Annotated in this window: 49 protein-coding genes, 5 tRNA genes and 1 pseudogene (1 of these 55 running past the window's edge); 41 read left to right on the forward strand and 14 right to left on the reverse strand. The window is 44.1% G+C overall.

The features are described from left to right. Window positions 1-148: 148 nt before the first annotated feature. A pseudogene (locus J5X92_RS14600) lies at window positions 149-385 on the reverse strand (integrase core domain-containing protein); the annotation flags it as partial. Between the two features lie 351 nt (window positions 386-736). Here J5X92_RS14600 and iscR point away from each other — a divergent pair. The 18 genes from iscR (at window position 737) to der (ending at window position 19,102) form a co-directional block, all read left to right on the forward strand. Further along, window positions 737-1,222, forward strand: a complete 486-nt coding sequence (iscR, locus tag J5X92_RS14605) for a Fe-S cluster assembly transcriptional regulator IscR (protein ID WP_126873135.1) — start codon at window positions 737-739, stop codon at window positions 1,220-1,222. A gap of 30 nt (window positions 1,223-1,252) precedes the next feature. Further along, a complete protein-coding gene (locus J5X92_RS14610; RefSeq protein WP_013783274.1) occupies window positions 1,253-2,431 on the forward strand; it encodes an IscS subfamily cysteine desulfurase in 1,179 nt (392 codons plus the stop codon). A gap of 263 nt (window positions 2,432-2,694) precedes the next feature. Next, window positions 2,695-4,131: a Fe-S cluster assembly protein SufB gene (sufB, locus tag J5X92_RS14615; protein WP_126873136.1), complete on the forward strand. Its 1,437-nt coding sequence runs from the start codon at window positions 2,695-2,697 to the stop codon at window positions 4,129-4,131. A 3-nt stretch (window positions 4,132-4,134) separates the two neighbouring features. Continuing rightward, window positions 4,135-4,896 (forward strand): Fe-S cluster assembly ATPase SufC, encoded by a 762-nt coding sequence (gene sufC, locus J5X92_RS14620; RefSeq protein ID WP_126873137.1) that lies wholly within the window; start codon window positions 4,135-4,137, stop codon window positions 4,894-4,896. After that, window positions 4,893-6,149, forward strand: coding sequence for a Fe-S cluster assembly protein SufD (sufD, locus tag J5X92_RS14625; protein ID WP_126873138.1), 1,257 nt, complete (start codon window positions 4,893-4,895; stop codon window positions 6,147-6,149). Before sufC ends, sufD begins: the two co-directional genes overlap by 4 nt. Beyond that, the gene (locus J5X92_RS14630) at window positions 6,146-7,363 is read left to right on the forward strand and encodes a cysteine desulfurase (RefSeq protein ID WP_126873139.1); all 1,218 of its coding nucleotides are present in this window, start codon (window positions 6,146-6,148) and stop codon (window positions 7,361-7,363) included. Before sufD ends, J5X92_RS14630 begins: the two co-directional genes overlap by 4 nt. Before the next feature lie 9 nt (window positions 7,364-7,372). Next, on the forward strand, window positions 7,373-7,729 hold the full coding sequence (locus J5X92_RS14635) for an iron-sulfur cluster assembly accessory protein (protein WP_013783279.1): 357 nt from the start codon (window positions 7,373-7,375) through the stop codon (window positions 7,727-7,729). A gap of 23 nt (window positions 7,730-7,752) precedes the next feature. Then, window positions 7,753-8,286 carry a putative Fe-S cluster assembly protein SufT gene (gene sufT, locus J5X92_RS14640; RefSeq protein WP_013783280.1) on the forward strand — a complete coding sequence of 178 codons (534 nt, stop codon included), beginning with the start codon at window positions 7,753-7,755 and terminating at the stop codon, window positions 8,284-8,286. A gap of 16 nt (window positions 8,287-8,302) precedes the next feature. Next, the gene (locus J5X92_RS14645; protein WP_013783281.1) at window positions 8,303-8,713 is read left to right on the forward strand and encodes a SufE family protein; all 411 of its coding nucleotides are present in this window, start codon (window positions 8,303-8,305) and stop codon (window positions 8,711-8,713) included. Between the two features lie 212 nt (window positions 8,714-8,925). Continuing rightward, the gene (gene ndk / locus J5X92_RS14650) at window positions 8,926-9,357 is read left to right on the forward strand and encodes a nucleoside-diphosphate kinase (protein ID WP_013783282.1); all 432 of its coding nucleotides are present in this window, start codon (window positions 8,926-8,928) and stop codon (window positions 9,355-9,357) included. A gap of 482 nt (window positions 9,358-9,839) precedes the next feature. Continuing rightward, on the forward strand, window positions 9,840-10,958 hold the full coding sequence (locus tag J5X92_RS14655) for a bifunctional tRNA (adenosine(37)-C2)-methyltransferase TrmG/ribosomal RNA large subunit methyltransferase RlmN (protein ID WP_013783283.1): 1,119 nt from the start codon (window positions 9,840-9,842) through the stop codon (window positions 10,956-10,958). A 24-nt stretch (window positions 10,959-10,982) separates the two neighbouring features. Then, entirely contained in the window at window positions 10,983-12,011 is a 1,029-nt protein-coding gene (pilW, locus tag J5X92_RS14660; RefSeq protein WP_208806015.1) for a type IV pilus biogenesis/stability protein PilW, read from the forward strand. A gap of 8 nt (window positions 12,012-12,019) precedes the next feature. After that, window positions 12,020-13,087, forward strand: coding sequence for a RodZ domain-containing protein (locus J5X92_RS14665; RefSeq protein ID WP_208806016.1), 1,068 nt, complete (start codon window positions 12,020-12,022; stop codon window positions 13,085-13,087). A gap of 8 nt (window positions 13,088-13,095) precedes the next feature. Then, entirely contained in the window at window positions 13,096-14,214 is a 1,119-nt protein-coding gene (ispG, locus tag J5X92_RS14670) for a flavodoxin-dependent (E)-4-hydroxy-3-methylbut-2-enyl-diphosphate synthase (RefSeq protein WP_013783286.1), read from the forward strand. 77 nt (window positions 14,215-14,291) lie between these two features. Continuing rightward, window positions 14,292-15,572, forward strand: a complete 1,281-nt coding sequence (hisS, locus tag J5X92_RS14675; protein ID WP_013783287.1) for a histidine--tRNA ligase — start codon at window positions 14,292-14,294, stop codon at window positions 15,570-15,572. Between the two features lie 12 nt (window positions 15,573-15,584). Continuing rightward, window positions 15,585-16,205 (forward strand): tetratricopeptide repeat protein, encoded by a 621-nt coding sequence (locus tag J5X92_RS14680; protein ID WP_208806017.1) that lies wholly within the window; start codon window positions 15,585-15,587, stop codon window positions 16,203-16,205. Window positions 16,206-16,236: 31 nt separating this feature from the next. Beyond that, the gene (bamB, locus tag J5X92_RS14685; RefSeq protein WP_083820133.1) at window positions 16,237-17,493 is read left to right on the forward strand and encodes an outer membrane protein assembly factor BamB; all 1,257 of its coding nucleotides are present in this window, start codon (window positions 16,237-16,239) and stop codon (window positions 17,491-17,493) included. A gap of 163 nt (window positions 17,494-17,656) precedes the next feature. Next, window positions 17,657-19,102 (forward strand): ribosome biogenesis GTPase Der, encoded by a 1,446-nt coding sequence (der, locus tag J5X92_RS14690; protein ID WP_126873146.1) that lies wholly within the window; start codon window positions 17,657-17,659, stop codon window positions 19,100-19,102. Window positions 19,103-19,253: 151 nt separating this feature from the next. Here the strand turns inward: der and J5X92_RS14695 are convergent, their stop codons facing one another. Further along, window positions 19,254-20,456, reverse strand: a complete 1,203-nt coding sequence (locus J5X92_RS14695) for a hypothetical protein (RefSeq protein ID WP_208806018.1) — start codon at window positions 20,454-20,456, stop codon at window positions 19,254-19,256. Between the two features lie 10 nt (window positions 20,457-20,466). Further along, a complete protein-coding gene (gene xseA, locus J5X92_RS14700) occupies window positions 20,467-21,822 on the reverse strand; it encodes an exodeoxyribonuclease VII large subunit (protein ID WP_013783292.1) in 1,356 nt (451 codons plus the stop codon). A gap of 100 nt (window positions 21,823-21,922) precedes the next feature. Between xseA and guaB the strand changes: the two genes are divergently transcribed. The 4 genes from guaB (at window position 21,923) to J5X92_RS14720 (ending at window position 27,860) form a co-directional block, all read left to right on the forward strand. Further along, entirely contained in the window at window positions 21,923-23,392 is a 1,470-nt protein-coding gene (guaB, locus tag J5X92_RS14705) for an IMP dehydrogenase (RefSeq protein ID WP_013783293.1), read from the forward strand. Window positions 23,393-23,487: 95 nt separating this feature from the next. Next, window positions 23,488-25,065 carry a glutamine-hydrolyzing GMP synthase gene (gene guaA / locus J5X92_RS14710; protein WP_013783294.1) on the forward strand — a complete coding sequence of 526 codons (1,578 nt, stop codon included), beginning with the start codon at window positions 23,488-23,490 and terminating at the stop codon, window positions 25,063-25,065. A 166-nt stretch (window positions 25,066-25,231) separates the two neighbouring features. Beyond that, entirely contained in the window at window positions 25,232-26,854 is a 1,623-nt protein-coding gene (locus J5X92_RS14715) for a methyl-accepting chemotaxis protein (protein WP_013783295.1), read from the forward strand. 109 nt (window positions 26,855-26,963) lie between these two features. After that, window positions 26,964-27,860 (forward strand): histone deacetylase, encoded by an 897-nt coding sequence (locus J5X92_RS14720; RefSeq protein WP_013783296.1) that lies wholly within the window; start codon window positions 26,964-26,966, stop codon window positions 27,858-27,860. Window positions 27,861-27,900: 40 nt separating this feature from the next. Here the strand turns inward: J5X92_RS14720 and J5X92_RS14725 are convergent, their stop codons facing one another. The 6 genes from J5X92_RS14725 to folD all read right to left on the reverse strand — a co-directional run bounded on the left by J5X92_RS14725 (window position 27,901) and on the right by folD (window position 33,900). Beyond that, window positions 27,901-28,845 carry a phospholipase A gene (locus J5X92_RS14725; RefSeq protein ID WP_126873148.1) on the reverse strand — a complete coding sequence of 315 codons (945 nt, stop codon included), beginning with the start codon at window positions 28,843-28,845 and terminating at the stop codon, window positions 27,901-27,903. Between the two features lie 50 nt (window positions 28,846-28,895). Then, window positions 28,896-29,741: an MBL fold metallo-hydrolase gene (locus tag J5X92_RS14730; protein WP_013783298.1), complete on the reverse strand. Its 846-nt coding sequence runs from the start codon at window positions 29,739-29,741 to the stop codon at window positions 28,896-28,898. A gap of 101 nt (window positions 29,742-29,842) precedes the next feature. Then, window positions 29,843-31,507 (reverse strand): proline--tRNA ligase, encoded by a 1,665-nt coding sequence (locus J5X92_RS14735; RefSeq protein WP_208806019.1) that lies wholly within the window; start codon window positions 31,505-31,507, stop codon window positions 29,843-29,845. A gap of 85 nt (window positions 31,508-31,592) precedes the next feature. Beyond that, on the reverse strand, window positions 31,593-32,315 hold the full coding sequence (tsaA, locus tag J5X92_RS14740; protein ID WP_013783300.1) for a tRNA (N6-threonylcarbamoyladenosine(37)-N6)-methyltransferase TrmO: 723 nt from the start codon (window positions 32,313-32,315) through the stop codon (window positions 31,593-31,595). A 157-nt stretch (window positions 32,316-32,472) separates the two neighbouring features. Continuing rightward, window positions 32,473-33,036 (reverse strand): DUF1415 domain-containing protein, encoded by a 564-nt coding sequence (locus tag J5X92_RS14745; RefSeq protein WP_013783301.1) that lies wholly within the window; start codon window positions 33,034-33,036, stop codon window positions 32,473-32,475. Between the two features lie 9 nt (window positions 33,037-33,045). Continuing rightward, window positions 33,046-33,900: a bifunctional methylenetetrahydrofolate dehydrogenase/methenyltetrahydrofolate cyclohydrolase FolD gene (folD, locus tag J5X92_RS14750; protein ID WP_013783302.1), complete on the reverse strand. Its 855-nt coding sequence runs from the start codon at window positions 33,898-33,900 to the stop codon at window positions 33,046-33,048. 386 nt (window positions 33,901-34,286) lie between these two features. On the opposite strand from folD, the gene J5X92_RS14755 reads away from it, so the two are divergent. From J5X92_RS14755 to J5X92_RS14805, 11 genes are all read left to right on the forward strand, one after another. Continuing rightward, a tRNA-Pro gene (locus J5X92_RS14755) sits at window positions 34,287-34,363 on the forward strand. A 25-nt stretch (window positions 34,364-34,388) separates the two neighbouring features. Further along, window positions 34,389-34,465: transfer RNA gene (locus J5X92_RS14760), tRNA-Arg, on the forward strand. Between the two features lie 97 nt (window positions 34,466-34,562). Then, window positions 34,563-34,638 (forward strand) — tRNA-His (locus tag J5X92_RS14765). Window positions 34,639-34,645: 7 nt separating this feature from the next. Continuing rightward, window positions 34,646-34,730: transfer RNA gene (locus J5X92_RS14770), tRNA-Leu, on the forward strand. Between the two features lie 78 nt (window positions 34,731-34,808). Beyond that, window positions 34,809-34,885: transfer RNA gene (locus J5X92_RS14775), tRNA-Pro, on the forward strand. A gap of 310 nt (window positions 34,886-35,195) precedes the next feature. Then, entirely contained in the window at window positions 35,196-36,500 is a 1,305-nt protein-coding gene (gene tig, locus J5X92_RS14780; protein ID WP_013783303.1) for a trigger factor, read from the forward strand. A gap of 98 nt (window positions 36,501-36,598) precedes the next feature. Further along, entirely contained in the window at window positions 36,599-37,228 is a 630-nt protein-coding gene (gene clpP / locus J5X92_RS14785; protein ID WP_013783304.1) for an ATP-dependent Clp endopeptidase proteolytic subunit ClpP, read from the forward strand. Between the two features lie 78 nt (window positions 37,229-37,306). Then, complete coding sequence (gene clpX / locus J5X92_RS14790; protein WP_013783305.1) at window positions 37,307-38,584, forward strand: ATP-dependent protease ATP-binding subunit ClpX; 1,278 nt, start codon at window positions 37,307-37,309, stop codon at window positions 38,582-38,584. A gap of 431 nt (window positions 38,585-39,015) precedes the next feature. Next, window positions 39,016-41,370, forward strand: coding sequence for an endopeptidase La (gene lon / locus J5X92_RS14795; RefSeq protein ID WP_208806020.1), 2,355 nt, complete (start codon window positions 39,016-39,018; stop codon window positions 41,368-41,370). A 303-nt stretch (window positions 41,371-41,673) separates the two neighbouring features. Next, window positions 41,674-41,946, forward strand: coding sequence for a nucleoid-associated protein HU-beta (gene hupB, locus J5X92_RS14800; protein ID WP_012518978.1), 273 nt, complete (start codon window positions 41,674-41,676; stop codon window positions 41,944-41,946). A 285-nt stretch (window positions 41,947-42,231) separates the two neighbouring features. Beyond that, window positions 42,232-44,124 carry a SurA N-terminal domain-containing protein gene (locus tag J5X92_RS14805; RefSeq protein WP_208806021.1) on the forward strand — a complete coding sequence of 631 codons (1,893 nt, stop codon included), beginning with the start codon at window positions 42,232-42,234 and terminating at the stop codon, window positions 44,122-44,124. Window positions 44,125-44,324: 200 nt separating this feature from the next. On the opposite strand, the gene J5X92_RS14810 is transcribed toward J5X92_RS14805, so the two are convergent. Continuing rightward, complete coding sequence (locus J5X92_RS14810) at window positions 44,325-44,606, reverse strand: hypothetical protein (RefSeq protein ID WP_208806044.1); 282 nt, start codon at window positions 44,604-44,606, stop codon at window positions 44,325-44,327. A gap of 143 nt (window positions 44,607-44,749) precedes the next feature. Between J5X92_RS14810 and dapE the strand changes: the two genes are divergently transcribed. Continuing rightward, window positions 44,750-45,913 (forward strand): succinyl-diaminopimelate desuccinylase, encoded by a 1,164-nt coding sequence (gene dapE, locus J5X92_RS14815; protein WP_208806022.1) that lies wholly within the window; start codon window positions 44,750-44,752, stop codon window positions 45,911-45,913. 139 nt (window positions 45,914-46,052) lie between these two features. Here dapE and J5X92_RS14820 read toward each other — a convergent pair whose 3' ends face one another. The 3 genes from J5X92_RS14820 to J5X92_RS14830 all read right to left on the reverse strand — a co-directional run bounded on the left by J5X92_RS14820 (window position 46,053) and on the right by J5X92_RS14830 (window position 49,737). Then, entirely contained in the window at window positions 46,053-47,789 is a 1,737-nt protein-coding gene (locus J5X92_RS14820; protein ID WP_208806023.1) for a lysophospholipid acyltransferase family protein, read from the reverse strand. Between the two features lie 128 nt (window positions 47,790-47,917). Continuing rightward, on the reverse strand, window positions 47,918-48,718 hold the full coding sequence (locus J5X92_RS14825; protein WP_126873428.1) for a UDP-2,3-diacylglucosamine diphosphatase: 801 nt from the start codon (window positions 48,716-48,718) through the stop codon (window positions 47,918-47,920). Between the two features lie 113 nt (window positions 48,719-48,831). Further along, complete coding sequence (locus J5X92_RS14830) at window positions 48,832-49,737, reverse strand: LysR family transcriptional regulator (protein WP_208806024.1); 906 nt, start codon at window positions 49,735-49,737, stop codon at window positions 48,832-48,834. 225 nt (window positions 49,738-49,962) lie between these two features. Between J5X92_RS14830 and J5X92_RS14835 the strand changes: the two genes are divergently transcribed. The 4 genes from J5X92_RS14835 to J5X92_RS14850 are packed head-to-tail and all read left to right on the forward strand — an operon-like array spanning window position 49,963 to window position 53,624. Next, window positions 49,963-50,868 carry a bile acid:sodium symporter family protein gene (locus J5X92_RS14835; protein WP_126873431.1) on the forward strand — a complete coding sequence of 302 codons (906 nt, stop codon included), beginning with the start codon at window positions 49,963-49,965 and terminating at the stop codon, window positions 50,866-50,868. Between the two features lie 42 nt (window positions 50,869-50,910). Further along, complete coding sequence (locus tag J5X92_RS14840) at window positions 50,911-51,795, forward strand: SDR family oxidoreductase (protein WP_126873432.1); 885 nt, start codon at window positions 50,911-50,913, stop codon at window positions 51,793-51,795. A 3-nt stretch (window positions 51,796-51,798) separates the two neighbouring features. Further along, window positions 51,799-52,875, forward strand: coding sequence for a phosphotransferase family protein (locus J5X92_RS14845; protein WP_013783314.1), 1,077 nt, complete (start codon window positions 51,799-51,801; stop codon window positions 52,873-52,875). After that, window positions 52,872-53,624, forward strand: a complete 753-nt coding sequence (locus J5X92_RS14850; protein ID WP_013783315.1) for an SDR family oxidoreductase — start codon at window positions 52,872-52,874, stop codon at window positions 53,622-53,624. Before J5X92_RS14845 ends, J5X92_RS14850 begins: the two co-directional genes overlap by 4 nt. A gap of 117 nt (window positions 53,625-53,741) precedes the next feature. Here J5X92_RS14850 and rpsT read toward each other — a convergent pair whose 3' ends face one another. Further along, window positions 53,742-54,005, reverse strand: a complete 264-nt coding sequence (gene rpsT / locus J5X92_RS14855) for a 30S ribosomal protein S20 (protein WP_013783316.1) — start codon at window positions 54,003-54,005, stop codon at window positions 53,742-53,744. A 409-nt stretch (window positions 54,006-54,414) separates the two neighbouring features. On the opposite strand from rpsT, the gene murJ reads away from it, so the two are divergent. The 3 genes from murJ to ileS form a co-directional block, all read left to right on the forward strand. Continuing rightward, the gene (murJ, locus tag J5X92_RS14860; protein ID WP_208806025.1) at window positions 54,415-55,971 is read left to right on the forward strand and encodes a murein biosynthesis integral membrane protein MurJ; all 1,557 of its coding nucleotides are present in this window, start codon (window positions 54,415-54,417) and stop codon (window positions 55,969-55,971) included. Window positions 55,972-56,047: 76 nt separating this feature from the next. Beyond that, entirely contained in the window at window positions 56,048-56,968 is a 921-nt protein-coding gene (gene ribF / locus J5X92_RS14865; protein WP_208806026.1) for a bifunctional riboflavin kinase/FAD synthetase, read from the forward strand. 109 nt (window positions 56,969-57,077) lie between these two features. Beyond that, a protein-coding gene (ileS, locus tag J5X92_RS14870; protein ID WP_208806027.1) for an isoleucine--tRNA ligase crosses the window boundary here: on the forward strand, window positions 57,078-57,671 show its beginning. Its footprint extends 2,226 nt past the window's final position; 594 of the gene's 2,820 nt are visible here — the first part of the coding sequence; the start codon lies at window positions 57,078-57,080; the stop codon falls past the right edge of the window.

Consider the following 57,671-nt stretch of genomic DNA (forward strand, 5'->3'; position numbering starts at 1 on the left):
CAGTTTCCCTTGGTAATTAGCGCTTACGACAGAATCGCTTGGTAATTAAGATACGACAAAGTCGCTTGGTGTTAACAAGTTAATCTGTCCTAGCTCGGACCTGATCTGACAGTTCCCCAGTGTTTCTAGGGGCATCGTCAGATTAGATTTAAGCTAAATTATTTTCAGCCCAATTCTGTTTCCCACCAATTAATTTTTCCATTGGCGTTCTGCCACAGCATATTTTCCCTTGATGAGATTGTTCACTATTGTAATAATTCAGCTACTCGTATATATCTTTCTGCAACATCTCCAGCGAATCATAAATTTTCTTGCCGGATGTGACCGGATAAAACTCGTTGAGATTGGTTTTGTGGAAGCGTTCACAGATCCCATTAGTCTGTGGATGACACTCTATTGATAGAATATGACTCAATTCTATCGGCACGATATGATTACCAAGAGAAATTTGCTCGGGAGTGAAATTGCCACCTAACTTGGTAATTAAACTAACCCAAATAAACGCATTACCCGCGATCGGCTATATTAGGTGCTTAGATAGAAAAAAATACGAGGCTGCTAAAACACTACGGCTTGGCCCCTCGCCCATGCTGCGTGAGCATTCCAGATTCGTTAGAAACCATTCCTGCTTTGGAATGGAAACTACAAAATACTTGACTAAATTACTAGGTCTTATACTTGACCAATTTAGTCAGGTATGTGAAAATTCTTGCTATATTAATAGCGGGAGGATTCTATGAAATTAACATCTAAAGGGCGCTACGCAGTAACGGCAATGCTTGATGTAGCATTGCATTCGACACGCGGTCCTGTGCCTCTCGCTGATATCTCTGAACGCCAAGCTATCTCGCTATCTTATTTAGAACAGCTTTTCTCTCGACTACGTAAAAACCAGTTAGTCGATAGTGTTCGTGGGCCAGGTGGTGGTTATTTACTAGGGCGCGATGCTGCCAATATATCAATTGGTGAAGTTATTCGTGCGGTAGATGAATCTGTAGATGCCACCCGTTGCCAAGGTCAAGCGGATTGTCAAAGTGGCGACCGTTGCCTAACTCATAGTTTATGGCAAGACTTAAGCGATCGGATAAGTTCCTTTTTGAACGATATTACCCTTGGCGAATTAATGGCCAAGCGCGATGTTCAAGAAGTGGCTGGGCGTCAAGATAAAAGCGCCTCCCTTCGTAATGTTGCCAACGATATCGAAGTTAGCTTTCAGTTATAACAACAGTTTTAGAGAATGTTTTAGTCGCTTATGTCTCGTTCAACACCTATTTATTTAGATTACGCCGCTACCACGCCTGTCGACCCAAAGGTTGCAGAAAAAATGGTGCAGTGCCTGACTATGGATGGCAATTTTGGCAACCCAGCTTCCCGTTCGTATCGTTTTGGTTGGATGGCGGAAGAAGCGGTAGACGTCGCCCGTAATCAAATAAGTGATGCACTGAACTGCGACCCGCGAGAAATCGTATTCACCTCGGGTGCGACAGAATCAAATAATTTGGCCATTAAAGGTGTAGCAGAAGGCTATGTGAATAACGTTAAACATATCATTACCGTTAATACCGAACACAAAGCTGTTTTAGATACGTGTGAATACCTTGAAAAGCAAGGTTTTAAAGTGACTTACCTAGATGTGGATACGTCAGGTCTTGTTTCACTTTCACAGCTTGAAGCAGCAATAACTACCGACACCATTTTAGTGTCAGTAATGCACGTAAATAACGAATTAGGTGTTGTTCAAGATATTAGTGCTATTGGTGAGCTTTGCCGTGCTAAGAACATCCTGTTTCACGTAGATGCGGCGCAGAGCGTAGGTAAGCTTCCTATTGACTTGCAAGCATTGCCAGTCGACCTGTTATCTATTTCAGCGCATAAAATTTATGGTCCGAAAGGCATGGGCGCGTTATACGTTCGCCGTCGACCCAAAATTAACTTAGCTGCACAGATTCATGGTGGCGGGCACGAACGGGGTATGCGTTCAGGCACGTTGGCAACACACCAGATTGTGGGGATGGGCGAAGCGATACATCTTGCTTATCAGCAGTTAGAGAATGATACCGCCCATATTAGCAAGTTGAAAACTGCGTTGTGGGAAGGGCTAAGCCAGTTAGATGATATTTACCTTAATGGCCATGAAACTCAGCGTATAGCGAACATTTTAAATGTGAGTTTTGGTGGTGTGGATGGGGAAAGTATGATGATGGCGATGAACGATATTGCGGTATCCTCTGGCTCTGCCTGCACATCGGCAAGCTTAGAACCCTCATACGTATTACGCGCCATTGGCAGAAGTAGTGAACTGGCTCACGCTGGAATACGTTTCAGTATAGGTAGGTTCACCACATTAGATGACATCACTTACGTCATCAACAAAGTGACAGATGTTGTTACCCGTTTGCGTGAGGCTACTGTATTGGCCGCAAGCCGATAGCACATTTTATTGCACGTTATCGTAATTACCGATTGGTATGATATTTAATTTTTATTTAACTGGGCTGTTGAATATTTGAGTGAAATACTCAGGTATTATATAATACGGCTCCAAAATTTTAGGCTGTCTAGATATTCGATAGGAATATCGCAAATACGTTTTGGCAAATACGTAAGTAGCTAAAACGGCAACGTGACTTACTGGCAAGACCGAGAGGCCAGTAGTGAAGGCAGCGAACGCAGGCAAACAAGTGAGATCCCAACATGAGTGAACAGATCGAACAGGCGTTAGAAAGAAAGTACGATGCTGGATTTTATTCAGAGATCGAATCTGAGACTTTTGAAAGTGGCCTCGACGAGTCAGTAATTCGCCGTATTTCAGCAATGAAAAACGAGCCGGAGTGGATGCTAGAGTGGCGCTTAAAAGCGTATCATTCATGGCTTGAAATGGAAGAGCCTGATTGGGCTCATGTCGACTACCCTAAAGTAGACTATCAAGCCATTTCTTATTACTCGGCACCAAAGAGTATGAAAGACAAGCCTCAGTCTCTTGATGAAGTTGATCCTGAACTACTGCGTACCTACGAAAAACTAGGTATTCCGTTGCATGAACAAGAAATGCTAGCGGGTGTTGCAGTAGATGCGGTATTTGACTCAGTTTCAGTGGTAACGACTTTTCGAAGCAAGTTAGAAGAAGCGGGCGTTATCTTTTGCCCTATCTCTGAAGCGCTGGTGAAATACCCAGATTTAGTGAAAAAGTACATCGGCTCGGTAGTACCGCGCACCGATAACTACTTTGCTGCATTAAACAGTGCCGTATTTACCGACGGATCATTCGTTTATATTCCAAAAGGCACACGTTGCCCTATGGAGCTTTCTACCTATTTCCGTATAAACGAAATGAACACCGGTCAGTTTGAACGTACGCTTATTGTTGCCGAAGAAGGCAGTTATGTAAGCTACCTAGAAGGCTGTACTGCACCTCAGCGTGACGAAAACCAATTGCACGCTGCTGTAGTTGAATTAGTTGCTATGGACGATGCCACTATTAAGTACTCAACCGTACAAAACTGGTACCCGGGTGATGAAAATGGTAAAGGCGGTATTTATAACTTCGTGACCAAGCGTGGTATTTGCCATAAGAACGCAAAAATCTCGTGGACTCAGGTTGAAACGGGTTCAGCGGTTACGTGGAAATACCCAAGCTGCGTGCTTAAAGGCGATAATAGTGTAGGTGAGTTCTACTCAGTGGCGTTAACCCGTGGTAGGCAGCAAGCCGACACCGGTACCAAAATGATTCACCTTGGTAAGAACACCCGCTCTACCATTATCTCTAAAGGTATTTCAGCGGGTAACAGTAACAATGCGTATCGTGGATTAGTGCAAATGGGCCCTCGTGCCGATGGCGCGCGTAACTTCACAGAGTGTGACTCGCTGTTAATCGGCGATAAATGCGGCGCACATACATTCCCGTATATCGAAAGTAGAAATCCAAGTGCCATTGTTGAGCACGAAGCAACAACGTCGAAAGTAAGCGACGAGCAGTTGTTCTTGTGCCAGCAACGTGGTTTAGACACAGAAAAATCCGTTTCCATGATTGTTAACGGTTTCTGTAAAGAAGTATTCAAAGAGCTGCCGATGGAATTTGCCGTAGAAGCCGGCAAGCTGCTCGAAATTAGTCTTGAAGGTTCAGTGGGGTAATCAATGCTTAGTATCAAGAATTTACATGCCAGCGTAGAAGAGAAAAACATCATTAAAGGGCTTAACCTAGAAGTTAAGCCAGGTGAAGTACACGCTATCATGGGCCCTAACGGCGCCGGTAAGAGTACCCTTGGTTATGTGCTTTCTGGCCGTGATGGTTATGAAGTTAGCGAAGGTGAAGTGACACTGAACGGTAAAGATTTGCTCGATTTAGAAGTGGAAGAACGTGCCCGTGAAGGTTTGTTCTTAGCGTTTCAATATCCAGTAGAAATTCCAGGCGTAAGCAACATGGAATTCATGAAAGAGTCTGTCAACGCCATGCGTGAACAGCGCGGCGAAGACCCGCTTACTGCTGCAGAATTTTTAAAGAAAGCCAAAGATGCGTGTAAGCAAGTGCAATTGCCGCTAGATTTTTTAAAGCGTGGTGTTAACGAAGGCTTCTCTGGTGGTGAGAAAAAACGTAACGAAATCATGCAAATGATTTTGTTAGAGCCAAAGCTTTGTATTCTTGATGAGTCTGACTCAGGCCTAGACGTTGATGCACTTCAAGTGGTGGCTGATGGTGTAAACAGCCAACGTGATGGTGAACGCAGCTTTATCGTAGTGACTCACTACCAGCGTTTGCTTGATTATATCAAACCTGACTTTGTACACATTCTTGCCGACGGCAAAATTGTGAAAAGTGGTGATGCATCTCTAGCACTAGAAGTAGAGAAAAGCGGTTATGCCTTCTTAGGTAAAGCCTACGAGGAGGCCGAAGCATGAGTCAATGGCTAGAACAGGTCATTGATGGGGCAGCGCTAGATGATTATCTGGCGCCCGTGCGTCAGCAGGCCTTAACACAATTAAAAAACGATGGTTGGCCGAAACGCCGCAACGAAAGCTGGATCAATACGCCACTTACGCCCGTAGAAAAGCGTAACGTTGCGATTGCCACGCAAGTAGACAGCGTACCTGTGCCAAATATCGATAACTTAAACGCGTTAGATATCGTGTTTGTTGATGGTGTGTTAGTTACGCAAATTAACACGCTAGACGTGCCACAAGGCATGTCAATTACTTCGCTAAACGTTGACGATGCGGCTACACAGCAAGCCATTGCCAGTGTGTTCGGTCAAGTGAAGCCAACGCGCCATTTATTTGGCCGTGTTAATGATGCACTTTGCCAGCACGGTGTTTTCATCAATGTAGTAGACGGCGCAAAAGTAACCAAGCCTATTCGCATTGTGAATTTAGCGACTAAAAACGTAGATGCCCATACTCGCGTATTGGTTAAGCTAGGTAATGCATCAAGCGCGGTTATCATTGAACAAGGTTCAGGTGATACCGATAGCCTTACTACGGCATTTGCTGAATACGATATTGCTGATGATGCGCACTTAGAGCACTACCGTTTTGCGATGTTCACAGGCAGCGCTAAGCAACTAGGTGGAAGCCACTTTATGTTGCACGACCGCTCAACCTTAAATAGCACTCTAGTGGGCTATGGCAGTGAGTTGTCACGCTTAGATGTAGATATGCATCATGCCGGTGAATTTGCTAACGCCAAAATGAACGCGATTTATTTGTTGGCTGAAGGTGAGTTATTCGACTTACATTCAACCATTGAGCACGCCATGCCTAACGGCACCACAGAAGAAAATGCGCGTGGGATTGTGGGTGATAAAGCCCGTGCGGTGTTTAACGGTCGTATTCACATTCACCGTGACGCGCAAAAGACCTTGGCAGAGCTTAACAACCGTAACTTATTGTTGTCTCGTCGCGGTGTTATCAACACTAAACCTGAACTTGAAATTTATGCTGACGACGTGCGCTGTGCTCACGGTGCAACAGTGGCAGAAATTGAAGGTGAAGCGCTTTATTACATGCTGACTCGCGGCGTACCGCGCAGTAAAGCCTTAGTGATGTTGAACTTTGGTTTCATTCAAGAGCTAATTAACGATATGCCAAATGCGGCTATCCGCGATTGGCTACTTCCTGTGCTAAGCGAGCGCTTTGCACACATGGAGGTAAAATGAGCTTAGACGTTGCTGCGCTTCGCGCCCAGTTTCCAATCCTTGCTAAAACGGTAGATGGTAAGCCATTGGTTTACCTCGACAACGCGGCGACAACACAAAAGCCGCATGCGGTGATTGATGCCATTGTCGATTTCTATACGAACACCAATGCGAACGTGCATCGCGGCGCTCATCATTTATCTGATGAAGCAACTCGACGTTATGAAAATGCGCGCACGAGTGTAGCGGGCTTCATTAACGCCAGTGCGCGGGAAGAAGTGATTTGGACCAGCGGGACCACTGAAGCCATTAATATTGTGGCTAACGGGTTGGGGCAGTTGCTTCGCGAAGGCGACCAAGTCATGGTGACAGAACTAGAGCACCACGCGAACTTGGTTACGTGGCAGCAAGCGTGTCGACGTTCAGGCGCAACATTAAATATTGTGCCTGTGTTCGATAACGGCGAGCTCGATATCGACGCTTTCGATAGACTCTTAACACCTAGCACCAAAATGGTAGCGTTTCCGCATGTATCAAATGCATTAGGTACGGTTAACCCTATTAAACTGCTAACGGAAAAAGCGAAAGCAGTAGGTGCATGGGTGTTAGTGGACGGCGCGCAGGGCATTGCTCACGGCGGCGTTGACGTACAAGACATAGGTTGCGATTTTTACGCTTTCTCTGGGCACAAGCTATTCGGACCTACTGGTATTGGTGTTTTATGGGGCCGTAAATCGGTGCTAGAAGACTGGCCAGTATGGCAAACCGGCGGTGAAATGATTAAAGACGTGTCTTATCATGAGGCCACATGGGGCGAATTACCGAATCGCTTAGAAGCGGGTACGCCTAATATTGCGGGCGCTATTGGTTTAGGTGCTGCTGTTGACTGGTTTAAAAATCTTGATATGGCCGCATTACATAACCATGAACAAGCACTATTAAGCTACGCCACTGAACAAGCACTTGCCTTTGAAGGTATGCGTTTAATTGGCACTGCGCCTAATAAAGTGGGTGTTTTAAGCTTTTTATTAGACGGTGCGCACCCTGGTGATGTTGGGTTTATTCTTGACAGGCAAGGCGTAGCAATAAGAACGGGCGATAACTGTGCTCAGCCGCTGATGAAGCGCTTTGGTATTCCAGGCACTGCTCGTGCATCGTTCTCAATTTACAACACGCTTGAAGAAGTGGACAGCTTATTTGCTGCACTTAAGAAAGCGAAAATGATGTTGGCCTAAGGAGGCACTATGAGTGTTGAAACATTTGTTCCTAGCACAAAGCTTATTACCTTGAGCGACAGCGCCATTAAGCATTTTGAAAGCAAGCTTAAAGACAAGCCGGGTCAGTTAATTCGCTTGTCTACCCGTGTAAGTGGCTGTACCGGTTATGCATACGAACTTGATTTTGCTGATAGCGCGAAAGACGGCGACGAAATCGTAGAAATTTCACCAACCCTTCGTGTTGCGGTATCAGAAGATGCTGCCGAGCTAGTACGTAGTACAGAAATTGACTACGTAACTGAAGGCGTGAACGGCATTATTAAGTACAACAACCCGAATGTGGTTGATGAGTGTGGTTGCGGCGAAAGCTTCAACGTTGGCTAACTGCAATATTAAGAAGTTATAGCATGAAGCAGAAGATGGTGGTGACAGAACGAGAGTGTAAAGCACGTCTTGTTCCCGCAGGAAACCCTGCAACCATACCAGAAGGTGAGTTTGTTACGATCACGCAAGATTTAGGCGGAAACTACACGGTTACGTGGCGTGGCAATATGTACCGTATTGACGGCACCGATGCCGATGCAATTGGCCGTAAAGCCCAAGTACTTAACTTCGCTGAGCCCGAAGATGGCAAAGTGAGTGAACAGCAGGTGTGGGATGCGCTTGAAACTATCTTCGACCCTGAAATACCGATTAACTTAGTATCGCTAGGGCTTATCTATAAGGTTAACGTTAATCAAGATAGCGGCGAAGTTGATATTGATATGACGCTAACTGCGCCAGGTTGTGGCATGGGGCCGGTATTGGTAGGCGATGTTGAATATCGTGTAGCACTCGTTCCCTTCGTTACGGCTGTAAATGTAGAGTTAGTATTTGACCCAGCGTGGTCAAGAGAAATGATGAGTGAAGAAGCGCAGCTAGAAGCGGGTCTTTTCTTTTAATAACACAGGATTATTCATGGCATTACCCTCTACTGAAGAAATAATTGATGATTTAGCGTTTTTCGATGATTGGGAACAGCGCTATCAATATATTATCGATTTAGGTAAATCTGTGCCTGGTTTGCCAGAAGACAAGCGCACGGCAGACAGACTGGTAAAAGGTTGCCAAAGCAGTGTGTGGCTGGTTGAATCTTACGACAATAACCTAATTACCTTCGAAGTAGACAGTGACGCAGTGATTGTTCAAGGCTTATTAGCGTTAGTTTTGGCGGCTTATAATAATAAATCGCCGAAAGATATTCTTGAATTTGATATTGATGGCTATTTCGAAGCGCTAGATTTAGAGCGCCATATTACGCCGACGCGTGGAAATGGTCTTCGTGCAATTGTGTCTAAAATTCAACATCTTGCTAAAGAAAACAGTTAGTTAGATAAAAATTGGGTGTAGGCGTTAGGTAAAGTTAAGTGTAATATGCGTCCATAACCAAGTGCGTCATAAACGCTGTCATAATAGTGTCACCGTTATCACGTGTAGTAGAGCGCCATGGGGTGTTGAAATCGCCGCTGGTCAAGCCGTTAATAATTGCCTATAATTCGCGGCCAAAAATTCATAAGACTTAAATTTGTTTGGAGAAAACAATGGCTCTAGAGCGTACTTTTTCGATTATCAAGCCTGATGCGGTAGCTAAAAACGTTATCGGTGCAATTTACAACCGTTTCGAATCTGCTGGTCTTCGCATCGTGGCATCTAAGATGATCCACATGAGCAAAGAACAGGCTGAAGGTTTCTACGCAGAACATAAAGAACGTCCTTTTTTCGGCGCTCTAGTTGATTTCATGACATCTGGCCCAGTAATGGTTCAGGTTCTTGAAGGCGAAAACGCTGTTGTTAAAAATCGTGAAATCATGGGTGCAACTAACCCAGCTGATGCTGCTGCTGGAACACTTCGTTCTGACTACGCTGCTTCAATTGATGAAAATGCATGTCACGGTTCTGATGCACCAGAATCAGCTGCACGTGAAATTGCTTACTTCTTCTCTGAAGAAGAGATTTGTCCTCGTACGCGTTAATCGCAAACGACCGAATCTAAAAAAACGAGGCTTCGGCCTCGTTTTTTGTTTCTGTAAGTCTATTTTTTCAGCTTTATCGTCCGGCCTCTAGTTTTGGCTAGCTTCGTCAAGAAGCCGCAACAATGTAGCAAGTTACACCCTGTATTTAGTCTGTGGGTTACGCTTTTTCTACTTGAACAAGTATGGTAAAATCCGCGCAAATTTTGAACGGCTTTGGTCTATGACTTTTGACCGTTTTGGGCGTAACGTTTTTCTTAGCAGTATTGCTTCTGCTTACGTCCTACAAGTGAACGGCTTTTCACTACTTTTGCTTTAAGAGTAACTCGTTATCTAGAGGCTCTCGATAGAGGCTCATGAAGCTTTAGCTTTATAACCCAAGTAGATTTAGAGCAACATGGATTCGAACCTCCTAATGTCCGTTCGCGTCATCATATTAGCAGTACAAGGCAATAGCCTTGAATAGGTAAAAGGGTCATCATTTTATGGCAAAGACAAATTTGTTAAATCTTAATCGCGAAGGCTTGCGTAATTTCTTCAAAGAAAAAGGAGAAAAACCATTTCGTGCCGATCAGGTAATGAAATGGATTTATCAGCAGGGCGAAAGCGATTTTGAGAAAATGAGCAACCTGAATAAAAACCTGCGCGCTATGCTGATAGAACACTGTGAAGTGAAAGCGCCAGAGATTGCCTATTTTCAAGAAGCTAGCGATGGCACCATTAAGTTTGCGTTAGCGCTTGAGGGCGGTCAGGAAGTGGAGACGGTATGGATCCCAGAAGCTGACCGTGCAACGCTGTGTGTATCGTCACAAGTAGGCTGCGCCCTTGAATGTACGTTCTGCTCTACCGCTCAACAAGGTTTTAACCGTAATTTGAGCGTGAGTGAAATTATAGGTCAAGTATGGCGTGTAGCCACTTTTCTTGGCTTATCAAAAGATACCAGCAAACGTCCTATTACTAACGTAGTTATGATGGGCATGGGTGAGCCTTTGCTTAACCTTAAAAACGTGGTGCCAGCCATGAACATTATGTTAGATGATTTTGGTTTTGGCCTATCTAAGCGCCGCGTAACGTTAAGTACCTCAGGTGTTGTACCTGCACTTGATATGCTGGGCGATCAAATTGACGTGGCCTTGGCGATTTCATTACATGCGCCAAATGACGAGCTGCGCAATGAAATTGTACCAGTGAATAAAAAATACAATATTGAAGCCTTTTTGGCTGGCGTACGCCGTTATCTTGAAAAATCGAAAGCTAATCAAGGTCGAGTGACGGTTGAATACGTTATGCTTTCACATATTAACGACAGCACCGACCAAGCGCATGAATTAGCGAAAGTATTGAAAGATACACCGTGCAAAATAAACTTAATTCCATTTAACCCTTACCCGGGTTCACCGTACCTTTGTTCAAGTAATTCGCGTATCGATAGATTCTCAAAAGTTCTTATGGATTATGGGTTTACCACTGTTGTACGCAAAACACGAGGCGACGATATCGATGCGGCTTGTGGGCAATTAGTAGGTGATGTTGTAGACAGAACTAAGCGATTATTAAAAAAACAGGTGAAGGGCGAAGCGATTTCGGTAAAAATGGCCCAATAATCATTAAGATATTAGGGTAATAACATGCGAATAGGATTGATAGCAGCTGTAGTCTTTTTAGCGGGGTGCGTAAGCAACTCGCAACCTGGGAGTTACAATAGTAACTTTGACCGCCAGGAAGCTGCTAAAACTCGTATGTCTTTAGGGTTAACCTACCTTAAAAACAATAATTATAAACAAGCTAAAGTGAATTTAGATCAAGCGTTAGAATACGATCCACGCTCAGCTGAGGTTAACTATGCTATTGCGTATTATTACCAACTGGTTGGGGATGCAAAGCGCGCTGATGATCTCTATCAAACAGCAATGTCGTTAGCACCCAATAACGGTGATATTGCCAACAGCTATGGCGCGTTCAAGTGTCAAGATGGTGATTACGAGGGCGCTAAGGAGTACTTCCTTAAGGCAGTGAGTAATCAACAATATGCCAATTCAGCAGAAACTTACGAAAATCTTGCCTTATGTGCACAAAGCCAAGGCAATGTTGATGATGCTATTACCTACTTTCAAAGTGCTCTTAAACACCAACCCTTACGTGCTAAAAGTTTATATTTGCTGACAGAGCTTTATATTGCCACCGAGCAGTGGACATCAGCGAAGTACACGTTAGACAAGTACCAACGCGTTGCTAAACCTTCTCCCGATTCCTTATGGTTGTCCTTTGAAATACACCAAGGAACAAACGACTGGGAAGGGGCAAAAGAAGTAGGGTATAAATTATCAACCTTATTTCCTGACAGCCCGTATACAGCGGAATATAAGAATATATTAGCGCAGCATACGCCTCAGGTTGAACGAAAAGTAAAAGGGGAAGATACTAATGCTGATACAGTATCTAACTCAGCACATGCGAATACAGAAACAAAAACGGGATTGTCTTCCCAGCAAGCGCAATTCCACATAGTAAAGGCGAACGAAAACCTTTATCGTATTTCTCTGAAGCATAACATTAAAATTACCTCGCTGAAGGAGTGGAACAACATTGAAAATGCTGGCTCGATTTTTGCCGGTATGAAGCTTTGGTTAGTACCACACAACATGCAAGGGGAATAGGAAGTCGAATGGTGTCAGAACAACAAACGACTGAAGAAGCAGGTTTAGCACAAGAATCTACCGTGCCAAGCCCAGGTAAAATGCTTCGAGAGCGACGGGAATCGCTAGGGCTAACGCAGCAGCAAATTGCTGACAAGCTTTTCTTGAAAGTCACTCAAATCAATGCCTTAGAAGAAGATGCTGTGGATAAAACCACCTCTATTACTTTTACAAAAGGCTACGTAAGAAACTACGCGAAACAACTAGGATTAAATGCCGAACATGTTGTTGCTGCCTTCGAGCAATATCATACAAGTGTAGAACCACCGGCCAAACTGCAGAGTTTTTCTCGTCGTGTCGCTAAACAGACACACGATGATCGCTGGATGATGGTTACCTATATTATTTTATTGCTGATAATCGGTGGCATTGTAGCGTGGTGGGTTCAACAACCTAGTGATGAAGCTATCGTTGAAGCGCCTAATCTTGAAAAAATTAAAGAAGAAGCTGCAAACACCCCCATTCCTCAAGCAACTAACCGCACTAATTCGGGTGTGTTAACCGGCGGGAGTACTAATACAGCTACAAGTACTAATACGGGCACTGATACGCAGAGCACAGTGCTTCCTCAATCTATCGATGGTAATAGCAACGTAAACAATAGCGTTGTGCCTTCACCATCCAATAATCAAGGTAATAGCAGTAATACAGATGATGAAAGCTTACCGCCGTCTGCAGGTATTAATGAAAGTAATAACCTGACTGCATTGGTGAGCGATTCCGACTCCGGTGAAATCCGCTTAGGTAGCCAAGTTGCTAGCAATTCGTCGAGTTCAGGTAGTCAAAGTGGGGCAGTGCCCATATCGATGACATTTACCTTTGACGATGATTGTTGGGTGAACATAAAAGACGCAACCGGTGAGGCAATTGCTTACGGTGTTAAGCAATCTGGCCGTGTTATGGAAATTCAAGGTGTGCCTCCTGTTGCAGTTACACTCGGCAAACCGGATAATGTACGTATATCAGTTAATGGCGACCCCGTGGATATCACGGCCTTTCAAAACGGCCAGATAGCGCGATTCTCGCTTCCTATGTAGGTAATTAGATGTTTGCAGAAAGTCCTATCAAACGCAGAAAGTCTACGCGTATTAATGTAGGTAATATTCCTATTGGCGATGGTGCACCCATCGCCGTTCAATCTATGACGAATACTCGTACCACCGATGTGGCTGCGACGGTTGATCAAATTAATCGTATTGTCGCCGTAGGTGGTGAGATTGTTCGTGTTTCCGTACCTACCATGGACGCTGCTGAAGCATTCAAGGAAATTCGTAAACAAGTAAGCACGCCTTTGGTCGCTGATATTCATTTCGACTATCGCATTGCGCTTAAAGTGGCCGAGTACGGTGTTGATTGTTTGCGAATTAACCCTGGTAATATTGGCAATATGGAACGTGTACGTTCCGTGGTTGATTGTGCCAAAGACAAGAATATCCCCATTCGCATTGGCGTAAATGGCGGGTCGCTAGAAAAAGACTTACAAGAGAAATATGGCGAACCTACGCCTGAAGCTTTGGTTGAGTCGGCTATGCGACATGTAGACATACTCGATAAGCTTAACTTCGACCAATTCAAAGTGAGTGTAAAAGCCTCTGATGTGTTTCTGGCGGTTGGGGCTTATCGATTATTAGCGCAGCAAATCGATCAACCACTACATTTAGGTATTACTGAAGCGGGCGGTCAACGTGCAGGTGCAGTAAAAAGCTCTGTGGGTCTAGGTATGCTTTTGGCAGAAGGTATTGGTGATACTATTCGTATTTCACTGGCTGCCGATCCGGTCGAAGAAATTAAAGTGGGTTTCGACATTCTAAAGTCGCTCCGAATCCGCTCTCGCGGCATTAACTTCATCGCGTGCCCGAGTTGTTCAAGACAAGAGTTCGATGTTATCGGTACGGTAAACGCGTTAGAACAACGCCTTGAAGATATTCTAACGCCTATGGACGTTTCTATTATCGGCTGTGTCGTGAATGGTCCTGGTGAAGCTGAGGTATCAGACTTAGGTTTAACCGGCGCCAGAAACATGAGCGGTTTATACGAAGATGGTAAGCGTGTGAAAGAGCGATTAGCCAACGATGACCTTATCGATAAGCTTGAAGCAAGAATTCGTGCTAAAGCAACCCGTATGAGCGAAGCCAACAAAATACAGGTATCGGTGAAAGACTAAGCCTGTACGATTGTTGTTTATCTACAAAGCCCCTATAATGCGGGGCTTTTCACTATTTAGCAGTATGAGAATTTCACGTGGCTAAGACTATTCAGGCAATTCGCGGAATGAATGATTGCCTGCCGGAAGTATCCGGTACATGGCAGAAAGTAGAATCTGTACTCCGTCAAGTGGTGGCCAGTTATGGTTATCAAGAAATTCGCACGCCTATTGTAGAGAGCACTGACTTGTTCAAGCGCTCTATTGGCGAAGTGACCGACATTGTCGAAAAGGAAATGTATACCTTTGAAGACAGAAACGGCGACAGTTTAACCCTTCGCCCTGAAGGTACTGCCAGCACAGTGCGTGCCGGTAATGAGCATGGTTTGTTATATAACCAACAGCAGCGCTTGTGGTACATGGGGCCAATGTTCCGCCACGAACGCCCTCAGAAAGGTCGTTATCGCCAATTCCACCAGTTCGGTGTTGAAACCTATGGCCTTGATGGCCCCGATATCGATTTGGAAGTCATTTTATTAAGCGCTCGACTATGGAAAGCGTTTGGTATTGAAAAGCACGTTACCTTGCAAATTAACTCATTAGGTTCAAACGAAGCCCGTCAGGCCTATCGTGAAACTTTAATTAGTTATTTAAAAGAACGCGCAGATAAGCTTGATGAAGAATCGCTTCGCCGGTTAGAGTCAAACCCACTTCGTGTACTTGATAGCAAGAACCCGAATGTGCAAGCAGCCATTGCTGATGCGCCGTCATTGCTTGATCATTTAGATGAAGAATCTAAAACTCACTTTGACAGCTTATGTGAACGCTTAACACAAGCAGGTATTTCATTTGAAATTAACCCTCGCTTAGTGCGTGGGCTGGATTATTATAATCGCACCGTTTTTGAGTGGGTAACCGAAAGCTTAGGTTCACAAGGCACAGTCTGTGCGGGCGGCCGATATGACGGTTTGGTAGAACAGCTAGGCGGAAAAGCCACACCTGCGGTAGGTTTTGCTATGGGTATGGAACGTTTAGTACTTTTGCTTACCACATTAAGTGAAGACGCATTAGATACTAGTAGTGCTGATGTGTACGTTACCGCGATGGGCGATGATGCTCAGGCTTATGCCTTGGAAGTATCAGAACACCTTCGTGACACCTTGCCTAATGTACGGGTGATGATGCACTGTGGCGGCGGAAACTTTAAAAAACAATTAAAACGCGCTGACAAAACAGGGGCACGTTTTGCCTTGTTGTTAGGGTCACAAGAAATGCAATCACGTGAAGTAGCAGTAAAGCCGTTACGTGATGGTCAAGAGCAACAGACAATCGCTTTTAATGCGTTGTCGAGCACTATTGCCGACCTGCTGAACGCATAATAAGAGGAAATCATGGAACAATTCGCAACAGAAGATCAACAAGTAGAAGCGATTAAACGCTTTTGGAAAGAGCACGGTACCGCCATTATTGTTGGCGCAGCATTGGGGCTAGGTGGCCTTTGGGGCTGGCGTTTTTACTCTGATACGCAGATGGCAACCAAAGAAGCGGCATCAGTGGAATACCAAAATGCAGTTGAAACCTATGGTGAAGAAGGTAGCGCAGATAAAATTACCGCCTTTATTAACGCAAACGAAGACTCAGGCTACGCCAGTGTTGCTAGCCTTTTGGCAGCAAAACAAGCTGTAGATGCTGGCGATTTTGACGCGGCTGCATCACACCTAAACCGTGTGGTTACTTTTGCTGAAAACGAAGAATTAAAAGCGCTAGCCGCTATTCGTTTAACACGAGTACAAATTGAAATGAACCAGCTAGACGCAGCGTTGTCTACGCTAGGCAATATTACGAACGAAGCATTTGCTGCTGAAGTATCTGAACTGAAAGGTGATGTATATCAGCAACAAAGTAAATTTGATGATGCTCGTTTAGCCTACTCAGGTGCGCTTGAAAAAAATGCCAACAACCCGTTATTGCAAATGAAGTTAGACAACTTAGCCGTTGCTGCGGGCCAATAAGCTGGTACATAAAAATAAAGAGGTAAGCAATTTGTTTCACAATACGTGTGGCCGTAAGGGCCGATTTGCTCGGGCGATGGGCATGGCATTGGCCATTTCTGTAACGCTTTCTGGTTGTTCTACCGTCTCTGATTGGTTTGCAGATGAAGAAGAGCTCGAAATTCGCCGTTTGAAACCAATCGATGCGAAGTTTACGCCTTCAGTAAAATGGGACAGAGACATCGGCGACGGTGTTGATCATTACTTCTCTCGCCTTCGCCCAGTGTATGCTTACGAAAACCTTTATGCCGCTGACCGCCATGGCAGTGTTGTGGCTATGAACCCAGAGAACGGTGATGTTTTATGGGAACGTGACTTCGCTGTATTCGAAGGTGATGGCTGGTGGGACTCTATTGCACGCCTTTGGCGTAGTGGAGCAAGTGCGCGTATTGGTGGCATTTCCGTTGCCGACAGATTGTTATTTGTAGGCACAGAAAACGGCGTTGTAATGGCACTAGATTACGAAACCGGCGAAACCAAATGGGAAGCGTCTGTTCCTGGTGAAGTGTTAGCGGCGCCTTCTGCTGACGAAGGTATTTTAGTTGTTAATACTGGCGCGGGTACCTTGTTTGGCTTTGATACTCGAACTGGTGAGCAGTTATGGCGACATGAAGGCGATACACCGCCATTAACCCTTCGTGGTATTTCTGGCCCTGTAGCGGCAAACGGCGGCGCCTTGATAGGAACCCCTACGGGTAAGTTGCAAGTTAACTTACTTGAGTCAGGTATTCTTGCTTGGGAAACCGTTATTGCCACGCCAACGGGCGCGACAGAGTTAGAGCGTATTGTTGACCTTGATACCACCCCCGTGCTTTTTGGTGGCACCATTTATACGGTTTCTTACAATGGTACGCTGGCAGCAGTAGAGCTGCGCAGTGGTCGTATTATCTGGAAGCGTGAGTACGGTTCGTATCGCAACCTAAGTATTGAAGGAAACAGTATTTTTGTTGTAGATAACAACTCTAATATTTATGCCCTAGACAGACGAAACGGTGTAGAGCTTTGGTCACAAGGTAGCCTGAAGTCTCGTTCTGTTACTGCGGCAACGCCAGTGGGTGAGCATATTGTTGTTGGTGACAACTGGGGTTTCGTTCATTGGATTGAACAAGAAACTGGCCAAATAGTGGCTCGCGTTGATGTAGGTGGCGATGATGAAGACGATGCTATATACGACGCACCATTAAACGTTGACGGTGTGGTAGTAACCATGACCCGTAACGGCGTAGTGGCAGCCATTTCTACGTTATAGCCTGTTCAACAACATAATTTGTTGGATAGTTGGCCTAATATCTTCTGTTAGGCTGACGCATCATACCTAAACAGGTATAATGCCCAATCACACTCTGACCGCAAGTAAGCTATGCTTACTTGCGGTTTGTGTTTTTTAGCTTTTTTCCTTTAGGATTTGATACATGTTGCCCGTTGTTGCTTTGGTAGGCCGCCCTAATGTGGGTAAGTCCACCTTGTTTAATCGTTTAACTAATACACGAGATGCGCTGGTCGCTGATTACCCAGGGCTTACCCGTGACCGCAAGTACGGTCAGGCTAAGTTTGAGCAGCGTCAATTCATCGTGGTGGATACCGGCGGTATCACGGGTGACGAAGAAGGTATTGATGCTGAAATGGCGCAGCAGTCACTTTTAGCCATTGAAGAAGCCGACGTAGTCTTATTACTTGTTGATGCCAGAGCAGGCCTACTGCCTGCAGATCAAGGGATCGCTGACCATATTCGTCGCCTCAACAAAAAAGTGTTAGTTGTTGCAAATAAAGTCGACGGCATTGATGGCGATAGCGAAAGCGCTGACTTTTACGCGCTGGGCTTAGGTACGGTTAAGCAAATCGCCGCGGCTCATGGACGTGGTGTAAGCCAGTTACTTCAAGATGCTCTAGTGCCACTTGAAGCGTCTTTTCCTGACATGCGTATTGTTGAAGAAGTTCAAGAAGAAGAGATTGATGCTGAAGAACAGCTTAAGCGTCTTCAAGAACAGCCTATCAAGCTGGCCATTGTTGGAAAGCCTAACGTAGGTAAGTCTACGTTAACGAATCGTATTTTAGGTGAAGAACGAGTTGTTGTTTTTGACCTTCCAGGTACTACCCGCGATAGCGTTTTCATTCCAATGGAACGTGACGACCGTGAATATATTCTTATCGATACCGCTGGGGTTCGCAAACGCAGAAAAGTGAATGAGGCGGTTGAAAAATTCTCTATCGTTAAAACGTTGCAAGCGATTGATGAAGCGAACGTTGTGCTGATGATTATTGATGCCCGAGAGGGCATTACCGACCAAGACTTAAGTTTACTCGGCTTTGTGTTAAATTCAGGTCGCTCACTGGTTATTGCCGTGAATAAGTGGGATGGGTTGAGTACAGATATTAAAAACGATATCAAAAGGGAACTCGATCGCCGTCTTGGTTTTATCGACTTTGCACGTTTGCACTTTATTTCTGCAATGCACGGCACCGGTGTAGGTAACTTATTCGAATCTGTACAAGAAGCTTACCTAAGCGCCACTAAGCGTATTAATACTTCTATGCTTACCCAAATTATGGAAATGGCTCAAGATGACCATCAGCCGCCGCTAGTTCGCGGTCGTCGGGTTAAAATGAAATATGCACATGCTGGTGGTTATAACCCGCCGGTCATTGTTATTCACGGTAACCAAGTTGACGATTTACCTACGTCGTACAAGCGCTTCTTGATGAACTACTTCCGTAAAGCGCTTCAGGTGATGGGCACGCCTATACGCATCGAATTTAGGGAAGGGGCTAACCCGTTTGAAGGCAAAAAGAACAAGCTCACGCTTACTCAAGAACGAAAACGAAAGCGTTTACTGTCTTATCATAGTAAGAAAAAGTAACTGTTAATCGGAACAAGCTTGGTAACTAAGCGTTTTGGGCAATGGCGATATGCAGGTTTGAAACGTTATTATTCCAAACATACAGAAAGGTCGGCGCTATTAATAGCGCCGACCTTTTTGGTTTTATGTGGTGTGTGCTTCACGCGTTTATTTACTTGAGCATGGCGCGAACTTGCTGCATAAGCACAGATTCTTCTGGCACAGTGATATGTGCAATGAGTTCGTGGGCTAAGTTGTCAGAGAAGTCACTAGGGAAAGTGGTGGCCACTTTCACTATCTTATCGTTGCATGTAAATACATAGGTTGTCGCGAAAATAGGGTCGTCTACTGGCGAGTCAGCTTTAAGCGCTAGTCGCCATCCACTAGCAAAGCCCTTCACATTAAAAGGCGACATTGGTTGGGGTTGAGACAAGGTTAAATTACGCGCGGTGGCAACGTGGTCAGCTTTGTTCCAATCTTCGTCTAATTGTTGGTGAAGCAAAGCGTCGGTGCGGGCTGAGTTTTCAGTACTAGCAGTGCTGGCCGAGTTCGCTTTATTACGTGACGCATTCGTGTCGAGTTTCGCCAATATGGGATAAACCGTTACATCAACTAACGCATCTTCAAAAGAAGGGTGGGTATATCTTGTAATTGAGCCTTTGAAGGGGTCGGGGTACAGCTGAGTATCAAGTCTGGTGAAATCACCTAAAGACTCAGGTACGCTTAAATGGTTGCCGTAATCGCTCGCGTTTAGCGCATGATATAAAAACCTTGGGGTGAACAGCCCGTTTTCGGTAGCATGTTTATACCACGATAGTAGCGGCTCTATGGCTTTCTTTGTTGCCGTTTCATTGCTATTTACTTGACTGCTAATAACCAAAGAATCAATCTCTATTCCTCGCCATTGCAATGTTAATTCAGTGAAGTGTTTCTCTTTATCGAGTTCTTGATCTAGCTCTTCACCTAGTTCTTCACGTAGCGTTTCACTTATCGTGGAAGTTTCATCTTGCTTAGCCACGTTAGCAATAAGTAGTTCGTAGTCTGAGTCGTTGCCAAAAGGCTTAATCTCAGTGAACCAAGATTTTGCTATCAGTGTAGAGATAAATGCTTCTGGGGTAATGGTATCTTCAATACACGCCTGATTAGGCTCTGTATCGCCACAGGCATCCAAAAGGGTTTCACTGGGGTAAGTAGAAAACACCGCCAGAGAAATTGCGATTGCAGGAACTTCAGGCGCAGGTGCCGATAAAGATGACGGTTCAGGCAACACCGGTAGCTCAGATAATACTGCTTGTTGTTGACCATGAACTGCTGGTGCGCATAAAGAGGCTAGCGCAAGTAGCAACCAGCCCGAACGCGAAAAAATAGGAAACAAAGGCCAACCTTTATTGATGACGACGAATTTCCACTATTTTACTGGTTATTTCTCCATCAGTCACTCGAGACATAAGTATATCGTTTTCTTTAACGGTATCTACAGAGGTAACTGCCTTTCCGCTCGACATCGTAATACTGTAGCCTCGCGACAATGTAGAAAGCGGACTAACAGACTGCAATAAACCCACTTTTGCAGCAAAAGCTTGTTGTTTACTATTTACTAACTGCTTCATGTTGTTACATAGCGCTTTATGGGTTTGTATCATGCGCGCTTTAGCTTGATTCACACGCACCGTGGGGTTTTGTCGCGCTAAGCGATTATCGACAGACTCAAACCGTTTATTTTCGATAGCGAGTTTATTGTTAATAGCATGGCTTAAACGCAATTGTAGTCTGTCGAGGGCTTGCCACTGATTTTGTATTTTGCTTTGCGGATGCACTGACTGCAAACGTTGGTGCTGAAGTTTATGTTGCTGAGCTAAATGACTAAGTTTTTGAAGCATGGCACGGGTTAAGCGCTGCTTATACTGAACTAAGCTCTCGCTGAGCGCGTTCGTGTCTTGGCTCAATATTTCCGCGGCTGCCGAAGGGGTAGGGGCGCGTAAATCGGCAACAAAATCAGCAATAGTAAAATCAACTTCATGCCCAACGGCGCTGATTAACGGTAATTGCGACTCGGCAATTTCTCTAGCAAGGTTTTCATTGTTAAAACACCATAAATCTTCTAACGAGCCACCACCACGGGTTAGCAAAAGTGCATCTACTTCATTTCGTTGATTCGCAGTGCGAAGGGCGTTAATAAGCTGATTAGGCGCGGTTTCACCTTGCACCATGGAAGGATAAACAATGACCTCCGTTTGCGGGCTACGGCGTTTCAATACACTAAGTACGTCATGCAGTGCCGCGCCTGTTGATGAGGTTATAACACCAATTCGATTAATAACCTCAGGCATGGGGCGCTTGCGGTCAATACTGAACAAACCTTCAGCGTTAAGTTTTGCTTTTAACGCTTCATAGGCTTGCTGCAGGGCACCTTCGCCGTCGCTCTCCATATGCTCTATTACAAGCTGGTAGTCGCCACGGGCTTCGTAAATACCTACAGATGCCCTTACGAGCACTTTATCGCCTTCTTTAGGGCGCTGTTTCACACCACGATTCGTATTTTTAAACATGGCAGCGCGCACTTGTGCCTTGTTATCTTTTAGTGTGAAGTACCAATGACCGGAAGCGGCACTCACAAAATTAGATATTTCAGCGGATAACCATATGAGTCCTACCTCGCTTTCAAGCACGGTACGAGCGAGCCGATTTAGCTTAGTAACTGTTAAAATTTGTCGCGATGTAGAGGGTGAAGATGTAAACATAAGAAAAAATCGTCTGGTTTAATAAAATAGAGTTTACCTGAAATCTAAAAAACACTACAATTGCGCCGCAATTAACCCTCAACTGAATAGGTGTTGTTGCATGCTACGAATCATCCAAGAAGCCCTGACGTTCGACGATGTGTTGCTGGTTCCCGGCCACTCGACAGTTCTTCCTCATACTGCCAAACTTCAAACTCGTCTAACTCGTGGTGTCACGTTAAATATCCCTATGGTATCTGCGGCGATGGACACCGTCTCTGAAGCACGCCTAGCGATTGCACTTGCTCAAGAGGGCGGCATCGGCTTTATTCACAAAAACATGGAACCTGCGCAACAGGCAAAGCATGTTCGTGAAGTGAAAAAGTACGAAAGTGGTGTGGTTTCTGACCCCGTTACGGTTGCTAAAGATGCCACTATCGGCGAAGTTATTACCCTTTCTAAGCGTCTAGGTTACTCTGGTTTTCCGGTAACCGATCATCAAAATAATTTAATTGGTATCGTGACTGGTCGAGATTTACGTTTCGAAAAGCGCCTAGAACTACCAATCAGTAATGTGATGACGGGTAAAGACGACCTTGTTACTGTTAAAGAAGGTGCAAGTTCAGACCAAGTACTCGATCTTATGCATGAACACCGCATTGAAAAAATTCTTGTGGTTGATGATGCGTTCAAGCTTACTGGTCTTATTACAGTTAAAGATTTCCAAAAAGCAGAAAATAAACCGAATGCCTGTAAAGATTCATTGGGTCGATTACGTGTTGGTGCAGCAGTTAGCGTTGGGCCAGGTACTGATGAGCGTATTCAACTTTTAGTTGAAGCCGGTGTAGATGTTTTACTTATCGATACCTCTCATGGTCATTCACAAGGTGTTATTGACCGCGTTAAGAAAGTGCGCAGTGATTATCCTGATGTCCAAATTATTGCCGGTAACGTAGCAACAGGTGATGGTGCAAAAGCACTGGCCGATGCAGGCGTTGATGCAGTTAAAGTTGGTATAGGCCCAGGTTCAATTTGTACTACTCGTATAGTGACCGGTTGTGGTGTACCACAAATTACTGCGGTATCTGATGCGGTAGATGCACTTGCAGGTACAGACATTCCGGTTATTGCCGATGGCGGTATTCGATTCTCTGGTGATATCGCGAAAGCGCTTGCTGCTGGCGCAAGCTGCGTAATGGTAGGTAGCATGTTAGCGGGAACAGAAGAAGCGCCAGGTGAAGTTGAACTTTACCAAGGTCGTTACTTTAAATCGTATCGCGGTATGGGATCGCTTGGTGCAATGAACCAAAACCACGGTTCATCTGACCGTTATTTTCAAGAATCAAATAATGCAGAAAAGCTTGTACCTGAAGGTATTGAAGGTCGCGTAGCCTATAAAGGGCCTATTGCGAATATCATCCATCAGCAAATGGGCGGGCTACGCTCAGCCATGGGGCTTACCGGCTGTGGCAGTATTGACGAGCTTCGCACAAAAGCGCAGTTTGTTCGTGTTACCTCTGCAGGTATGGGCGAGTCACACGTCCATGATGTTAGCATTACTAAAGAAGCGCCGAACTACCGTTTAGGCTAGATTCGCGACGAGTTATTATCATATATAGCGCATTAAGAGGCGGGTAGTTTTCCGCCTTACTGCCGCCTTCGTTCTATTATAAAACGGGTAAAAACATGACCACAAATATCCACGACCAACGCATTCTTATTTTAGATTTTGGTTCACAGTATACGCAGCTTATCGCACGTCGTGTACGTGAAATAGGCGTTTATTGTGAGCTTTGGGCTTGGGACGTGACCGAAGAACAAATTCGAGAATTTAACCCCGATGGTATCATTTTATCTGGCGGTCCTGAGTCAGTGCCTGAGGAAAACTCTCCACGCGCCCCGGAATATGTATTCGAAGCTGGTGTGCCTGTTTTTGGTATTTGTTACGGCATGCAAACCATGGCAGCGCAACTGGGTGGTGGTGTTTTAGGCTCAGACAAGCGAGAGTTTGGTTATGCGCAAGTAGAAATTATTAAACCAACGTCTTTACTTAGCCATATTGAAGACAGTATTGGCGAGAATGGTAATGCATTGCTCGACGTGTGGATGAGTCATGGTGACAAGGTATCTGCGGTTCCTGAGGGATTTGAAACCATCGCGCAAACAGCATCCTGCCCCCATGCTGCTATGTATAACGAAGAAAAGCAATTTTATGGCGTTCAGTTTCACCCTGAAGTTACTCATACTAAACAGGGCATGCGTTTACTAAGTCATTTTGTTTTAGATGTGTGTAAGTGCGAAAAACTATGGACTGCTGATGCCATTATCGAAGATGCCATTACGCGTATCCAGAAGAAGGTAGGCGACGATCGCGTTATTCTGGGTTTATCGGGTGGTGTCGATTCATCGGTTACTGCCATGCTGCTTCATCGTGCTATCGGTGAGAACCTTACCTGTGTGTTTGTAGACAATGGTTTGCTTCGCTTAAACGAAGCTGACCAAGTGATGGAAATGTTTGGTGACCATTTTGGTCTCAATATTATCCGTGTTGACGCAGAAGAGCGCTTCTTAGGACGCTTAAAGGATATTGAAGATCCAGAGCTTAAGCGTAAAGCCATTGGTAATGAATTTGTCCGAGTATTCGACGAAGAAGCTGGAAAGCTGGCCAATGCGAAATGGCTAGCGCAGGGCACTATCTATCCTGATGTTATTGAATCAGCCGGTTCAGCAACAGGTAAAGCCCACGTGATTAAGTCTCACCATAATGTTGGTGGCTTGCCAGAAGATATGGCGCTAGGTTTGGTTGAGCCATTACGTGAATTGTTTAAAGATGAAGTACGCAAAATCGGTCTTGAACTCGGTTTACCGTACGACATGCTTTATCGCCACCCATTCCCAGGGCCTGGTTTAGGTGTACGTGTGCTTGGTGAAGTGAAAAAAGAGTATTGTGATTTACTACGCCGCGCAGACGCTATTTTCATTGAAGAATTATATAACGCCGATTTATATCAGAAAGTGAGCCAAGCTTTTACCGTGTTTTTGCCTGTACGCTCTGTGGGCGTTATGGGTGATGCCCGTAAATACGATTGGGTTGTATCACTACGCGCGGTAGAAACTATCGACTTTATGACGGCACATTGGGCGCACTTACCATACGACTTCTTAGGTAAAGTATCGAATCGTATTATTAATGAAATTGATGGTATTTCCCGCGTCGTTTACGACATATCAGGTAAACCCCCAGCTACGATTGAGTGGGAATAAAAAAAGGCCGCAAGGCCTTTTTTTTTGACTATATTTCTTTCGTATAAATACGCATTTAAAGGTGTGTAAAGTTATACGTTACCTGTAATGTTTTTGTCATTTATATATCATTTAATGGCGGCGCTTCACGATTTTCGAATTTTTATTAGACTAAAGGTTAACCGCCGTGTTCAATTATACCAGTATCAGTCGATTAGTAATTACCCCTGTGCTTGCGAGCTTATGTTTATTGGTATTTTTAAACGCCGCATCTATTTATAAATCTTTTTCGCTGTTGAGCAGTTTCGAATCACTAGAGCATACACTTGTTCAGGCAGAACGAGACGTAAACGCAACGTTAAATACCTTCAAAACCCAGGTTCAGGAGTGGAAAAATACACTGCTGCGAGGGCATGACGACGACGACCGCGAAAAGTACTGGTCTCGCTTCCAAAAGCGGGAAGCTGAGATAAAGCAGCAATTCAGCCAAATGCTGTCGAACCCTGTAGTGAGTGATAAAGCCAAAGCGGATATTCGAAAGTTCCAAACGGCGCACGCCTATATGGCTGAAAAGTATCGAGAAGGCTATGCGGCTTTTATAGCATCGGGTTTAGATCCGAAAGTAGGGGATAGCTACGTTCGCGGTATTGACCGAGAACCTGCGAAGTTACTAGAAAGTATTGCCGATGAAATAGCACATCAATCTGAGCTAGCCATTACTGATTTGAAAAACGGTACGCGAAGGATGTTATGGCTGATTTTGCTTGCTGCTATCGCGCTGTCACTGCTATCTGTTACCTATGTAATTAGTCGTCTTCGCACGCAGGTAATTAACCCTACCCGTGAAGTGGCTGCATGCATTTCTAATCTAGCTACTAGTCAGTACGATTACTCGCTGACGTATTCAAGTGGGCACGAGCTTGGCATTTTGGCTGACTCTGCCAGAGCATTACAAAGCAAGTTAAAAGCCTCGGTTACCCAGTTGCATCAAACTGAATCAGAAATGGAGCGCGCTTTTGTTGCCCTTGGCGACGTGGGGCAGTCAATTATGGATGGTGCGGTAGAGCAGCGCGATGCTTCACTCTCTTTAGATGCCACCACAGATAAATTAAAAGGTATAGTGCAGAACTTGGTCGCCATTACCGACCAAGTGGCTGTGGCTACCAAAAATTCAGAGGATAACGTAGCAAGTTGTTATTCAACTTTTGAGCGGGCGAATGCAGGGTTCAAACAACTAGCAAAAACGGTAACAGAGTCGAGTGACATTGTCAGCGACCTTCAAAGCCGCAGTAAGAATATTCTTAAAGTGGTTAACGTTATCAATGAGATTGCCGATCAAACCAACTTATTGGCTTTGAATGCTGCAATTGAAGCTGCTAGGGCAGGAGAACATGGTAGAGGTTTTGCCGTGGTGGCAGATGAAGTGCGGGCGTTAGCAGCTAAAACACAGCAATCAACGAAAGAAATAAACGATATTCTTAGTAGCTTTGAAGCAGAAGCCCGTGGAGCCGTTCTGGCCATGGAAGAAGGTAAACAGCTTTCAGACAGCAATGCGACTGAAGCTGGTACTGCATTGCAAACCTTAAATAACGTGGTTGAGGATATTAAAGAAACGGCGAGTGTAGTGGTTGCCCTTAATGAAGCCGCAGACGAACAAGAAGCAGTGTTGTCGCAGGTGGAAAGTATTATTGCGAACGTGGTGGCATCGTCCGACCGCTATCATAAATTGGCACAACGTGATGACATGGCACAGTCGATGAAAAGCATGTCAGACAATGTGGAAAAAGTGGTGAACAGTTTAACCCGCTAACACATGATATTGCGTATAATGAAACGGAGTTAGTTTAAGTGCATGCTCCTTTTTCATAAACTCACTGGGGTTTTCGCCGCAAATAAAATAAGGTAGTGACTGAGACGTTATGATCCCATTGGTATTCCATCCTATTTATAGCCAACTTAGCCTACCTGAACGCCATCGTTTCCCCATTGATAAATACCAGGGCATTCGAAACGCGTTATCGTCTCACGGTGTTGCTGATAGTGTATTTCACACTCCTTCACCGTTAGCGATAACGGAATTAGAGTGTCACTTCGACAAAGACTATGTTCAGCAGTTAACAAGCGGCACGTTAGATAAAAAAGCTATGCGTCGTATTGGCTTTCCTTGGTCCGATCAACTCATCGAACGCACGCTTACGGCAGTAGCTGGCACCTGTTTAACTGCTGAATTGGCCATAAAACATGGAAAGGCGTTAAATTTAACCGGAGGCTACCATCATGCTTTTTCAGATTTTGGATCGGGTTTTTGCTTATTTAACGATTTATTTCTTGCGGCGAAAGCCATGCAAAAATTTAGCGGTATAGACAATGTATTAATTATCGACTTTGATGTCCATCAGGGTGACGGTACCGCTAAGCTTACTCAATACGATAATAGTATTTTCACCGTGTCAGTTCATGGTGAGAAAAACTTCCCTTATCGAAAGCAGCATTCAAACATCGATATAGGCATGGCGAAGGGCTGTGAAGATGACGAATACTTAAATGCGGTGCAAGAAACGCTCGCCATGGTTGCTATGCAATTTCAAGCAGATGCCATTATCTATGACGCTGGTGTAGATATTCACATCAATGATGACTTGGGCTTATTAAACATCACGACTGAAGGCGTTAGCGCCCGAGACGATATGGCTTTTGCGTTCGCTGAACGTATGGGCATACCCATTGCGGCGGTTATTGGGGGCGGGTATCAGCGTGACATAGATGCGTTAGTAGAAGTTCATCTTCAACTTTATAAAGCAGCTGGCGTCATTTAAACAAGAGGCCTATCAAGTAGGGCCTCTTATTAAAAACTGCTTATAGGAAAAGTAGCTGAAAGCCTAGTCCTACTCGTTCTTGAGAGCGGTTGTAATCAATGAGCGAGTCGCCGTAGCCGTTAAAATATTGAAACAATAATTCATAACGGTCGGTAAGCGGATAGGTTAAATCAAGCTGAATGCTACCTCGGTTATTCCCTAAGTTAAGGTTATTTCGAAGCAATGCCATTACTTTAAAATTGCCAAGCTTGCGCCCATAACCAAATTCCACACGACCATAATAGTTTTCGATATCTGGGTTGTCATCACCTGTAGGATCAAGTGGGTCTTCTTTTTCATCTTCAGGAATACGATACCAAGTTTTTAGGTAATAAATATCGTCTTGGTCACTAAACACAACAGAGGCGAAAATACGGTTCCAACTTCTAGAACTAAGGCCACTCTGTCCGTTAGACATATGGTTAAACCCTAATTGAAAGGTATTAAATTTATACCCTAAAACAGAGTAGTCTGCCGTTTCTTGCCAAAATATCTCTGGTTCGTAATTGGTTTCTCTAAAGGGTTTTGACACTTCGCTATTATATAACTGCCAAAATGAGGTGAGGGTAAAACCGAGGTAAATGCCATCAAATCCAGTGTCTTCCAAATAGAGAGGCAGCTTTACACTAACCTGGAACTTGGCTTCTTTTTTATCAACATTTTCTTCTGTGAGCTCTTCATTTCCGTTCGAATTTGGATTGGTAATGTAACTCATAGGAAGTAAATAGTTTTGTCTATGCTGGGTAATAGCAAAAACGTTATCAATTGCTTCCTTATCACCTTCCATACGATTATCGAGCGCACTTTCTGTTGTGGTATCTCGTTTAATGATATCAATAACTTCAATATCACTCTCTTGTTCATCTTGCGCGCTTTCTTGGGCAAGCGCATTTATGCTGCACAGACTGACTGCAGCCAATATTAAAAATGGCTTAAACACTGACACTGGTGGTGTTCTCCGTTAGGTAAGTCGTTGTTGTTTTTTGCTAATTTATTTTAATGAGTGAAATCCAGTAACTGGCCTTCCGCTGATGCAAATATTTCTAGGTTCGATTCTGCAATAGTGATGTAATCCATGCAGTGTTCAACCAGCTTATCAATATCCTCATCTGTACGATCTGGATCATGGCTGTATAGCGCTAATTTTTTTGAATTGCTCGCCATGGCAAGTTTTACGGCTTCTTCAGCAACCGAATGGCCCCACCCAGTTTTAGCCGGCATATCGGACATCATATATTGTGCATCATGAATAATAACGTCTGCGTTTCTAGCAAAATCGACAAACGTTAAAAAGTCGGTTTCTTTATTATACGGCGGGTAGAGTTCGTTGTCAGTAATGTAGGCGATTTTTATGCCTTTTTCTTCAATACTATAGGCGCTACCCTTACCAGGGTGATTAATAGGGATTCGGCGAATGGTAGCAGTACCAATCTCCCAAATATCTTGCTCTGGCGGGATAATGGTTAGATGGAGTTTTGACTGTAACGCACTGACAGGGACAGGAAACGTTGAGCCGTCCATTTGCCTTAAAATCTGATCGTGTTCGGGCAATGTCGTTTGCCCTGGGTAAATATAGATATCTCGGTCTTTTTGAAAGATAGGGCTGAAGAATGGAAAACCTTGTATGTGATCCCAGTGATTGTGGCTGAGCAACAAGTGAATAGGCGTATCTTTGCTGCGAAGTTTGTTCCCCAACAGCCTGATACCCGTTCCCGAATCAAGCACAATATCGGTGCCATCGGCTAATTCAATGTGAACGCATGCGGTATTACCACCATAGCGTGCATAGGCTTCTCCAGGAGTAGGAATAGAGCCTCTCACGCCGTAAAATGTTAACCGCATATGTTCACCGTTTTTTATTCTTGTAGCTAACCGCTATTGCATAGCTGTATACAAGGTCAAATGCAAAATTACTAATATTTATCTTTCAATAATAGACAAAGTTAGAGACTAACAACAAAGTCTTTAGCCGAATCTAAATCTAATAATTGCTTTACACCTGTACGGCGGTTTTTGTATTCAATTTGTTGATTGTCGAGGTTTCTCTCACCGATAACAATGCTATGAGGTATACCAATTAATTCCATGTCATTGAACATAACACCTGGGCGTTCTTTACGATCGTCAAATAATACGTCTATACCTAACGCAATCAGTTGTTCGTACAGTGCCTCAGCCGCTTCTTTGATACGGTGAGATTTATGCATATTCATTGGAATTAATGCAATTTTAAATGGCGCGATAGGATCAGGCCACATGATGCCGTATTTATCATGGTTTTGTTCAATAGCCGCCGCAACAATACGTGAAACACCAATTCCATAACACCCCATGGTAAGCGTTTGATGTTTACCCGTTTCGCTTAGTACACCACAATTCATCGCTTCTGAGTATTTGCTACCTAATTGGAAAATATGGCCCACTTCAATGCCGCGCTTTATTTCTATAGTACCATTGCCGTCTGGTGAAGCATCACCAGCCACAATGTTACGTAAATCTGCCGTTTGTATGTCCACAGTCCAATTTGCATCTTTCGTGATTTGGCCATTTTCGCCTGCACCACAAACAAAATCAGCAAGTGCTGCGGCACTAAAATCGACATGCATTGGCAGCGTAATATCATTAGGGTTAACGAAAGCAGGATGAGCGCCTAAGATTTCAGTGGCTTTTTCTTCACTTGCTATAACAAGCGGACTAGCTACGCCAGTGACTTTTTCCGCTTTAACATCGTTAAGCTCATGTTCTGCGCGCAATACTAATACAACCCACTGTTCAGTTGTGCTCTCTTCTTCCGTTTCGCCTTTAACAACATAAATGCTAAGTGCGCTATCTGAAGCTTTACCACTTACGACTTCTGCTGCTGCGCCTGAAGCTTGTTGTTTTTCTGGCATTGCAGTAGCCGCCATTTCAACGTTTGCGGCGTAGTCGCTGTCGCTTGCAAAGGCAATGGCATCTTCACCAGACTCGGCAAGGACGTGGAATTCATGGGAATGGTTTCCACCAATTGAGCCTGAATCTGCAATAACCGCACGGTAGTCTAAGCCCATGCGATTGAAGATATTTCCATAGGCTTCATACATTGTTTGGTAAGTTTTATCTAAACACGTATCGTCTAAGTGGAAGCTGTAAGCATCTTTCATGGTGAACTCACGACCACGCATAATGCCAAAGCGAGGACGTACTTCATCACGGAATTTAGTTTGAATTTGATAAAGATTAATTGGCAGTTGTTTGTAACTACTGATTTCGTTTCTAACTAACGATGTGATTACTTCTTCATGTGTAGGACCTAGCACAAAGTCTCGCTGGTGGCGGTCTTTAATGCGCAGTAACTCTGGGCCATATTCTTCCCAACGGCCAGACTCTTCCCACAAGTCAGCAGGTTGGACTACTGGCATTAACACTTCTACACCGCCTGCTTTGTTCATTTCTTCACGAACGATGTTTGCCACTTTATTCAGTACGCGAAGCCCAGTTGGCAACCACGTATAAAGGCCTGAAGCCAGTTTTCTTATCATACCAGCACGTAACATTAACTGGTGGCTGATAACCTCAGCATCGGCCGGAGTTTCTTTCTGCGTGGCAAGTAAATATTGACTAGTGCGCATTCGAAGCGGTCTTCCTATAACTATGAAAAATACAATTGAGCGTATTCTAATTAACTGTGAGCAATAGTGCTACAACCACGTGCGACTAAAGCGTGTTAATCCCAATGACTTCAACCACACTATTTTTTACTGTGAAGGCAAAGTCATAATTATACAGTGCAGTATGGTAGGTCTTTTCATCACTTAATAGTTTATGACGATAAGCGGGGCGGGGGTCTTGAGCCAGCACGGCTGTTAGTAGTGTGGGTAGATCCGGGTGCTGCGATGCGGCTTCGTTCAACATGTTTTGCACGAGAGGGTTAATGGTTACCTCTAAGTTGGGTATGGGGGCTGCGTGATTCAGTTCTGCCATGCTATCCGATGCATGGGGGAGCGCATCGGCGTAGGGTAAATAAGGCTTAATATCGATAATTGGGGTGCCATCTAACAAATCTACTCCTTCGACGTGCAAGGTAAGCTTTCCATCTACAATGTCAGAACCTAAATTTTTCACTGCCGACATGCCTATACCATTCGGGCGATGCGTACTTCTTGAGGCAAACACCCCAAGCGTTGCATTTCCGCCTAAACGAGGGGCTTTCACCGAGGGTTTCCAACCTTTATCTAAATTCTCATGGAAGAGAAAGAGTAGCCATACATGGCTAAATACCTCTAAACCTTTAAACACTCGAGGATCATCAAAGTCAGGCGCTAATACTACTTGCCCTTTCGCCTTGGCTAAATTGGGCTGTCGGGGAATAGCAAACTTTTGTTTAAACGGCGTTTGTATATGACCGATAGCGGAAAGGGGAAACTGACTAGGGGTCATTACCTTAAAATCCTACTTGCATAACGCACTGTCATAAAATTCTCACATAGTTTACGTAGAGTACGAATTCAAGTTTAAAACCTTGAACCAATTACGGACATTTGGGGCTGCCGTATTTGGCATCCCTGGACCCAATTAAACCTTTTGGCCTGTACATTTACAGGCCGTTTTTATTTTTAGCGCTTCGCATTTCCTTCAATACTTTTTCAAAATAAGGGCAACCTAGTTCATTGGCTTTGGCAATATTGTGAGTGTAAATTTTCTCTGCATCATCTTCGTTTTTCATATAGCGGGCAATATCTCGCTCGCGAATTAAATGAAGTAGAGGGAAGGGAGAGCGGTTGGTATAATTCGCGACGCTGTCTTTAGCTTCGCCATCGAATTGATAGTCAGGATGAAAACTGGCGAGTTGATACACGCCAGTGTACCCCCAATCAGATAGCATACGGTCACATATCGCTAATACATCCAGGTAATCATCGAAGGAAGCTGTAGATGATGAAGGCGCGATGATAAGGGTAGTAGCAATATTATCTTGTTCGTCTAAGCGTTTACACTCATCGAAAAGCGAGGTAATAACATCGCCTGCATCCCCGTTAACCACGACGCAGTGAATTTGGCCCGGTTGACGTACGAAACCGGCAAAGGGGCAAAAGTTGTGGTTGATGACAATGTCATCAACCCAACGCATAGTGGCTTCTATAAACTGTGTATCGTTCACAAATTCAACTTAGGAATGGTATTTGACGTAAGCTTCTAGGGTATTTTCTATTAAGCTGGCCACTGTCATTGGGCCCACGCCGCCAGGAACGGGGGTAATCCACCCCGCACGTTGTTTAGCAGGCTCAAAATCCACGTCGCCAACGAGCGAACCGTCACTCACACGGTTAATGCCTACATCGATAACGATAGCGCCGGGCTTAATCCAGTCACCAGGAATAAAGTTTGGCTTGCCTACCGCGACCACAAGAAGGTCTGCACGACTTACATGGGCTTTTAAATCTTGTGTAAATTTATGACAAGTAGTGACCGTACAACCTGCAAGCAATAGTTCTAAGCTCATAGGGCGACCCACAATATTAGAAGCACCCACAATGACCGCATCTAAACCTTTAACGGGGCGCTTAGTGGCCTCAATCATGGTCATGATACCTTTTGGAGTGCATGGGCGAAGTGCGGGGATACGTTGTGCCAATCTACCTATATTATAAGGGTGAAAACCATCAACATCTTTATGTGGGTGAATGCGCTCTAATACTTTTTCAGCATTTAAACCGGCAGGTAGAGGCAGCTGCACTAAAATCCCGTCTATTTCTTTGTCGTCATTTAATTGATCGACAAGTGCTAACAGTTCGTTTTCTGTAGTGTCAGCGGGTAAATCAAAAGAACGAGATACAAATCCAACTTCATCACATGCTTTACGTTTGTTAGAAACATAAACTTGAGAGGCGGCATCGCTACCGACTAATACCACGGCCAAACCAGGTTGACGTTTCTTGGCGTCAATAAGTGAATCTACATAAGAAGCAACATGCTGGCGTACTTGTTTGGCAATTAATTTGCCGTCAATTAAATGAGCTGTCATAGAAGTGATTATAATGTGTGGTCATTAAGTGCTAATTATTGTTTCATAAAACTGCTACTGGCGACCAGTAGAAACATACAATTACTGTAAATCGAGAAAATTTTTAAAGATTTGCGCTTATAAAAAGTAAATTTCGATAAAGAGTGAAGTTGTTTACGATGAACGAGTACGCCGCCTACCTTCAAGTTCGCACTAAATTATCTGTTTTTAGGTTTCGGTTAGTTTGAAAAATGCCCAAAGTGCTCAAAAAAGCACATTTATGCGTGCTTTGTGAGCGGTTGAATATTTTATTTAAAAAAGTGTTTGACGAGGTGGGGTCTTGTCAGTAATATTCGCACCCCGTAACGGCACAGACGCAAATTGCTTCAAACGTATCGTTACGCAGTCGGTGAGTGGCGCAGCTTGGTAGCGCACTTGTTTTGGGTACAAGGGGTCGTAGGTTCAAATCCTATCTCACCGACCATTTTTTGCAAGCGAAGATTCGCCGAGCGTCCGTAGCTCAGCTGGATAGAGCAACGGCCTTCTAAGCCGTGGGTCGCAGGTTCGAATCCTGCCGGACGCGCCATGCGAGTCAGGTAGGACCTGATTCGGATTGGTCGAATCTTTAAAGATAAACATGTACTATCAATTCAACATGTTTATTTATTGCAAGCACCTCAGTGGTGGGCGTAGCTCAGTTGGTAGAGCCCCGGATTGTGATTCCGGTTGTCGTGGGTTCGAGCCCCATCGTCCACCCCACTTTTTCGCGGGAGTGGTGGAATTGGTAGACACGCTGGATTTAGGTTCCAGTGCTTCACGGCGTGAGAGTTCAAGTCTCTCCTTCCGCACCATGTTTTAGGCTTTTTTCACAAAAGCTGTTTAAAGCGCTGTTGTAAGTGCTTTTTAAGTGTTTTGTTAAGTATTATTGTCGGTGAGTGGCGCAGCTTGGTAGCGCACTTGTTTTGGGTACAAGGGGTCGTAGGTTCAAATCCTATCTCACCGACCATTTACTCTATCCTCGTTATATTTTCCTTATTAATTTCCTTATTTCTATCCGTTTGCACACTTATCATTCAAAAGCGTGTTACAAACTTGTGTTTCCCTCTCGACTCTCGTTCTCTGCGACTGTATACTACGGCGTCTTTTTTTAACTCGTATGTTTGTAACAAATACGCGATTAACACAGTATTGTGTGGTGTTTTGTTAGTGCAAACGTCGGAAACGACCTCTACCCCCGTGTGATATGTCACATAGACATGACGGGAGAGGGGATTGAGAACAAAGCGCTTAAATAGGCGTAAAGTTGAGGTAATATAATGCAAGTTTCAGTCGAGACGACCCAGGGTTTAGAACGCCGTCTTACTATCACCGTTCCAGCTGACGCTATTGATTCAGCTGTTAAATCTCGCCTACAGCAGTTGGCGAAAACGCAACGTATTAACGGTTTCCGCCCAGGCAAGGTACCAGTAAGCGTAATCAAAAAGCGTTTCGGCCAAGCAGTGCGTCAAGAAATTGCTGGTGATGTAATGCAGCAAAACTTCTACCAGGCTATCGTTCAAGAAAAAATTCAACCAGCTGGTATGCCAAATTTCGAACTGACTAAAGATGAAGATGGTCAGGATTTGGAATTTGTTGCTTCTTTTGAAGTATATCCAGAAGTAGAAGTTAAAGGCATCAACGATATTGAAATCGAAAAGCCAGTAGTAGAGATTACTGACGAAGATCTTGATAACATGATGGTAACGCTACAGAAGCAACACGCTTCTTGGAAAGAAGTTAAACGTAAAGCGAAGAAAGACGATAAAGTTGTTATCGATTTCGTTGGTTCTATCGACGGTGAAGAATTTGAAGGCGGAAAAGCTGAAGATTTCGAACTTGAACTAGGTCAAGATCGCATGATCCCAGGTTTCGAAAAGCCACTTGTAGGCGCGAAAGCGGGCGAAGAAGTAACAGTAGAAGTTGCTTTCCCTGAAGATTACCACGCAGAAAACCTTAAAGGTAAAGACGCGGTATTCCAAGTAACAGTGAAAAAAGTAGAAGGCCAGTCACTTCCTAAAGTTGACGAAGAGTTTGCTACCTTGTTCGGTGTTCAGGAAGGTGGTGTTGACGCGCTTAAAGCTGAAGTTCGTAAGAACATGCAACGCGAGCTAGATCAAACACTTAAAACTCAGGTTAAAGAAGACGTTATTGCTAAATTGGTTGACGCTAATGAGCTTGATATTCCTCAAGCACTTATCGACCAAGAGGTTAACGCTTTACGTGAACAAGCTAAGCAGCGTTTCAGCCAACAGGGCGGTGGTCAAAACCTTCCTGAGTTGCCTGCTGAATTATTTACTGATAATGCCAAGCGTCGTGTTTCAATTGGCCTATTATTAGGTGAAGTAATTAAGCAAAACGAACTTAAAGCTGACGAAGCAAAAGTAAACGAGATGATCGAAACTGCTGCTTCTGCGTATGAAGACCCTCAAGAAGTTGTAGAATACTACAACAACAACCAAGAGCTTATGCAGCAAATGCAAAATGTTGCATTAGAAGAGCAGGCGGTTGAGTGGGTACTTGAGCAAGCTAAAGTTACCGAAGTAACTAAAGCTTTTGACGAGGTTATGAACAAACAGGCGTAATTTTTTACTGTCTGATTGACTTCACCTGTCAGCAACTGCTTAAATGCTCGGAGCCTTCCGAGCATTTTTGTTTTTAACGCTAGATAATCAAGGTAGCTATGACTAATACCCCATTTGATCCAATGAATGCACTTGTTCCTATGGTAGTTGAACAGACTTCCAAAGGTGAACGTTCGTACGACATCTATTCTCGTCTACTAAAAGAAAATGTTATTTTCTTAGTAGGGCAGGTAGAAGACCACATGGCCAACCTGATTGTGGCTCAAATGCTATTTTTGGAAGCTGAAAATCCAGAAAAAGACATTTTCCTTTATATCAATTCCCCTGGTGGTTCTGTAACTGCGGGTATGGCAATTTACGACACCATGAATTTCATCAAGCCAGACGTAAGCACGGTATGTGTGGGTCAAGCGGCTAGCATGGGTGCGTTCTTGCTATCTGGTGGTGCTAAAGGTAAGCGTTACTGTTTACCGAATTCTCGCGTGATGATTCACCAACCTTTAGGTGGATTCCAAGGTCAAGCATCAGATTTTGAAATTCATGCGAAGGAAATCCTGTCTATTAAAGAGAAGTTGAACCGCTTGATGGCCCAACATACTGGACAAGATTATGAAAAAGTTGCCCACGATACCGATCGTGACAACTTCCTTAGTGCAACCGAAGCCAAAGAGTATGGTCTTATCGACCAAGTTATGACAAATCGATCTGACGCGGCTGCAACTAAGTAGTATAGTTATATATAGTAGACCTGAACTAGTGCTTGGCACGATTTGGTTTTCGGTTCAGGCAAGGCAGAGGCAATAGTAATGAGTGATAAACAAAGCGGTGACGGTGATAACAAGTTACTGTACTGCTCGTTTTGTGGCAAAAGCCAACACGAAGTAAGAAAGTTAATAGCAGGCCCGTCGGTATTTATTTGCGACGAGTGTGTTGAGTTATGTAACGATATCATTCGCGAAGAAATCAAGGAGATCGCGCCTAAGCAAAAGCAGGATGCTTTACCAAAGCCAAGTGAAATACATGCGCACCTAGATGACTACGTTATCGGTCAAGAGCACGCCAAAAAAGTATTGTCTGTAGCGGTATATAACCACTACAAACGTTTACGTAATGGTGATGTGCACGATGGTGTGGAGCTTGGTAAGAGTAATATCCTACTTATCGGCCCAACAGGTAGTGGTAAAACATTACTGGCGGAAACGCTTGCACGTTTGCTTGACGTTCCTTTCACAATGGCAGACGCGACCACATTAACCGAAGCTGGTTATGTGGGTGAAGATGTTGAAAATATCATTCAAAAGCTTCTGCAAAAATGTGATTACGATGTAGAAAAAGCCCAACGCGGCATTGTTTACATTGATGAAATTGATAAAATTTCGCGTAAATCAGATAACCCATCTATTACTCGTGATGTATCGGGTGAAGGTGTGCAGCAAGCATTGCTTAAGCTTATTGAAGGGACTGTTGCTTCGGTTCCTCCACAAGGCGGTCGTAAGCATCCACAGCAAGAATTTTTGCAGGTAGATACCTCTAAGATTCTGTTTATCTGTGGTGGCGCGTTCGCAGGCCTTGATAAGGTTATTGAACAACGTGCGCAAAAAGGTACGGGTATTGGATTCGGTGCGGCTGTTAAGTCTAAATCTGAAAACACCGCGCAAATTAGCGAGTTGTTCAAACAAGTAGAACCACAAGATTTGGTTAAATACGGGTTAATTCCTGAATTTATCGGTCGTTTACCAGTGGTCACTAGTCTTGAAGAATTGAATGAAGAAGCCTTAATTCAAATTCTTAAAGAGCCTAAGAATGCGATTACGAAGCAGTATTCAGCTTTATTTGATATGGAAGATGTGGAACTTGAGTTCCGTGACGACGCACTGCATGCTATCGCTAAAAAGGCGATGGAACGTAAAACGGGTGCTCGTGGTCTTCGTTCAATTGTTGAAGCAGTTCTGCTTGATACCATGTACGAATTACCGTCTGCGGTAGACGTAAGCAAAGTAGTTATTGATGAAACCGTTATTCGCGGCGAGTCTAAGCCTATCTTGATTTACGATAATACAGATAAAAAAGCAGCCTCTGAGTAGGTAGCTTTGCTTACTAGAAAAGGTCCTTCGGGGCCTTTTTTGTTTTCTAAAAGCCTATAAATATTTTCTGCGTTAGGGTTTGTTAACCTCGAGCTTATTTTCACCCTTAACCCGCCCTCAACCTCAACATTCAAGATCATTCACATCAACGGCATAAAAATAATACTCAAATGTTACGCTTTCCTGTATGGCTAAAATTAGCGTTTTTCCGCCTCTCAAATAACAACTTGTTGGTTATTTGAGCAAACAAACCCGTTTAACCTATCCTTTCTGATAGATTCGGCAACAAACTATTGCCATACGGTCTAAAATCGATAATGGTAAAGAAAAGCAGGGAAAGCAGCGAATTTACGTACATTAAGAATGTTTTATTTGAACTTTGCGCTAGCATCCCCATATCAATCGACAATGCTAACTAATAGAGAACACGTATGACAGTTGAGCGAGAAAATCGCATTGAAATTCCTGTGCTTGCCTTAAGGGACGTGGTTGTTTATCCGCATATGGTCATACCCTTATTTGTCGGGCGAGAAAAATCGATCCGTTGTCTTGAAGCGGCAATGGAAAACGAGAAACAGATTTTCTTAGTGGCCCAGAAAGACGCCGGTGTGGATGAACCCGATGCCGATGACATTTATACCGTTGGTACTATTGCCACCATTCTTCAACTTTTGAAACTTCCTGACGGCACGGTAAAAGTGTTAGTTGAAGGAAGTGTGCGTGGTGAAGTTGAAGGTTACGAGCAATCAGAGCCATTCTTTGTAGCTAACGTAAATAAAATTGAAGACGGTGCTATTGATGAGAGCGAGCAAGAAGTGCTTATTCGCTCTGCGGTATCGCAATTTGAAGGTTACGTTAAGCTAAACAAAAAAATACCGCCTGAGGTACTTACGTCGCTAAATGGTATCGAAGATGCTGCACGCTTAGCAGATACCATGGCTGCGCACATGCCGCTTAAACTCACCGAAAAACAAAAAGTGCTAGAAATGAAAGGGGTGAATGAACGCCTTGAGTATTTAATGGCCTTGATGGAAGGTGAAATCGATTTGCTACAGGTTGAGAAGAAAATTCGCACCCGTGTTAAAAAGCAAATGGAAAAAAGCCAGCGTGAGTACTATTTGAATGAGCAAATGAAAGCCATTCAAAAAGAGCTTGGTGAACTTGATGATGCACCAGATGAATTTGAAGCGTTAGCGAAGAAAATCGAAGACGCCAAAATGCCGCAAGAAGCGTTGAATAAAGCTAAGTCTGAGTTGCAAAAGCTTAAGATGATGTCGCCCATGTCGGCAGAAGCTACCGTATTACGCAGCTACATTGAGTGGCTAACCAACGTACCGTGGAATAAGCGTTCACCAGTGAAGAAAGATTTATCTCGCGCTGAAGTGGTTTTAAATGAAGATCATTACGGGTTAGAGAAAGTCAAAGAACGCATTCTAGAATACCTCGCGGTACAACAGCGTGTTAAAAAGCTGAAAGGACCCATCTTGTGTCTTGTAGGGCCTCCTGGTGTGGGTAAAACCTCTCTTGGTCAATCTGTTGCGAAAGCGACAGGGCGCAAGTATGTACGTATGGCATTAGGCGGCGTGCGTGATGAAGCTGAAATTCGTGGACATAGACGTACTTACATAGGCTCATTACCTGGAAAATTAGTGCAGAAAATGGCAAAAGTTGGAGTTAAAAACCCACTTTTCCTATTAGATGAGATTGATAAAATGTCGTCTGATATGCGTGGCGACCCAGCATCTGCGTTACTTGAAGTGCTTGACCCAGAACAGAACAATAGTTTCAGTGACCACTATTTAGAAGTGGACTACGATTTATCTGATGTAATGTTTGTGGCGACCTCGAATAGCATGAATATTCCAGGCCCATTACTTGACCGTATGGAAGTTATTCGTCTTTCTGGTTATACCGAAGACGAGAAGCTAAACATCGCAACACGTCACTTAATCAGTAAGCAAATGGAACGTAACGGACTTAAGTCTAAAGAGCTTGAGATTACCGAATCTGCCATTATCGGCATGATTCGTTACTACACCCGTGAAGCAGGCGTTCGTAGCTTAGAACGTGAAATTTCTAAGGTATGTCGTAAAGCCGTTAAAGATATCTTGCTGACTAAGAGCAAAGATAAAGTGTCAGTGACTCAAGACAATCTTAAAGATTACTTAGGGGTACAACGCTTCGATTACGGTAAGGCAGACAAAGACAATCAAATTGGCCAAGTTACCGGATTAGCATGGACACAGGTAGGCGGTGATTTACTGACTATCGAAACCACGTCGGTACCTGGTAAAGGCAAGATGACATCAACCGGTTCGCTTGGTGATGTTATGCAGGAATCTATCAAAGCTGCAATGACGGTTGTGCGTAGTCGCGCTGAAAAGCTTCGTATTAACGAAGATTTTTATGAAAAACGCGATATTCACGTGCATGTGCCTGAAGGTGCTACACCTAAAGATGGCCCAAGTGCGGGTATCGCAATGTGTACAGCTTTGGTGTCATCGTTAACAGGTAACCCCGTTAAATGCGATGTGGCCATGACCGGTGAAATAACACTGCGTGGTGAAGTGTTGGCCATTGGTGGTTTGAAAGAAAAGCTACTAGCCGCCCACCGTGGTGGAATTAAAACGGTGGTTATTCCAGCAGAAAATGAACGTGATCTGGAAGAAATTCCAGAAAACGTGAAAAAAGATTTATCAATTCACCCTGTAAAGTGGATTGATGATGTGCTTGATATTGCACTTCAAGAGCCAGTAGAGTCTTTTGAGGTTGCAACTAAAAGCTAAAATGGTTGGCTGCATGTCCTAATTTTAAAGGCTTGCAGCCTTAAATTTGCAATAATTGATTAAAAAGTGTGCATACCTTCGCCAATTCGCCTATTTTTTTCAAAATAGGGCTTTCTTGTCGCAAGAGTTGTGTTACCTTTAATTTGTATTCGCTTGAAGCCTTGCCACAAAAGGGATTGCAGCGATTCAATAAAAGTTAATTAATTGTGACAGATGCTTGATGTTCAGAATCAAGCTTGCTATAACGTTCAATCAAATCGTTTTGGACAAACAGTATAATAACAATCGAAGGGGATCATAATAGTGAACAAGTCTCAACTTATCGACCAAATTGCTGCTGGCGCAGATATTTCAAAAGCAGCTGCCGGCCGCGCTCTAGATGCATTCACTGACTCAGTAACTGCAGCACTTAAAGACGGTGACCAAGTGGCACTAGTCGGTTTCGGTACTTTCTCAGTACGTGAGCGCTCTGCTCGTAGTGGTCGTAATCCACAAACTGGTGAGACTATTCAGATTTCAGCGGCGAAAGTTCCATCTTTCAAAGCTGGTAAAGCTCTGAAAGACGCTTGTAACTAAGCAAAACTTGCAAGAAAAAGGCGATGGCTTATGCCATCGCCTTTTTTATTTGTAACGCCGAATTTATCATTTCCCACTATTTTCTTTATCTCACCTATAGCGCGACAGTGCATTGCGCGTCACGCTGCGGTTTTATTGGACAATAGAAGGATTAGTTTTTGTTAAGCCGTTTATCTTCACAGGTATTAGGTTATAATCACCGCTTATTTTTTGCCATGATGTTAGCGTAGGCATTATCCAACGCTAAAGGGCAAGTGTAGTAAGCAACGGAGTTGAAGAACAATCATGCTAGAAAGAATCAGAGAAGGTTCTCAAGGCCCATGGGCAATGGCAATTATTGCCCTAATCGTATTGAGTTTCGTGTTTGCTGGTGTAGGAAGCTACCTGACGTCTTCAGGTACTACGGCAGTAGCAACAGTTAATGGCGAAGAAATTTCTGCTCAGGAATTAGAACGCGGTTATCAGAACCAACGGGCACAAATGGAATCACAATTTGGCGAAAGCATTGCCCAGTTGTTTTCAAGCGAACAGTATTTAAGTGACTTTCGTCGTAACGTACTAGATAGACTTATTGCTGAAAAACTCATTCAGCAACAAGCACAGGAAATGGGCTTACGCGTTAGCGATGCTCAAATTCGTGAAACTATCGTACAAATGCCAGAGTTTCAGTTCGGTGGTCAATTCGACAACGACCGTTTCCAAACTATTTTGCGTCAAAATGGCTTTCAGGTTGCTGACTTCCGTGATTATTTACGCATTCAAATGACACAAAATCAATTGGCTGCAGCGTTAACCAATTCTGAGTTTGCGTTGCCTGGAGAAGCTGAACGTGCGAATGCATTGCAGCTTCAAACTCGTGACGCTAAATACGTGATGATTGATTCTGCTTCATTCGCCGAGTCGGTGGAAGTAACAGAAGATGATATTGCCGAATATTACAACGCTAACATCACTGCATTTGATACCGAAGAGCAAATTAAGCTTGCCTATGTATCACTGACAGTAGAAGACGTTAAAAGCCGCGTAAGCGTCGATGACGAAGCCGTTCGCACTTACTATGACAATAACCTTAGCGGTTATGGCAAAGAAGAAGAGCGTCGAGTTTCACATATTCTTATCGAGTCAGGCGATGACGCTGATGCAGCAAAATCGAAAACTCAAGCACTATTAGACCAACTGAACGACGGTGCTGATTTTGCTGAGTTAGCTGAAAGTAATTCAGATGACACCTTTTCAGCTGAAAATGGTGGTGATCTAGATTTTATTACTCCTGGAATGATGGACGATGCGTTTGATGAAGCGGTATTTAGTTTAGCGAATGTGGGTGACTATACCGACGTTGTTGAAACTGAATTCGGTTTTCACATCATTAAATTGACTGAACTTAAAGAAGCGCAAGTTCAGGCATTTGAAGACGTAGAAGCAGAAATCCGCGAGACATTGCTTACCGATAAAGCATTAGAAGAATTCTTCGAGCTGCAAAACACCATGGCTGAAATTGCATTTGAAGTGCCTGATACACTAGAAGATGTTGCTAACGCCGTTGACTTACCGGTACAAGAAACAGGTTTGTTTAGCCGTAACACTGTGCCAGTAAATATGAGCTCACCAGCACTGACTGAAGTCGCGTTTTCTTCTGAACTTATCGATGAAGGCGTGAACAGTGACATTATCGAACTAGATGATGAAACGGTAGTTGTTGTGCGTGTTGTAGAGCACTTGCCACAGCGTACTCAAGCCCTAGACGAAGTTCGTGATGGAATTGTATCAACAGTGAAAGCACAGAAAGCACAAGAAGCTGCTGAAAGCTGGGCTACAAGTGTTGTTGAATCGCTTCAGCAAGGCGAAAGTGTAGATGCAACATTAGCAGAAAAGTCTCTTAACTGGGAAAGTGCTGAAGCAGTGGCGAGAAGTGGTAGTACACTAAACCGCAGTATCGTTGATAAACTGTTTACCTTATCTACTGAAGCTGAAAAGCGTGTAGATGTGGTAGCAACCGTGAACGGTGACGTGGCCATTGTTGAGCTTGTTAAAGTGAACAGTGCGCCTGCGCTAAGTGCTGAGATGTCAGAAAGTCTGAAACCTCGTTTAGCACAGATGCAAGGTCAACGTGTTTACCAGCAGTTCATTGAAGCTTTACGTGCTGATGCTGATGTTACGGTGTCTGAAAACCTTTAGTATTATTGATCTTACTGCTTAAAGGCTTGTGAGAATATAACCTGGTTGAAACGTAAAACCGTTATTAAGCCTAGCGCTATTCCTCGCCTTAGCGGTAAGTGAAAAATACGCTAAAAAAGCCAGTGTTGAACAAGCGATGTGGTTATCGCTTCGCCAACACTGGCTTTTTTGTGAGCGTTTTTCTTTAATAAGTAAAAGTACTAATGCGTGAGAAAGAGCATAAGCGCGTAAAATGCCGCAATAACACTCGACAGTACCAGTATGTAAGTAAAACCTTGTTTGCCTTGTGCTAGGGAATAGCTATTCACCCTCAAGTAGCCAAACCACAATAACGACAAGATAAGTGGTATTAGTACAATAATCTTTAGCAAAACTCGACCTCGCGTTGTATCGGTAAAAGGGGATTGAATTTTATGCAGGGTAACCGCTTCTAGTAATAACTTTAGCTCGCTGCCTAAATACAAGTTTATCGATAGAATCATCTATAACCCTAACTATATATGACTACAGTATATAAGGGGAAATCAGTTTAGCCTTGTCATTTCCTTGTCTTAATTTTGTTATCTGTGTGTCATCTTTACTTTGTGTAATAACAGGTAAGCAAACTTAGACTTCATTTATTCTTATGAACAATACTGCGCTTTCGTTGGTCCACCACGCTAGAAGCATTCATTTTGCAGAAGTGCTTATGGCACGGGAATCCATTACCCCCGTTGACGCTGGGTGCCAAAGCTATCTAATGCACCGATTAGAAAAGCTAGGCTTTGCATGTGAAAAGCACAAAGTGGAAGGGGTGACTAATTTAATCGCTAAATGGGGGGATGGGCCTATCCATTTTGCTTTTTCTGGCCACACCGATGTAGTGCCACCAGGCCCTTTAGAAAAATGGAAATCTAATCCCTTTTGCCCCGTGATAAGTCAAAATAAGCTTTATGGTCGCGGCGCTGCCGATATGAAAACCGGTGTTGCTGCCATGCTAGCAGCAACAGAAAGAGCGCTACCATCAATGGATTCCAACCAATATACGTATTGGTGGTTGATTACCAGTGATGAAGAAGGCGAGGCTGAATATGGCTCTAAATGGATAAAGGCCTATTTAGATGCTAAACACATTACACTTGATATGTGCTTAGTAGGCGAGCCTACTGCTACGCATACTACCGGCGACACCATTAAAGTAGGCCGCAGAGGTTCATTGTCGGGCACAATTTTGGTATCAGGAAAACAAGGGCATGTTGCTTACCCGCATACGTGCGATAACGCAATTCACAAAGCAAGCCGTATCATACAGGCGTTATCCTCCTACGAGTTTGAACAAGGTAGCCTCGACTTTCCAGGTACGTCTTTGCAAGTCACTCACGTAGATACGGGCGCGTTTACTGATAATTTGGTGTCGGGTAGTACCCGTATTGAATTTAATGTGCGTTACGCATGGCAATTTAACCGTGACAGCTTAGTTAAGTTATTAACACGTATTATCGCTGAAGTAGATAGCGAGGCTTCGATAAGCTGGTCTAGACCCTGTGAATCCTATTTGAGTAGAAGCAATACAGAAAAGCGGTGCTTAATTAATATTACAGAAAAAGCCATTCGACAAGCCACTGGACGTTACCCCGTGGTCAGTACGTCTGGCGGTACCTCAGACGGGCGGTTTTTTGCATCAGACACAACTCAAGTGGTAGAAGTGGGTGTGCCAAATGCCACCATCCACCAAGTTAATGAACACGTTCACCTATCCGATATTGTGACCCTAGAAGATATTTTTACAGATGTTTTATTGAGTCTGTAACGCCTGTATTAGATTCATATGCCAACGAGAATAAAAAAAGCGCCAACGGGCGCTTTTCTTATTTTAGTGTAGTGTCTTATATAGGGTGGTTGACGAAAATTAGGTAATCAAGCCACCTATATTAGCCATTTGTAAACCTCTACGCTGACTTTTTAAGCTCAGGTTTTAATTGTGTTGCTCCTAAATAGCGTTCCTTTTTCTTTTGGGTTAACGCTTCTAAATCGACCACCACTAGGCCGTCTATGCAGTCGTTAAAGTCAGGGTCTACATTAAAATCTAAGAACGCCACGCCACCGGTTTTCGATAGTTCGCTGTATTGCTTGTATAAGGTAGGTACGTTCACGCCCATATTGGCGAGTAAATGCTTTAACTGAGTAAACTCAGATTTATAGTCGTTACCGGTAAAAGTATACAAGGGATCTTGCGACATTTGATAAGGCCGCTTAGAAGTGGCTTGCCCAAACTTAGCCGGAAAGTACGTAGAGTAGAACTGTACAATTAAGTCTTTAGCCGGTTGAGGGTAAGCATTACTTAAAGACACCGCGCCAAACATGTATCGGTATTTCGGGTAACGATTTAAAAATGCACCTATGCCGACCCATAAATAATCTAAACTACGTTTACCCCAGTAACAGGGTTGAACAAAGCTACGACCAAGTTCGAGCCCCTCTTTGAACAAGGTGCTGTTACTTTCCTCACTTCCATAGTCGAACAACGTTGCCGAATATAGACCGGTAGGGTGGTCTTTATGACTCAGTAACTCAGCATCGCCAAAACGATATGCGCCCACAATCTCTAAATTACTCTCATCCCAAAGAATTAAGTGATAGTAGTAAGTATCGTATTGGTCTATATCGCGGCGTTTGTTAGTACCTTCACCTACCGCACGAAAGGCCACTTCTCTTAAGCGGCCAATTTCACGCATAATTGGTGAGCAGTTTTTATGTTGGTACAAATATATCGACTGGCCGTCGCTAGTGTGGCCTAAATGTTCGCACTGCTTCATTGCACGGGAAAGCTCTTTTCTATCTTCCGGCATGGCCACAGGGGCTTGCGTGTCGAAAATACCTTTCTTGTTACTGCCAATGCGGTATAAGTGGCGCTTAAATAGTTTGACCTGATCTTTTAGCGCTATGCTGGTTGGTTGGTAAGACTCAAAAGGAATAAGCTCGCCAATTCGCATAGGAAGGTGTTTTTTGCGTTGCTTAAACATTTCTTTCACCAGCAGCGCGGTGGCTAAAGGTTTGTACACCATAGACACCCCATAAAATAGCGGGCTATTTTTGGCATCAATGTAAACCGGAAGAATAGGGGACTTGGCTTGTCGGGCTATACGTAAAAAGCCTGAATGCCATAGGGTGTCCCGCACACCTTGAGGGCGTAATCGTGACACTTCTCCAGCGGGAAATATTAAAATGGCTCCGTCTGATTGCAGGTGGTTTTGAATAGCCCCTAAATGCTGTTTCGGCGTACCGCCTTGCATATTATTGACTGGTAGCAGCATGTCATGCAAAGGCTCAATGGCCATGAGCATTTGGTTCGCCACTACTTTTAAGTCGTGACGCACTTCACTAACCAGTTTAATTAGCGCAAGGGCGTCTAGTGAGCCGATAGGGTGGTTGGCAATAATCACCACACGACCTTGTGATGGAATACGCTCTTTCTCTACATCTCGGGTAGAGTAACTAATATTGAAGTATTCGAGCACTTGCTCTACAAAATCGATGTCTTCGTAATGAGGATAGGTTTCGCCGAACTCTATTATTTCTCGTTCATGCAAAAGGTGGCGCAGCACAAACGATAAAGACCTAAACAACAAGGGGTTGTTAGCCACTTGGGGATAGTGTTTATTTAGTACTTCATCAACAGTAAACATAGTCTTTCTCGGTTTTTGCGAACAATAGCAGGGGAATATGACGTTTTTCACACAGTTTGATGTCAGTTATCTGACAATGCAGAGGCCCGCGTTTCATTCATCATGAAACGCGGGTTCAAGTGATATGCTTATGCTGCTTTCGATGGTGAATTTTTCACTTTAAGTGGCGTAACATTATCTGCGTTGTTCATGTTCTCAAGGGAATAGATAAGGTTTAAATTTCCATTTTCGTCTTCACCCAAGGCACTGCAGTTTTCCATCCAATCACCATCGTTGATGTAATGAATACCGTTTTCCATTGTGCTTTCAGGGTGATGAATGTGACCGCAAATTACCCCGTCAAGCCCCATTTCTGCTGCCCGTGAACAGCAAGCCTGACGGTAGCGAGCAATCGCTTCGTTTGCCCCTTTGATATGCTTTTTAATGTAACCGGCAAGTGACCAGTACTCACGTTTACGCCAGCTGCGAAAACGATTGAACTCGCGGTTTAAAAACAGCAGTAAGTCGTAACCTTTATCGCCAATCCAGGCATGAAATTTACCCATGGTGACATCGCCATCAAATTGATCGCCATGTAGCACAAGATAGCGTTTGCCTTGGGCCGTGGTATGAACAAGTTGGCGCTCAATCTCGATATCGCCAAATGCCATTCCAGAATAGGACTGTATTGGTTCATCGTGGTTACCCGGAAGATAAACGACGCGAGTGCCATCTTGGCTCATCGCCATTAGTTTATGCATAACTTGATTGTGCGCTTGTGGCCAACGAAATTGTTTTGTCATTTGCCACATATCGACAATGTCGCCAACCAAATAAAGGGTGTCGACGGTGACACTGTTTAAAAACGAAAGTAGGTATTCAGCTTTGCAATCACGATTGCCAAGGTGAATATCAGAAAGCCAAAGTGTGCGGTAATGTGTTTTTTTCATAGCAAGGTCCCAAAGCGATTGCCTTGGAACGCCACTATATGGAGGTTAATTGACAAAATGGTGACGCTTGTTTGACGATAGTGTTACAGGTGTCTATTTCAACAAAATCTGTTTTACAGAAGCTCGTTAGCCAGTGCTAATAACTTCTCTCGCATCCACTTATTCACTAAATCCTCATCCGCTTGCTTGTGCCAATACATGTGAATGGGCATAAGTGGTACGTCAAAGGGCAGTGTGGTAACGGCAACTGGCAGGCTGCTAGTAATCTGCTGTGCATAACGACTTGGTACAGTAAGTAATAAATCTGATTTACTGACTACACTTGCGGCAGCGAAGTAATGTTCGCACTGTAGCGCAAATTGTCGCGTGGCGTTTTGTTTCGCAAGCGCTAAGTCTACCGTATCTAATCGAGAGTCTTTCAAGGTCACCAGAACGTGGGATGCTGATACATAATTGGCTAGCGTTTTATCTTTTAAAATGGGGTGTTCTTTCGCACAGATAAGCACGAAATGCTCGTCGCACACCAGTGTTGAACGGATATCAGGGCCAGTAGGCACCAATGCATCGATGACGATATCGAGTTCTTTATTAGTAAGGGCGGTTTCAAGTTCAGGGCGGGTAACCCGCCTGCTGGTTACCGTAATATTCGCTGCATTTTGCAAAAGCTCGGGAATAAGTGCCGGTAAGAACGTTGACTCAAGAATATCTCTTAACCCTAACCTTATTTCTCTTTTATAGCGGCTGATATCAAAATCGATGGGGTCTGACAGCGTAGATTCTAAGTGCGCGAGAGCCTCTTTTATAGGCTGAATGATAGATTGGCACAACGGGGTTGGCACCATTCGTCTGCTGTGGCGCACGAATAACTCATCATCAAATTTATCTCGTAGACGCGACATTGCATGACTTACTGCCGGTTGCGTTAAATGTAATGCTTTAGCGGCCGCAGTAATACTCTCTTCTTCATACACAGCTTTAAGAACAAAAAACAAATTTAAATCTATTTTTCCATGCATCATATTTATGAAATTCCATAAAAAAGTATCATTTCTATTTATTTTATTCGAGGTTACACTGGTTTAAATGTTAATTAAAGTGTGGTTTTGTAGCTAAACTGTTAAGCAGTAGGCTGGGTGGTCGGGTGCTGCTGTCAGAATGACGTTTCGGCCATGAGGTACACAGAAAGTTTAGTAGCAGTTTGTAAACTGGCTTATTTACTATTATTACAATAACAAAGGGCATATATGCAGGCCTCGATTTTTACCGAAATACTTCTTCCACTGGCCTTGGCTTTCGTGATGTTTGGTATGGGGCTTACGTTAACCGTAGCTGACTTTACCCGGTTACTTAAAGCACCTAAGCCCATTGTGGTGGGGCTGGTGGGGCAAACTGTATTGCTCCCCTTATTGGCGTTTGGTTTGTGTTTGGCATTTTCCCTCCATCCGGCGATGGCGATTGGCATTATGATTTTATCAGCGTGTCCTGGTGGCACCATGAGTAACTTAATCAGTCATATTGGGCGTGCAAATCTAGCGCTATCAGTAAGTTTAACCGCGCTATCGACTTTTATTTGCGTATTCTCAACGCCCTTTATTATTCATTATTCAATGGATTATTTCGCCGGTGAGAACGCGCCTTCATTTTCCATTGTTACTACCGTTGTCGGTTTGGTGTGCGTGTCGATAGTGCCAGTCATCATTGGTATGGCAATACGCCACTTCAAACCTGCATTTTCTATTAAGGTAGAAGACTTTTTTAGAACCTTTTCATTATGGTTCATGATTGCCATGATCGTTGGCATATTAATCAGTGAGCGGGCGAATTTAATGGCGTCATTGGAAGAAGCCTTACTGGTGTGCTTAGCACTGAATATTTCAGCAGTAGTGCTGGGGCTTATTTTGGCTTTTGCCTTTAAGTTGTCAAAAATTGACGGTATTACACTGTCGATAGAAGTGGGTGTACAAAACGCTGCGCTAGCTATGTTGATTTGTATTACCTTTTTGAACTCGCCTGAATTTGCTGTGGCGGCTGGGGTTTACGGATTAACTATGTATGCAGGCCCGGGGCTTTTAGCTGTGTGGTCGAAGCGTTTGAAAAATAAAACTAAAAGTGACGGTAAGGACAAACCACTCGCTACTCAAAAAGCCTAGGCTGCGCGTTAACAATAAGAGCAAAACATACGAGTACAAAACATGGGTACAGAAACCAATAACCTAAAAATAAATAACCTAAAAACAGATAATAAAGAAAAGCGCATCCTTATCACCGGTGGTGCCACGGGATTAGGGCAAGCTATTGCCCTTGCGTTAAGCGAGCAACCCGGTAAAAACGGCGAACAATTGAAAATTTGTATCGCTGATATCCATGAGCAGCGAGGGCAAGAAACCTTAGCGCTACTAACGGAAAAAGGCACAGAGGCTTTCTATCAACCATGCGACATTACCCAAGATGATGATGTCGCTAATTTGGTTACCGCGATAGAAGCACGATGGGGCGGTGTTGATGTTGTGTTTAATAACGCAGGCGTGGCGTCCGGCGGTAGTTTAAGCGATGAAAGTATTGCGCAGTGGAAGTGGATTTTCAATATCAACCTATTAGGCATGGTTCGCGTCAGCAAGGCCATGCTGCCCTTGTTTAAAGCGCAGGGCGCGGGCTATTTTGTCAATATTGCCTCCCAAGCGGGGCTAACGCCTATTCCTTACATGAACAGCTATAACGCGGTGAAGGCGGCGGTGGTATCACTGTCTGAGACCATGAAGCTAGAGCTTGCGCCTGATAATATCGATGTGAGTGTGGTTTGCCCTAGCTTCTTTAAAACTAATCTTGATGAGTCGATGCGTAGCGATAACCCTGCCATGCACAAAATGATGGCGCGGTTTTTCAAAAAAGCAGATATGACCAAAGAAGAGGTTGCGCAAAGTATCTGCGATCAGGTTGCCAAAAAACGATTTTTAATCCTTACCCACAAATTGGGCAAGCGTGCATTTTTGATGAAGAAGCTACTTCCCACCCAAATGTATATTAACAACATGCTAAAACAAACCAAAGCGATGAAACGTGCAATGGAAAAACGGTAACCCATGACGAATACAGTATTAGATAAAGCAGTATCAGTAAGAGAAGGCGAAGAGCTAGACGTTAATGTTGTCGATGGGTGGCTAAAAAATCATATTCAAGACCTCATCGGCACACCTACGGTGACCCAATATTCAGGCGGTGCGTCTAACTGGACTTATTGTCTTGAATACGAAAATACGTCGTTAATATTACGCCGTGCGCCCGCGGGCACTAAAGCAAAAGGTGCCCATGATATGGGGCGAGAGTATCGCCTTCAAGCAGCGCTGAAGCCGGTGTATAGCTATGTGCCCGATATGCTGGCATATTGCGATGATGAAGCCGTAATTGGCACAGAATTCTATATCATGGAAAAGCTGACAGGCGTTATTCCACGTAAGAATCTTCCTCGTGATTTAAAGACCTCCCCAGAACAGACCCATCAGCTGTGTAAAAATGTACTCGATAGCTTAATAGAGCTACATAAGGTTGACTATAAGGCGGCTGGTTTAGACACGATTGGAAAAGGTAGTGGTTACATAGAGCGCCAAATTACAGGCTGGAGTGAGCGCTATACGAAAGCAAAAACCTGGAATGTTCCCTCGGGCAAAGGGGTTATGCGGTGGCTTGAGGCGAATATGCCAAGCAATGAGCGTATTTGCATTACCCATAACGATTTTAGATTCGACAATGTGGTGTTAGATCCAAACGACTACACCAAAATTTTAGGTGTGCTTGATTGGGAATTGGCCACCCTTGGCGATCCATTAATGGATTTAGGTAATACGTTAGCCTATTGGGTGAATGCAGATGATGATTTTCTGGCCCAATCTACCCGCAGGCAACCTACCCACCTTGCTGGCATGATGACACGAGATGAAGTGGTGGCTTATTACTGCAAGCAAATGGGCGTTGACGTTGATGATTTCACTTTTTATGAAGTGTACGGCTTGTTTCGATTAGCGGGTATTGCACAACAAATTTACTATCGCTATCACCACGGTCAAACCAATAACCCCGCGTTTAAAAACTTTTGGATATTCATTCACTACTTAATGTGGCGTTGTAAAAAGGCCATTCGTAAATCAGGAAAAAGAAAATGACAACAAGACAAAATATTCTGATCACGGGCGCAAGCTCAGGCCTTGGTAAAGGAATGGCGGCGGAGTTCGCAAAGCAAGGTAGCAACTTAGCATTGTGCGCAAGACGTTTAGACCGCTTAGAAGAACTTAGAAGCGAACTGCTAGCGGTAAATCCTAACATCAAGGTGCTAATTAAGTCCCTTGATGTAAATGATCATAACGCAGTATTTGAAGTGTTTGATGCGTTTAAACAAGAGATGGGGCAACTCGATAGAGTTATTGTTAATGCGGGCATGGGCAAGGGCGCCTCTATTGGTACGGGTTTTTTTAATGCAAATAAGCAAACCGCAGAGACCAATTTTGTGGCTGCACTGGCGCAAGCCGAAGCGGCCATGACTATTTTCAGAGCGCAAAATGAAGGTCATCTAGTAACGATTTCATCAATTAGTGCGGTAAGAGGCTTCAGACGCGCTATGACGGTGTATGCCGCCACTAAAGCAGGGCTTACGTCTATGACAGAGGGGATCCGCTTAGATGTGATGAATACACCAATTAAGGTTAGCTGTGTACATCCAGGGTTTATTCGTACCGAAATTAATGAAACGGTAGAAAAAGTGCCGTTTATTGTCGATACCGAAACCGGCTGTAAGGCGTTGGTAAAAGCCATTAATAAGGAAAAAGCGGTGTCTTATGTGCCAAGTTGGCCGTGGGCATTATTACATTGGGTACTACGTGTCGCGCCTTCAAGCACCATTCGCAAAATGAGTTAGTGCCAAAACTCTGATAAAAGCTTCTAATAAAAGCTTCTGATAAAAGCCTCGAACAAGGGACACAAAAAAAAGACACAAAAAAAGCGCCAATAGGCGCTTTTTTACTAACTGTAAAATTTAAGCTAAAGCTTTAATTTGTGCAGCTAGGCGGCTCTTGTGACGAGCAGCTTTATTCTTGTGAATCAAACCTTTAGTAGCCATTCTGTCAAGAATCGGAGTTGCAGCAGCAAATGCAGTTTGTGCACCTTCTTTATCACCACTAGCGATAGCAGCTACTACTTTCTTCAAGCTTGTACGAGTCATGGAGCGACGGCTAGCGTTATGCTGGCGACGCTTTTCGGCTTGGATTGCACGTTTCTTAGCAGACTTGATGTTAGCCAAGGTGTAACTCCCAAATAAATTCATGTCAAAAACGAGGGTGCGGATTTTGCCTATCATCCAGCCAAAAGTCAAACGATTTAACCCAATAAGTAGAAAGTTAATTTCTACATTAAATAAGATGTTTATCGAATGCTTTGGTTTTTCGGCCTGTTCTTAACAAAGGCGCTAATAAAGCGACAAATAAAAAGTACAGAACGAAATGGCTATTGTACATATGTACTCATGTGCACAGATACAGCACACAGATACAAATGGAACAGTACGAAACCATACCCACAACGGGCGCGGATTATAGCAAAAAAAATTCATGAGATGCACTTATATTTTGAATAATACGTTTCGCCGGTAACAGGGTTTCGTTATGATTGAGCGCTTAAGTGAATGAAATGTATCTATTGGAATAGTCTTAGTGTCACGGAAGTTATTAAAATCAGGCCTTATTGTCAGCGTAATGACGTTGATATCCCGCGTGTTAGGGTTAGTGCGAGATGTGGTAGTGGCAAGGCTAATGGGTGATGGCGCTGCCGCCGATGTGTTTTTCTTTGCAAATAAAATCCCTAACTTCCTGCGCCGATTATTTGCCGAGGGGGCATTCGCGCAAGCGTTCATTCCGGTATTAACCGAAGTACACCAAAATCACGAGAAAGCAGAGCTTAAAGCATTTGTTGCTAAAATTTCCGGCACGCTTGGAGCCATTGTGTTCGTGGTTTCCCTTATAGGCGTTATCGCGTCGCCAGTTTTAGCCGCGCTGTTCGGCACAGGGTGGTTCATTGCGTGGGTACAGGGCGATGAGGCAGGAGATAAATTCTTACTCGCATCAACCATGCTTAAAATCACCTTCCCCTATCTTGCTTTTGTATCGTTAACAGGCTTGGCAGGGGCTATCTTAAATACACTAAACAAATTTGCAGTAGCAGCGTTTACGCCAGTGCTACTTAACGTATGCATTATAGCCTGTGCGGTCTTTTTAGCTCCCGATATGGAGCAACCCGCTTTCGCATTGGCGTGGGGGGTGTTTATAGGCGGTATAGTACAACTTGCCTTCCAACTGCCATTTTTGTATCGGGCGGGATTATTAGTAAAACCTAAATGGGGCTGGCGAGATGAAAACGTCGTTAAGGTGCGCACCTTGATGATCCCTGCATTGTTTGGGGTGTCGGTAGGGCAAATTAACTTGCTGTTCGATACCTTTATCGCCAGCTTCCTGATGACAGGCTCTATTAGCTGGCTATATTACTCCGACCGTTTGTTAGAATTCCCGCTAGGGCTGTTTGGTATCGCTATCGCCACGGTAATATTGCCGGCGCTGTCGCGCAATCATGTAAGTAAAGATCCTAAAGCTTTTTCAGCCAATATAGATTGGGCATTTCGTATGGTGTGTTTGCTTGGTATTCCAGCCGCCGTAGGCTTAGCCACCATGGCGCGACCAATTTTAACCGTGATATTCCAGCGGGGTGCCTTTACGGCTGAAACGGCCACCATGGCCTCTTATTCATTAACCGCTTACGCATTTGGTTTATTGAGCTTTATGTTAGTAAAAGTACTCGCTCCTGGTTTTTACTCGCGCCAAGACACTAAAACCCCGGTTAAATTTGGTATTTGGTGCATGGTCGCCAATATGGTGTTTAACCTATTAGCAATTTGGTTTGGCTATGTGGGCTTAGCAATTGCTACCAGCATGTCGGCCACACTTAATGCCACATTGCTTTATATTACGCTGCACAAACAAGGGGTTTTTGTATTAAGTCGTACCTCAGTAATGTTTATAATTAGAGTACTCATTGCCAGCGCAGTGATGGGGGCAGTGATTTATTATCGCGATAAGGGCGTGGCATTTTTCGACCTTGAATGGACAGTGCAAGTGGTGGATGTCGCCATTACTATCACATTATCTGCCGCCGCTTTCTTCTCATGCATGATTTTATTGGGTGCAAGACGTCGTCATTTCAAAAGTGGGGGCGGCTAATATTGGTATTCCGTGCTGGGTCGTTTATAATCGCGAGCTTTGAATTTTCAGTAGTAACTAAAGGCAGTGGCTAATAGTGGAATTTATCCGCGGGCTTAACAACGTAAAACCGCAACACAGCGGGTGTGTACTCACTATCGGAAAGTTTGATGGCGTGCACTTGGGCCATCAGGCAGTACTGAGTAATGTGCTTCAAAAAGCCAAAGCGCTGGGGTTGCCGGCCACGGTGATGGTGTTTGAACCTCAACCCGAGGAAGTATTTACACCCGATAGAGCGCCTGCACGCATCAGTCCATTGCGTGAAAAGTACGAATTGCTGAAACAGCAAGGCGTCGATCGTTTATTGGCTGTGCGTTTTAACAGAGCTTTTGCCAGTCAAAGTGCCGATACCTTCGTGCATGATTTGCTGGTGGATAAGCTTGGGGTTAAATTTCTTGTGGTCGGCGATGATTTTCGCTTTGGCCAAGGTCGTAAAGGCGACTTTGCCATGCTGCAAGCTGCTGGGCAAAAGTACGGCTTTGAAGTGGTTAGCACACAAAGCTTTATGATGCATGCTCATCGTATTAGCTCTACTGCAGTGCGAGAAGCACTGGCTGATTCTGATTTTGCGCTTAGTGAAGAAATGTTAGGTAGGCCGTTTGCTGTGTATGGCCGAGTTGTACATGGTGAAAAGAAAGGGCGGACAATAGGGTTTCCTACCGCAAATGTGATGCTAAAGCGTTGCAGAGCGCCTATTCACGGCGTTTTCGCGGTACATGTTGCCGTAGATGGAACAAAATTCAATGGCGTGGCAAACATTGGTACTCGCCCCACGTTAAACGGGGTGCGAAACCAGTTAGAGGTGCACATCTTCGATATGTCAGCCGACCTGTACGGGAAACCAATGACCGTGTTTCCTGTTGCAAAAATACGAGATGAACAGAAATTTGACTCGCTTGAGATACTAAAAGCACAAATTCAGGCCGATGCCGCTAAGGCGCGCCTGTTATTAGAATAGTGAAACGTGATAAAGTCACCACGCTTAACATAGCGTCGACCAATGCAAGCCTATACAGCGCCTAACGAGGCGTTGGGTATTATTAAAGGTAACCGGATAATACAATTATATGAGTGATTATAAAGCCACATTAAACCTACCCGAAACCGCCTTTCCAATGCGCGGTAACCTTGCTCAGCGTGAGCCTAAAATGCTTAAAGACTGGCAGGAAAAAGGGGTATACACAAAGATTAGAGAAGCGAAGAAAGGTAAGAAGCCTTTCATTCTTCATGATGGCCCTCCGTACGCAAACGGCGATATTCATATTGGTCACGCAGTAAATAAAATTCTTAAAGACATTATTGTTAAGTCAAAAACACTGTCAGATTTCGACTCGCCTTATGTGCCTGGTTGGGACTGTCACGGTTTGCCTATTGAATTAATGGTAGAAAAGAAAGTGGGTAAGCCGGGCAAAAAAGTGACGGCTGCTGAGTTTCGCCAAAAGTGCCGCGAATACGCACAACGTCAAATTGATGGCCAAATGGCTGACTTTAAGCGCCTTGGTGTGTTCGGTACCTGGGACAATCCTTATAAAACTATGGATTTTCGCTCAGAAGCCGACATTATTCGCGCACTGGGTAAAGTGGTCGAATCGGGCCATTTAGAAAAAGGCTTTAAGCCAGTTCATTGGTGTACAGACTGTGGTTCTGCATTGGCAGAAGCA

This window comes from Alteromonas sp. K632G (assembly GCF_017653625.1).
GTDB lineage: Bacteria > Pseudomonadota > Gammaproteobacteria > Enterobacterales > Alteromonadaceae > Alteromonas > Alteromonas naphthalenivorans.

Coding starts and splice junctions, on each gene's coding strand:
- iscR (WP_126873135.1), top strand. CDS start 737: ATGAAATTAACATCTAAAGGGCGCTACGCAGTAACGGCAATGCTTGAT.
- der (WP_126873146.1), top strand. CDS start 17,657: ATGTTGCCCGTTGTTGCTTTGGTAGGCCGCCCTAATGTGGGTAAGTCC.
- J5X92_RS14645 (WP_013783281.1), top strand. CDS start 8,303: ATGGCATTACCCTCTACTGAAGAAATAATTGATGATTTAGCGTTTTTC.
- J5X92_RS14720 (WP_013783296.1), top strand. CDS start 26,964: ATGATCCCATTGGTATTCCATCCTATTTATAGCCAACTTAGCCTACCT.
- sufT (WP_013783280.1), top strand. CDS start 7,753: ATGAAGCAGAAGATGGTGGTGACAGAACGAGAGTGTAAAGCACGTCTT.
- J5X92_RS14840 (WP_126873432.1), top strand. CDS start 50,911: ATGGGTACAGAAACCAATAACCTAAAAATAAATAACCTAAAAACAGAT.
- pilW (WP_208806015.1), top strand. CDS start 10,983: ATGCGAATAGGATTGATAGCAGCTGTAGTCTTTTTAGCGGGGTGCGTA.
- tsaA (WP_013783300.1), bottom strand. CDS start 32,315: ATGACCCCTAGTCAGTTTCCCCTTTCCGCTATCGGTCATATACAAACG.
- J5X92_RS14635 (WP_013783279.1), top strand. CDS start 7,373: ATGAGTGTTGAAACATTTGTTCCTAGCACAAAGCTTATTACCTTGAGC.
- ndk (WP_013783282.1), top strand. CDS start 8,926: ATGGCTCTAGAGCGTACTTTTTCGATTATCAAGCCTGATGCGGTAGCT.
- clpX (WP_013783305.1), top strand. CDS start 37,307: ATGAGTGATAAACAAAGCGGTGACGGTGATAACAAGTTACTGTACTGC.
- J5X92_RS14665 (WP_208806016.1), top strand. CDS start 12,020: ATGGTGTCAGAACAACAAACGACTGAAGAAGCAGGTTTAGCACAAGAA.
- J5X92_RS14820 (WP_208806023.1), bottom strand. CDS start 47,789: ATGTTTACTGTTGATGAAGTACTAAATAAACACTATCCCCAAGTGGCT.
- J5X92_RS14845 (WP_013783314.1), top strand. CDS start 51,799: ATGACGAATACAGTATTAGATAAAGCAGTATCAGTAAGAGAAGGCGAA.
- J5X92_RS14850 (WP_013783315.1), top strand. CDS start 52,872: ATGACAACAAGACAAAATATTCTGATCACGGGCGCAAGCTCAGGCCTT.
- J5X92_RS14730 (WP_013783298.1), bottom strand. CDS start 29,741: ATGCGGTTAACATTTTACGGCGTGAGAGGCTCTATTCCTACTCCTGGA.
- lon (WP_208806020.1), top strand. CDS start 39,016: ATGACAGTTGAGCGAGAAAATCGCATTGAAATTCCTGTGCTTGCCTTA.
- J5X92_RS14830 (WP_208806024.1), bottom strand. CDS start 49,737: ATGATGCATGGAAAAATAGATTTAAATTTGTTTTTTGTTCTTAAAGCT.
- J5X92_RS14735 (WP_208806019.1), bottom strand. CDS start 31,507: ATGCGCACTAGTCAATATTTACTTGCCACGCAGAAAGAAACTCCGGCC.
- sufC (WP_126873137.1), top strand. CDS start 4,135: ATGCTTAGTATCAAGAATTTACATGCCAGCGTAGAAGAGAAAAACATC.
- J5X92_RS14630 (WP_126873139.1), top strand. CDS start 6,146: ATGAGCTTAGACGTTGCTGCGCTTCGCGCCCAGTTTCCAATCCTTGCT.
- sufD (WP_126873138.1), top strand. CDS start 4,893: ATGAGTCAATGGCTAGAACAGGTCATTGATGGGGCAGCGCTAGATGAT.
- J5X92_RS14655 (WP_013783283.1), top strand. CDS start 9,840: ATGGCAAAGACAAATTTGTTAAATCTTAATCGCGAAGGCTTGCGTAAT.
- guaB (WP_013783293.1), top strand. CDS start 21,923: ATGCTACGAATCATCCAAGAAGCCCTGACGTTCGACGATGTGTTGCTG.
- dapE (WP_208806022.1), top strand. CDS start 44,750: ATGAACAATACTGCGCTTTCGTTGGTCCACCACGCTAGAAGCATTCAT.
- tig (WP_013783303.1), top strand. CDS start 35,196: ATGCAAGTTTCAGTCGAGACGACCCAGGGTTTAGAACGCCGTCTTACT.
- J5X92_RS14610 (WP_013783274.1), top strand. CDS start 1,253: ATGTCTCGTTCAACACCTATTTATTTAGATTACGCCGCTACCACGCCT.
- J5X92_RS14810 (WP_208806044.1), bottom strand. CDS start 44,606: ATGATTCTATCGATAAACTTGTATTTAGGCAGCGAGCTAAAGTTATTA.
- J5X92_RS14805 (WP_208806021.1), top strand. CDS start 42,232: ATGCTAGAAAGAATCAGAGAAGGTTCTCAAGGCCCATGGGCAATGGCA.
- guaA (WP_013783294.1), top strand. CDS start 23,488: ATGACCACAAATATCCACGACCAACGCATTCTTATTTTAGATTTTGGT.
- J5X92_RS14680 (WP_208806017.1), top strand. CDS start 15,585: ATGGAACAATTCGCAACAGAAGATCAACAAGTAGAAGCGATTAAACGC.
- clpP (WP_013783304.1), top strand. CDS start 36,599: ATGACTAATACCCCATTTGATCCAATGAATGCACTTGTTCCTATGGTA.
- J5X92_RS14825 (WP_126873428.1), bottom strand. CDS start 48,718: ATGAAAAAAACACATTACCGCACACTTTGGCTTTCTGATATTCACCTT.
- J5X92_RS14835 (WP_126873431.1), top strand. CDS start 49,963: ATGCAGGCCTCGATTTTTACCGAAATACTTCTTCCACTGGCCTTGGCT.
- folD (WP_013783302.1), bottom strand. CDS start 33,900: ATGACAGCTCATTTAATTGACGGCAAATTAATTGCCAAACAAGTACGC.
- sufB (WP_126873136.1), top strand. CDS start 2,695: ATGAGTGAACAGATCGAACAGGCGTTAGAAAGAAAGTACGATGCTGGA.
- xseA (WP_013783292.1), bottom strand. CDS start 21,822: ATGTTTACATCTTCACCCTCTACATCGCGACAAATTTTAACAGTTACT.
- ispG (WP_013783286.1), top strand. CDS start 13,096: ATGTTTGCAGAAAGTCCTATCAAACGCAGAAAGTCTACGCGTATTAAT.